The organism is Vibrio caribbeanicus ATCC BAA-2122 (genome assembly GCF_000165125.1).
Classification (GTDB): domain Bacteria; phylum Pseudomonadota; class Gammaproteobacteria; order Enterobacterales; family Vibrionaceae; genus Vibrio; species Vibrio caribbeanicus.
On record NZ_AEIU01000097.1, the window covers coordinates 1 to 54,272 of the forward strand.

At 43.2% G+C, this 54,272-nt stretch carries 41 protein-coding genes and 1 tRNA gene; 27 read left to right on the plus strand and 15 right to left on the minus strand.

What is annotated here, in order from left to right; translation table 11 throughout:
• Positions 1 to 117 precede the first annotated feature (117 nt).
• The 10 genes from csrD to tldD all read left to right on the plus strand — a co-directional run bounded on the left by csrD (position 118) and on the right by tldD (position 13,615).
• Positions 118 to 2,136, plus strand: coding sequence for an RNase E specificity factor CsrD (gene csrD, locus RH40_RS16600; protein WP_009602822.1), 2,019 nt, complete (start codon positions 118 to 120; stop codon positions 2,134 to 2,136).
• A gap of 105 nt (positions 2,137 to 2,241) precedes the next feature.
• Positions 2,242 to 2,733 (plus strand): type II secretion system protein, encoded by a 492-nt coding sequence (locus RH40_RS16605; protein ID WP_009602823.1) that lies wholly within the window; start codon positions 2,242 to 2,244, stop codon positions 2,731 to 2,733.
• Between the two features lie 228 nt (positions 2,734 to 2,961).
• The gene (locus RH40_RS16610) at positions 2,962 to 4,005 is read left to right on the plus strand and encodes a rod shape-determining protein (RefSeq protein ID WP_009602824.1); all 1,044 of its coding nucleotides are present in this window, start codon (positions 2,962 to 2,964) and stop codon (positions 4,003 to 4,005) included.
• Between the two features lie 48 nt (positions 4,006 to 4,053).
• Positions 4,054 to 4,923, plus strand: a complete 870-nt coding sequence (mreC, locus tag RH40_RS16615) for a rod shape-determining protein MreC (protein WP_009602825.1) — start codon at positions 4,054 to 4,056, stop codon at positions 4,921 to 4,923.
• A 16-nt stretch (positions 4,924 to 4,939) separates the two neighbouring features.
• Complete coding sequence (mreD, locus tag RH40_RS16620; RefSeq protein ID WP_009602826.1) at positions 4,940 to 5,416, plus strand: rod shape-determining protein MreD; 477 nt, start codon at positions 4,940 to 4,942, stop codon at positions 5,414 to 5,416.
• Between the two features lie 3 nt (positions 5,417 to 5,419).
• On the plus strand, positions 5,420 to 5,980 hold the full coding sequence (locus RH40_RS16625) for a Maf family protein (RefSeq protein ID WP_009602827.1): 561 nt from the start codon (positions 5,420 to 5,422) through the stop codon (positions 5,978 to 5,980).
• 20 nt (positions 5,981 to 6,000) lie between these two features.
• A complete protein-coding gene (rng, locus tag RH40_RS16630; RefSeq protein ID WP_009602828.1) occupies positions 6,001 to 7,470 on the plus strand; it encodes a ribonuclease G in 1,470 nt (489 codons plus the stop codon).
• 9 nt (positions 7,471 to 7,479) lie between these two features.
• Positions 7,480 to 11,331 carry a YhdP family protein gene (locus RH40_RS16635; protein WP_009602829.1) on the plus strand — a complete coding sequence of 1,284 codons (3,852 nt, stop codon included), beginning with the start codon at positions 7,480 to 7,482 and terminating at the stop codon, positions 11,329 to 11,331.
• 10 nt (positions 11,332 to 11,341) lie between these two features.
• A complete protein-coding gene (locus tag RH40_RS16640) occupies positions 11,342 to 12,160 on the plus strand; it encodes a carbon-nitrogen hydrolase family protein (RefSeq protein WP_039954876.1) in 819 nt (272 codons plus the stop codon).
• A 9-nt stretch (positions 12,161 to 12,169) separates the two neighbouring features.
• Positions 12,170 to 13,615, plus strand: a complete 1,446-nt coding sequence (gene tldD / locus RH40_RS16645; protein ID WP_009602831.1) for a metalloprotease TldD — start codon at positions 12,170 to 12,172, stop codon at positions 13,613 to 13,615.
• Between the two features lie 46 nt (positions 13,616 to 13,661).
• Here the strand turns inward: tldD and arcA are convergent, their stop codons facing one another.
• Positions 13,662 to 14,882, minus strand: coding sequence for an arginine deiminase (gene arcA, locus RH40_RS16650; protein ID WP_009602832.1), 1,221 nt, complete (start codon positions 14,880 to 14,882; stop codon positions 13,662 to 13,664).
• A gap of 562 nt (positions 14,883 to 15,444) precedes the next feature.
• Here arcA and rraB point away from each other — a divergent pair.
• Complete coding sequence (rraB, locus tag RH40_RS16660) at positions 15,445 to 15,855, plus strand: ribonuclease E inhibitor RraB (protein WP_009602834.1); 411 nt, start codon at positions 15,445 to 15,447, stop codon at positions 15,853 to 15,855.
• A 210-nt stretch (positions 15,856 to 16,065) separates the two neighbouring features.
• Here rraB and RH40_RS16665 read toward each other — a convergent pair whose 3' ends face one another.
• The 3 genes from RH40_RS16665 to argR all read right to left on the minus strand — a co-directional run bounded on the left by RH40_RS16665 (position 16,066) and on the right by argR (position 20,596).
• Positions 16,066 to 18,636, minus strand: coding sequence for a TRAP transporter permease (locus RH40_RS16665; RefSeq protein ID WP_009602835.1), 2,571 nt, complete (start codon positions 18,634 to 18,636; stop codon positions 16,066 to 16,068).
• 198 nt (positions 18,637 to 18,834) lie between these two features.
• A complete protein-coding gene (locus RH40_RS16670; protein ID WP_009602836.1) occupies positions 18,835 to 19,803 on the minus strand; it encodes a TAXI family TRAP transporter solute-binding subunit in 969 nt (322 codons plus the stop codon).
• Between the two features lie 322 nt (positions 19,804 to 20,125).
• Positions 20,126 to 20,596: a transcriptional regulator ArgR gene (gene argR, locus RH40_RS16675; RefSeq protein WP_009602837.1), complete on the minus strand. Its 471-nt coding sequence runs from the start codon at positions 20,594 to 20,596 to the stop codon at positions 20,126 to 20,128.
• 325 nt (positions 20,597 to 20,921) lie between these two features.
• Between argR and mdh the strand changes: the two genes are divergently transcribed.
• Both mdh and RH40_RS16685 read left to right on the plus strand, forming a co-directional pair.
• On the plus strand, positions 20,922 to 21,857 hold the full coding sequence (gene mdh / locus RH40_RS16680) for a malate dehydrogenase (RefSeq protein ID WP_009602838.1): 936 nt from the start codon (positions 20,922 to 20,924) through the stop codon (positions 21,855 to 21,857).
• A 98-nt stretch (positions 21,858 to 21,955) separates the two neighbouring features.
• Positions 21,956 to 22,147 (plus strand): hypothetical protein, encoded by a 192-nt coding sequence (locus RH40_RS16685; protein WP_009602839.1) that lies wholly within the window; start codon positions 21,956 to 21,958, stop codon positions 22,145 to 22,147.
• A 40-nt stretch (positions 22,148 to 22,187) separates the two neighbouring features.
• On the opposite strand, the gene RH40_RS16690 is transcribed toward RH40_RS16685, so the two are convergent.
• From RH40_RS16690 to RH40_RS16710, 5 genes are all read right to left on the minus strand, one after another.
• Positions 22,188 to 22,577 (minus strand): RidA family protein, encoded by a 390-nt coding sequence (locus RH40_RS16690; RefSeq protein WP_009602840.1) that lies wholly within the window; start codon positions 22,575 to 22,577, stop codon positions 22,188 to 22,190.
• Between the two features lie 91 nt (positions 22,578 to 22,668).
• Complete coding sequence (pyrI, locus tag RH40_RS16695) at positions 22,669 to 23,133, minus strand: aspartate carbamoyltransferase regulatory subunit (protein ID WP_009602841.1); 465 nt, start codon at positions 23,131 to 23,133, stop codon at positions 22,669 to 22,671.
• Between the two features lie 18 nt (positions 23,134 to 23,151).
• Positions 23,152 to 24,081, minus strand: a complete 930-nt coding sequence (pyrB, locus tag RH40_RS16700) for an aspartate carbamoyltransferase (RefSeq protein WP_009602842.1) — start codon at positions 24,079 to 24,081, stop codon at positions 23,152 to 23,154.
• A 229-nt stretch (positions 24,082 to 24,310) separates the two neighbouring features.
• Complete coding sequence (gene argF, locus RH40_RS16705; protein ID WP_009602843.1) at positions 24,311 to 25,327, minus strand: ornithine carbamoyltransferase; 1,017 nt, start codon at positions 25,325 to 25,327, stop codon at positions 24,311 to 24,313.
• A 112-nt stretch (positions 25,328 to 25,439) separates the two neighbouring features.
• Positions 25,440 to 26,816: a PhoH family protein gene (locus tag RH40_RS16710; protein WP_009602844.1), complete on the minus strand. Its 1,377-nt coding sequence runs from the start codon at positions 26,814 to 26,816 to the stop codon at positions 25,440 to 25,442.
• A 474-nt stretch (positions 26,817 to 27,290) separates the two neighbouring features.
• Between RH40_RS16710 and rapA the strand changes: the two genes are divergently transcribed.
• Positions 27,291 to 30,200 (plus strand): RNA polymerase-associated protein RapA, encoded by a 2,910-nt coding sequence (gene rapA / locus RH40_RS16720; RefSeq protein ID WP_009602846.1) that lies wholly within the window; start codon positions 27,291 to 27,293, stop codon positions 30,198 to 30,200.
• A gap of 46 nt (positions 30,201 to 30,246) precedes the next feature.
• Here the strand turns inward: rapA and RH40_RS16725 are convergent, their stop codons facing one another.
• On the minus strand, positions 30,247 to 31,488 hold the full coding sequence (locus tag RH40_RS16725; protein WP_039954882.1) for an Nramp family divalent metal transporter: 1,242 nt from the start codon (positions 31,486 to 31,488) through the stop codon (positions 30,247 to 30,249).
• A 222-nt stretch (positions 31,489 to 31,710) separates the two neighbouring features.
• On the opposite strand from RH40_RS16725, the gene RH40_RS16730 reads away from it, so the two are divergent.
• Together RH40_RS16730 and RH40_RS16735 are read left to right on the plus strand one after the other, a co-directional pair.
• Complete coding sequence (locus RH40_RS16730) at positions 31,711 to 32,442, plus strand: RluA family pseudouridine synthase (RefSeq protein WP_439144647.1); 732 nt, start codon at positions 31,711 to 31,713, stop codon at positions 32,440 to 32,442.
• 28 nt (positions 32,443 to 32,470) lie between these two features.
• Positions 32,471 to 33,433 (plus strand): D-2-hydroxyacid dehydrogenase, encoded by a 963-nt coding sequence (locus tag RH40_RS16735; RefSeq protein ID WP_009602849.1) that lies wholly within the window; start codon positions 32,471 to 32,473, stop codon positions 33,431 to 33,433.
• Positions 33,434 to 33,533: 100 nt separating this feature from the next.
• Here RH40_RS16735 and RH40_RS16740 read toward each other — a convergent pair whose 3' ends face one another.
• From RH40_RS16740 to pepA, 3 genes are all read right to left on the minus strand, one after another.
• Positions 33,534 to 36,392: a valine--tRNA ligase gene (locus RH40_RS16740; RefSeq protein ID WP_009602850.1), complete on the minus strand. Its 2,859-nt coding sequence runs from the start codon at positions 36,390 to 36,392 to the stop codon at positions 33,534 to 33,536.
• Between the two features lie 86 nt (positions 36,393 to 36,478).
• Positions 36,479 to 36,931 (minus strand): DNA polymerase III subunit chi, encoded by a 453-nt coding sequence (locus RH40_RS16745; RefSeq protein ID WP_009602851.1) that lies wholly within the window; start codon positions 36,929 to 36,931, stop codon positions 36,479 to 36,481.
• Between the two features lie 61 nt (positions 36,932 to 36,992).
• On the minus strand, positions 36,993 to 38,501 hold the full coding sequence (gene pepA / locus RH40_RS16750) for a leucyl aminopeptidase (RefSeq protein ID WP_009602852.1): 1,509 nt from the start codon (positions 38,499 to 38,501) through the stop codon (positions 36,993 to 36,995).
• Positions 38,502 to 38,691: 190 nt separating this feature from the next.
• Between pepA and lptF the strand changes: the two genes are divergently transcribed.
• Both lptF and lptG read left to right on the plus strand, forming a co-directional pair.
• Positions 38,692 to 39,795, plus strand: coding sequence for an LPS export ABC transporter permease LptF (lptF, locus tag RH40_RS16755; protein WP_009602853.1), 1,104 nt, complete (start codon positions 38,692 to 38,694; stop codon positions 39,793 to 39,795).
• A gap of 3 nt (positions 39,796 to 39,798) precedes the next feature.
• A complete protein-coding gene (gene lptG / locus RH40_RS16760; RefSeq protein ID WP_009602854.1) occupies positions 39,799 to 40,869 on the plus strand; it encodes an LPS export ABC transporter permease LptG in 1,071 nt (356 codons plus the stop codon).
• Positions 40,870 to 40,910: 41 nt separating this feature from the next.
• Here the strand turns inward: lptG and mutS are convergent, their stop codons facing one another.
• Complete coding sequence (gene mutS / locus RH40_RS16765; protein ID WP_039954886.1) at positions 40,911 to 43,451, minus strand: DNA mismatch repair protein MutS; 2,541 nt, start codon at positions 43,449 to 43,451, stop codon at positions 40,911 to 40,913.
• 349 nt (positions 43,452 to 43,800) lie between these two features.
• Between mutS and pncC the strand changes: the two genes are divergently transcribed.
• The 3 genes from pncC (at position 43,801) to recX (ending at position 45,969) form a co-directional block, all read left to right on the plus strand.
• Positions 43,801 to 44,298, plus strand: coding sequence for a nicotinamide-nucleotide amidase (pncC, locus tag RH40_RS16770; protein ID WP_009602856.1), 498 nt, complete (start codon positions 43,801 to 43,803; stop codon positions 44,296 to 44,298).
• A 98-nt stretch (positions 44,299 to 44,396) separates the two neighbouring features.
• Complete coding sequence (gene recA / locus RH40_RS16775; protein WP_009602857.1) at positions 44,397 to 45,443, plus strand: recombinase RecA; 1,047 nt, start codon at positions 44,397 to 44,399, stop codon at positions 45,441 to 45,443.
• 70 nt (positions 45,444 to 45,513) lie between these two features.
• Complete coding sequence (gene recX / locus RH40_RS16780; protein WP_009602858.1) at positions 45,514 to 45,969, plus strand: recombination regulator RecX; 456 nt, start codon at positions 45,514 to 45,516, stop codon at positions 45,967 to 45,969.
• 212 nt (positions 45,970 to 46,181) lie between these two features.
• Here recX and RH40_RS16785 read toward each other — a convergent pair whose 3' ends face one another.
• Positions 46,182 to 47,324 (minus strand): MalY/PatB family protein, encoded by a 1,143-nt coding sequence (locus RH40_RS16785; RefSeq protein ID WP_009602859.1) that lies wholly within the window; start codon positions 47,322 to 47,324, stop codon positions 46,182 to 46,184.
• A 611-nt stretch (positions 47,325 to 47,935) separates the two neighbouring features.
• On the opposite strand from RH40_RS16785, the gene RH40_RS20125 reads away from it, so the two are divergent.
• The 6 genes from RH40_RS20125 (at position 47,936) to RH40_RS16815 (ending at position 54,270) form a co-directional block, all read left to right on the plus strand.
• On the plus strand, positions 47,936 to 48,571 hold the full coding sequence (locus RH40_RS20125; protein WP_009602861.1) for an FAD/NAD(P)-binding protein: 636 nt from the start codon (positions 47,936 to 47,938) through the stop codon (positions 48,569 to 48,571).
• Positions 48,572 to 48,573: 2 nt separating this feature from the next.
• A complete protein-coding gene (locus tag RH40_RS16795; protein ID WP_009602862.1) occupies positions 48,574 to 49,437 on the plus strand; it encodes an AEC family transporter in 864 nt (287 codons plus the stop codon).
• Positions 49,438 to 49,681: 244 nt separating this feature from the next.
• Positions 49,682 to 52,264: an alanine--tRNA ligase gene (gene alaS / locus RH40_RS16800; protein ID WP_009602863.1), complete on the plus strand. Its 2,583-nt coding sequence runs from the start codon at positions 49,682 to 49,684 to the stop codon at positions 52,262 to 52,264.
• Between the two features lie 179 nt (positions 52,265 to 52,443).
• A complete protein-coding gene (locus tag RH40_RS16805) occupies positions 52,444 to 53,610 on the plus strand; it encodes an aspartate kinase (protein ID WP_009602865.1) in 1,167 nt (388 codons plus the stop codon).
• A gap of 116 nt (positions 53,611 to 53,726) precedes the next feature.
• Entirely contained in the window at positions 53,727 to 53,924 is a 198-nt protein-coding gene (gene csrA / locus RH40_RS16810) for a carbon storage regulator CsrA (protein WP_009602867.1), read from the plus strand.
• 253 nt (positions 53,925 to 54,177) lie between these two features.
• A tRNA-Ser gene (locus tag RH40_RS16815) sits at positions 54,178 to 54,270 on the plus strand.
• Positions 54,271 to 54,272: the final 2 nt, after the last annotated feature.

Genomic DNA, 54,272 nt, shown 5'->3' on the forward strand with positions numbered 1-54,272 from the left:
TTTTTTATATAGTAATAAAAGCAGTATCTCTAAAATGTGCTTAGTCTGTTGCATTGATAGAAAATAATGCCCACCTTGATTGGAAAGTGAGTAGGTTTTGAAAGGAGTTTTAGATTCATGAGGTATACCCCAACTCTAAGATTGAGTAACAGACTCGTGGCCTTTGTTACCATTATCGTTGTTAGTGCGATGTTCATCTTATTTGTCGGCGGTGCATTATCTTTTAAGCGTTTGGGGCAAGAATACCTTGATCACAGCCTGAAAGGGATTGTGGATGTACTGGATAAAGAAATGGAAGACCCTGATGCAGCCTATTCTCTCCAAAGATGGATACCCAAGATGCTTCAGGCCTCAAATATTGTCGAGATGGAGCTGTTATCTGTTTATGGCGTTATTTACAGGTTCAAAGACACTTCTTCAAGGGTTGAACCATCATTACTCTACAACGCCGAATACACGCTGGAACGTAATGACGGTTACCGGATTCGTTTTAAGGCCGTTCCACCATACATAGGTTATGGCTACTCTATTCAAGCTCTGTGGTCTATCACTTTTGCTGTCGGTCTGATTGTATTTTGTTTAGTGAAGGGTTTGAACTGGCTAAGAGAGCAGTTATATGGTTCTGAATTACTCGAGGAACGAGGCAGAATGATTTTAGCAGGTAGAGTTGAAGAGTACTCGATTGGAAACGAGGTTGAGTGGCCTTATACAGCAAGTCTGGCGTTGGACCGCTTGATTGAAGAGTTGCAAGATGCCAGACAAGAGCGTAGCCGGTTTGACACTTTTATTCGTACTCAAACCTTTCTCGATCAATTAACTGGGGCAGCGAATAGAGTTCTTTTCGACAGTAAACTTGAGGCCGCACTGTCGGAATTTAGCTCTTATGGTGGGGTTGTAATTTTACGTGTCGATGATTGGGAGCAAATTGAAGAAGACAATAGTAAGCAAATTGCCAATGATCTGATTATTGAGGTCGGGGAGAGGTTAAGTAATGTTATCCAACGTTACCCAGATGTTATTCTATCTCGCTATTATGTCTCAGACTTTGCTATTTTGGCACCGAACTTGTCGAGTAAAGAAGTCGCAAATATGGCCTCTCACTGTTTAAAACAATTTGAAAAATATGTTCCTCCTTCGCCTTTGAAAAAGGATAATTGGCTGCATATTGGTTTGAGTATGTACCGAGAAGGTGAAAAGCAGAGTAGGATAATCGATGAAGCGGAAACAGCACTGAAAAGTGCTCAGCTACAACAAATTAATACCTGGTGTCGATTCCACAAGCATGTTAATCAGGATGAAGAGCGTGGGAGTGTCCGATGGAGAACACTTTTTGATCTTTCTTTGAGAGCGGAAAAACTGCACGTATTTTCACAATCTTGCTTTTTGTTAGATATTAATAGAGAGCTTCATGAGGATCATTGTGAACTACTTGTTCGTCTCAATGATCCACAGACTGGTCTTGTAGAGACGTCTAGATTTAATGCGGCTATTGTCGCAGTTGGCTATGAAAAAGTGTTAAACAAAGCCGTTCTTCAAACACTCATTACTCATTTAAAGCGTTCTCAACATACAGGTAAATTTTCGGTTAACTTGCAGGTTGTTCCTTTTGCAGAACGAAGTTTTTTCAAATGGTTTAGAGATGAGTTACTCCAACTCACGTCGCTTGAACGTAGTCGCATCATGTTTGAATTTTCTGAAGCTCGGACGGTCAAACACTTAGACTACATGCGACCTATAATAAATATGATCGCTGGACTTGGGTGCAAAGTATCGATAAGCCAAGCGGGTAAATCTATAGTAAGTACACACTATATAAAAGAGCTACCGATACATTACTTAAAGCTGCACAGAAGCCTTGTGAAAAGGGTTGACCAGCGTCACGAAAACCAGCTGTTTATTCGTAGTTTGCTTGGTGCTTGTGAAGGGAATAAATCGGTAAAAGTGGTTGCGGTAGGTATAGAAAGTCCAACTGAACTTCAATGTGTTCTCGACTTGGGGGTCGATGGTATTCAAGGGCGAGAGGTGGCCAGTGAGATACAGATTTGGCCTCCGAACGAAACTGGTGTGTTAAAGTCATCAGTCAGTAAAGTGCAAATTGGAAGAAGAAATCGTTGGAGAAAAGCATCTCATCGATAGTTGGCTGGCGCTATTTATTAATGCAAATTAATAGACAACTTTACTGCGGCCACGAAAATATATTGATAGGGTAAGTTGCCAAATATTATAAAAGAGATAGTGTTTATGAGTAGGCAAGATGGATTCACTTTTATTGAAGCTGTTGTGGTCATAGTCCTGCTGTGTTTGTTTGCCGTTATTGCGGCCCCGAGGTTTTTAAGTATTCAAGAAGATGAAAAGATAGCGGCTTTACAGGGGGTTGCTGGTGCGATATACGGTGCTTCAGGTGTCATATATAGCGAGTCTACATCGCAAGGCTTAGCTCAAAAAAAGAGCGCCTCAATTCGTACATCTGGACAACAAATAGAGTTGAGATATGGTTACCCCAGAGCGACAAAAGCGGATCTATCCATTTTGCTAAAAGATATGGGCCTTGATGATAATTTTTATTTTATTCGCAGCTACCTTGTCGATGATAGGCAGGCGATATCTATAGGAATTCGAGGATACACCGAGCAGTGTATTCAATATGTTGAACCAGCCAGTCTTGGTAAAACGGTATTCGTTGAACTAATAGAGAGTAATAATTGCCTTCCTATCACCAATCTCAGTGAATAATAGATTTAATGAAACGGCCAGTGCTGAATTTGTTTGTTTAACTTAGGTTAATCATTTTGCCCATTAGCTTTGGTAATTTTTGTCATTTTTTTGCTTATCGTTAGGAATCTGTTAGAAATTGCGTGTTTAACCCCATGTTTATAGCTCAACACCTTGCTGTAAGGACAACGCATTGGTACATTTAGAACAAATTTCTATCTTCTAATTCTTTTAGGGCGAGCGAAGAACATGTTCAAGAAACTTCGTGGCATATTTTCCAATGATCTATCAATCGATTTAGGTACTGCCAACACACTCATCTATGTAAAGGGACAAGGCATCGTTCTTGATGAGCCTTCAGTTGTTGCCATAAGACAAGATCGTAACCGTGCAGGGAAGAGCGTGGCTGCAGTCGGTCATGCAGCAAAACAAATGTTGGGACGTACTCCCGGAAATATATCAGCGATCCGCCCGATGAAGGACGGGGTTATTGCTGATTTCTACGTAACAGAGAAAATGTTGCAACACTTTATCAAGCAAGTACATGACAATAGCGTTCTCAAACCGAGTCCGCGAGTTCTTGTTTGTGTTCCTTGTGGTTCGACACAGGTTGAAAGGCGAGCGATTAAAGAGTCTGCCTTAGGCGCTGGGGCGAGAGAGGTTTATTTAATCGATGAACCTATGGCGGCAGCGATTGGTGCTGGCTTGAGAGTGTCTGAGCCAACAGGATCAATGGTTGTTGATATCGGTGGAGGTACGACAGAAGTTGCTGTTATTTCTCTCAATGGTGTCGTCTATTCTTCCTCCGTCAGGATCGGAGGCGATCGCTTTGACGAAGCTATTATCAATTACGTGAGACGTAACTACGGTAGCTTGATTGGTGAGGCTACGGCAGAAAAGATAAAGCATGAAATCGGCTCTGCGTATCCTGGAGATGAAGTTGAAGAGATTGAAGTTCGTGGACGTAATCTTGCTGAGGGTGTGCCTCGAAGCTTTAGTTTAAATTCCAATGAAATCCTCGAAGCATTACAAGAGCCTTTAACAGGAATAGTATCTGCTGTAATGGTTGCACTTGAGCAGTGTCCCCCTGAGCTGGCTTCTGACATTTCAGAAAATGGTATGGTATTGACGGGTGGAGGTGCTCTGCTCAAAGATCTTGATCGTCTTCTTACAGAAGAAACAGGTATTCCTGTTGTCATCGCTGAGGACCCATTGACATGCGTTGCTAGGGGGGGAGGTAAAGCTCTCGAAATGATAGATATGCACGGTGGTGACCTGTTTAGTGATGAGTAGTGGCCCTTACTCCTTTCTTGAAATACTAAGACAAGGATTCGTGATTTAATGAAGCCTATATTTGGCAGAGGACCTTCGCTACAACTCCGATTATTTTTCGCAGTGATACTATCAGCCAGCTTGATGCTGGCTGATAGTCGTTTGGATGCTTTTGCTCAGGTTCGCTATTTATTAAATAGTATGGTTGCTCCAATTCAGTATCTTGCTGATGTCCCAAGAGTGATGTTTGATGGTGCTTATGAGCGCTTTAATATCCGTCAGGATTATATTGAAAGCACTCGGGCATTAAAGCGCAAGGTATTGCGCTTAAAAAATGAGCTCCTACTATTGGATCAATATCGAGAAGAAAACCAGCGACTTAGAAAGCTATTAGGCTCGTCTTTTATTCGTGATGAACGCAAAGTAGTGACCGAAGTTATGGCCGTTGATACTTCGCCTTATCGACATCAAGTTGTGATTGATAAGGGACAAATTGATGGAGTATATGTTGGTCAGCCAGTAGCAAATGAAAAAGGTATTGTTGGACAAGTTACTTTTGTTTCAGCGCATAATAGTCGAGTTTTATTGCTTACCGATAGCTTGAGTGCCATCCCTGTGCAGGTGATTAGAAATGATATTCGCGTGATTGCGTCGGGGAATGGAAAATCGGACAGGATCAATTTAGATCATATTCCCACTAGTTTGGACATAGAGCAAGGTGACTTACTTGTAACATCTGGCCTAGGTGGAATATATCCAGAAGGGTTTCCCGTTGCGAATGTCTCCCGAGTAGAGAGAGATACTGCAAGAGAGTTTGCAGCTATTGAAGCGAAACCAGTCGTTGACTTCGAGAGGTTGAGATATTTGCTGCTGATTTGGCCAAATGATTCTCGTCAAGAGAAAGTCCATCAATCAATACCTGAGAGCTCTGGGGGATAAGACGTTGGCGACCAATATGTTTAGTGGCAGATTTGTTATTATCTGTTCCTTTTTAATTGCTCTGACATTACAAACCATTCCTTGGCCCGGAATGCTTGATTTACTTCGCCCATCTTGGCTGTTATTGGTTACTTGTTACTGGGTGTTAGCGCTTCCTCACCGAGTCAATGTTGGGTCAGCCTTTGTCTTGGGGTTACTGTGGGATCTACTACTTGGCTCGACACTTGGCATTCGAGGGATGATGATGTCCATTGTAATCTATCTGATTGCATTAAATTTTTTGGTTATTCGGAATATGGCACTTTGGCAACAGGCGATCCTGATTGGTTTAATGTCCATGTTGCTTGATGTCCTTATCTTCTGCGGTGAGTATTTAATTCAAGATGTTGACTTTAATCCAGTGTCACTTTGGAGTGGTTTGATTAACTGCATATTGTGGCCATGGATGTTTTTATTAATGCGCCGAGTAAGGCGCCATTGGCATATTAGATAACAAATGAAAAAATCGTTAATTTTGGCGTCAGGTTCACCGCGACGTAAAGAGCTCTTGACACAATTGGGGTACGACTTTTCAATTGTTCAAACAGATGTTGAAGAAAAGCAAAGTTCAGTTGAAACTCCAGCTGAGTATGTTAAGCGCCTTTCTAAAGATAAAGCACTATTCTCCAGAGATAAACATCCATCCTCTTTATCGTTGGGGTGCGATACGATCGTCGTTTTCGATGACAAAGTTTTGGAAAAACCCCGTAATTTTTCTGACTCAAAACAGATGTTAATGACTTTGTCTAACCAAAGTCACCAAGTGATCACTGCTGTGACTATTGCGAGTAATGGATTGGTTGAGACCGTTGCTGTTACCACTAAGGTATGGTTCAAAACTCTCTCTGAACAAGAAATCGAGCAATACTGGCTTACAGGAGAGCCGCAAGATAAGGCGGGCAGCTACGGCATTCAGGGAGTTGGGGGACGTTTCGTTACACGGATCGAAGGCAGTTATCATGCTGTTGTAGGTTTACCCCTGTATGAAACGGATCAATTATTAAAAAAGCACCTATAGTCTAGTATCGAGGTATATCAATGAGTGCAGAGCTGCTAATAAATGTGACACCCAGTGAAACTCGAGTCGCCATGATTGAAGGCGGGTGCCTTCAAGAAATTCACGTTGAGCGAGAGGCTAAGCGTGGTATCGTCGGGAATATTTACAAGGGGAAAGTCAGCCGAGTTTTACCCGGAATGCAAGCAGCATTTGTTGATATCGGACTAGAAAAAGCAGCATTTCTTCATGCATCAGATATAGTGCCGCATACAGAATGCGTAGCTGAAAATGAAAAGCAGCAATTCCAAGTGCGCGATATCTCTGAATTAGTGCGCCAAGGCCAAGATATCGTTGTTCAAGTGGTGAAAGACCCTCTCGGTACAAAAGGTGCGAGGTTGACAACTGATATCACTCTTCCTTCACGTTATCTCGTTTTTATGCCCGGAGCGAGCCATGTTGGTGTATCTCAGCGAATAGATAGTGAAGAAGAAAGGAATCGCCTTAAACGTGTCGTTGGTAAGTACTGTGATGAAGACGGAGGTTTTATCATTCGTACTGCTGCGGAGGGAGCCGATGATAAAGAGCTTTCTCAAGATGCATCATTTCTCAAACGTTTGTGGTCTAAAGTAACAGAGCGACGTGCAAAATATAAAACTCGTTCAACTTTGTATGGGGAGCTAGGGCTATCCCAACGAGTTTTGCGTGATTTTGTTGGCACTGAACTGACCAAAATCCTCGTTGATTCACGCTTAGAGTTTGAGAACCTCAAAGAGTTTACGTCTGAATATGTCCCAGAGTTAACCGAAAAATTAGAGTTATACGAAGGTGAGAAGCCTATTTTTGATATGTATGACACGGAAAATGAAATTCAGCGAGCTTTGGAACGCAAAGTTGTCTTGAAATCAGGAGGTTACCTTATTATTGATCAAACCGAGGCAATGACTACGATTGACATTAATACTGGAGCCTTTGTTGGACGTCGTAACCTAGAGGAAACAATTTTCAATACCAATATTGAGGCGACACAAGCGATTGCAAGGCAATTACGACTGAGGAACTTGGGAGGTATTATTATCATTGATTTTATTGATATGACTTCCGAAGAGCACCGTCAAAGAGTAATCCATTCGTTGCAAGTTTCACTGGATAAGGATCGTGTCAAAACCAATATCAATGGCTTTACCCAGCTCGGCCTGGTTGAGATGACCCGTAAAAGAACGCGTGAGAGTATTGAACATATACTATGTTCTACTTGTCCAACCTGTGAAGGACGTGGCCGAGTAAAAACCGTTGAGTCGGTTTGCTATGAAGTTCTTAGAGAAATTACCAGAGTGAACCGAGCCTATGATGTTGATAAATTTGTTGTTTATGCTTCTCCAGCCGTTGCAGATACCTTGCAAGGAGATGAGTATCATGCGCTCGCCGAATTGGAAGTATTCATTGGTAAGCAGGTTAGAATTCAAGCCGAGCCGCTCTATATCCAAGAGCAGTTTGATGTTGTTATGATGTAGATATTACTCGTGCGCCTGTCTGTATTAATTCCATACTTAAGACCAATCTATTGGTTTGCTATCGTAGTCACTGTCTTTTTAGCCGTGACAGTTACAACCTTGCGTCTTGCATTGCCTCAACTCAATTATTTTCAGCCTCAAATACAAAATTGGATGTCAAAGAAAGTAGGCATTGAGTTCAAAGTTACTAACATCCAAGGATTTTGGCGTAACACTCACCCCTCTCTCTCGCTTCAAGGACTGGAAGCGCACATTCCGCAGGGTGATGTGTCTCTAACGGCACAAAAAGTAGAAGTAGAGCTGGATTTGTTGCAGTCAATTCTGGAGTGGCAACCTGTTGTCGCTGATCTCAACATTCATGCTCTTCAGCTTGATATGACAGCTATCCCTTTGAACGCCGATGAGATCAGTACAGAGAATGATGAAGGTTCCTCCAAAACGTTAAAACAACTAAATAAGTTGCTGTTAAGGCAGCTCGATGAATTTGCTATTCTAGATTCCCAGATCAGTTTTATTGGCCTTGATGGAGAGCAACGTGATTTAAACATAGAGTACCTGCGTTGGCAAAATGATGATCACTCTCATCAAGCTGCTGGTCAGGTGAGCCTTTCCGATATCAACCTAAATTCGTTTGAGGTTCGTGCCAATTTTATGGATCACGGTTCACTGAGCGATCTTAGTGGCAGTTTCTATGTTGCTGCGGATAATCTGCTCGTTACCCCTTGGCTGACTAAGTACTTGCAGACCGAAACAGGAATAGATGAGGGAAAAATAAGCTTTAAAGGCTGGCTTGATCTTGAGCATAACCAGCCAAGAGGGGCTTATTTAGAATTGGGAAGTTCTCTCTTGAGATGGAAAGAGGGGCAGCAACACCAGTTAGCGATAAACTCGGGAATTTTAGAACTTAAACCGCTTGATGCGGGTTGGAAAGTATCTTCACAGGGCTGGGATATCGAAACGGATAATCGTAAGTGGCCAGACATTAAGTTTGCCATTGATTGGAGTCAAGAACGTTGGCGAGCTAATATTTCTCAAATTAGTGTATCTTCAATTAGACCTATCATTAAGTTATTTCCTGGCTCAAACCACCTCAGCCTCATCAGTGAAGAGCTTGCACCAAGTGGTATGGTAAAAGATATTAGAGTGGCTTCGGATAAAAACCTAAATTCATTAGACTATTCTGGACATTTGGTTGATGGTTCGATTACACAATGGGAGCTCCTTCCAGAGTTGCATCATTTAGCAGCCGATATCACGGGCACCAAAGATCATGCTTTTATCAAGTTGGCATTGAAACAAGATACACTTCCTTACGGTGAGATATTTCGGGCGCCTTTGAATATAAGTAATGCACAGGTAGATCTGGTGTGGGAAAAGTATCAGTCAGGGTGGCGCTTATGGTCAAATCAGATTGAGGTTACCACTCCTGATTTAGCGGCTATTGGGGCATTCAGAATTGATGTCCCTGATAATGAGAGCCCGTTTTTATCATTCTATTCAGAGGCGAACCTCAGTGATGCGGGTGAAACTTGGCGTTATTTGCCGATTCAAGCTTTGGGAGATGGACTCACCAATTATCTGACCTCTGCAATCCGGGGAGGAATGGTAAAAAATTCAAAACTGCTTTGGTACGGCAAAATTGATGACTTTCCTTATCAAAATCATCAAGGCATTTTTCAAGCTTTAGTGAACCTGAAGCAAGCAACATTCAGCTTTGATGAGCATTGGCCGCCAGTTAGTGACTTAAACTTAAATTTATTGTTTTTGAATGACTCCATGTATTTGGACTCTGAACATGCCACTCTTATGGGAGTAAAAGCGCAGCGTATTTCTGGCCGAATACCAGAGTTTAGTTCTGATGGACATTTGGAAATTGAAGCCTCTGCAACAGGGCTTGGGGACGCTGTTCGAGAGTATATGATGTCGTCTCCGTTGGCCGATTCAGTGGGAGCGGCATTAACAGAGATTAATATTGCGGGTAATGTCAGCGCCAACTTCCAGCTCAGGATCCCTTTCGACGAGCGTCAAGAGGTGCGTGCTTGGGGGAAGGCCAATTTGGACGAAAATGATGTGACGATCTCAACGCCACCAATGTCACTTAAGCATGTCACTGGACAGATCAGCTTTGATAATGATGTAATCGGTAGCGCTGGTTTATCAGCCGAGTTGATGGGACAACCCATTTCAGTTGATTTTAATGGCAAAGATAAAGATGCAGAATATCATGTTGGGCTTAATGTGGTTGGTGATTGGGATGCAAAACCATTAATTCCTTATGTTGGTGAGCATTGGATTACCCCTCTTGAAGGTCATGCTCAGTGGAGCACAGATGTTGATATTCAGTTGAAAGAGACGGGTTTTAATTATCAGATAGATACTAAAGTTGATTTAAAGCATGTTGGTAGTCAGTACCCTTACCCTTTGGCGAAAGAAATGAATACGAAAGGGACGGCGCGATTACAAGCATCTGGGAATCAGGAAACGATTTCTGCCCGCGTGAGAGTGCCGAATGCAAAATATCAGGCTGAAATTGATATCAGAAAAGCCTTGCCTTTGCTCACCTCTACAAATTTAGTTTTGGGGAGCGGGAGTTTCAAAGTGAGCCCATTTTCTGGACATTATGCACAGATTCGTTTGGACCACCTCGATTTGGACAAATGGATTGATTGGTTGTCTCCCGTTATCGATGCTCCTGATGTTTCAGGGATGCCAAAAATTCCACTACCACAAAAAGTGGATTTAGATGTAACGGAACTCTCATTAGCTGGTATTGAATGGAATGATGTGGCTTTCAATGCTAAGCGTAAAGGCCAGAGCTGGTATATGAATATAGATAGCCAAGAGGTTAAAGGTGAAGCAACCTACTTTGAACCTTATGATATCTCTGTTGCTTTAGAACGTCTTCATATCTTCGTACCTTCGTTAGAATCCAACAACATCAAGCAAGAAATGTTTGACAATAAGTCTGCGATAACCAAAGAAAAAGAGGCGTTTGCTAGAAATCTGCACCAAATGCTACCTAATATTACTCTAAAAGTGGACGATTTTTGGTTTCAAGGTTACAAAGTTGGCCATGCACATTTAGACCTGCAACGCCAAGGCGACAAACTTGAGTGGAAAAAACTAGATTTCGAAAGTGGGGCAAATAAGGTTGACATTAAAGGTTGGTGGCAACTGAATGATGATAAGAACCATACTAATTTTGATGTGTTCTTATCAGGGGAAAACAACAGCGATGTGATGGAACGTTTTGGTATATCTTCTGGTATTCAACGCGCGCCTTTTGATATCTCCGCCAAATTAGAATGGGACGGAGCTCCGTGGTCAGCCAAAGTGTCTTCACTCAATGGCGAGGTAGGTATAAAACTGGGCAAAGGTATGATTTCTGATGTGAGTGGAGCGGCAAGTCTGCTTGGTATCTTTAGCCTAGATTCTATCATCCGCAGAATGCAGCTCGACTTCAGCGACGTTTTTGACCAAGGAATGGCCTTTAATTCTCTCACTGGGAGTGGTTCTATTAGAGAAGGCATCTTTCTAACGAATGATATTAAAATGGACGCCATAGCCGGTGAGATGAAATTAAAGGGATTAGCGAACCTTAAAAATCGTACCATTGATGCTGAAGTGAACTTTATTCCAGATATCACTTCTGGAATACCTGTACTGACTGCTTTTGCGGTGACACCTCAAACCGCGTTATATGTATTAGCGATTACCACGGTCATTTCTCCGGTTGTTGAGGTCTTTACTGAAGTCAATTATGCAGTAAAAGGGCCGATTGACAACCCAGAGGTAAGTGAACTGTCAAGAAGTAAGGGAGAGTTTGAGCTTCCCGATAACTTAAGGAAGTCGCTCCAGTGAAGGACTTTGTATGATGCGTGTTGGTTTAATTCAAATGACGTCCGGTCCTACTCCGGTCGATAACTTCGAGTACCTTAAGGAGCAAACGGATAAACTGGCAAAACAAGGTGCGCAGTTAGTCATTACACCCGAAAATGCTTTGGTGTTTGGTGAGCGGTCTGACTATCATCGTTTCGCTGAGGATTTTGGCTCAGGAACTTTGCAACAGTGGTGTTCACAGCTAGCGAGCGACAATAGGGTATGGCTTGTCATAGGGAGTATGCCGATAAAGAGAGCAAAAGGTGTGACCACTACATCACTACTTTACTCACCTGATGGGCGGATAGTTGCCGACTACGATAAACTTCATATGTTTGATGTTGACATTGATGATCATCAGAGTCGCTATCGAGAATCCGATACCTTTTTAGCTGGAGAAGAAGCCGTTTCCTTTCTCTCACCTATTGCTCATATTGGAATGAGCATTTGTTATGATATTCGTTTTCCCAGTTTGTATGGTATGTTGAGGGAAAAAGGCGTCAACCTCATTCTAGTGCCCGCGGCTTTTACAGCAGTGACTGGTCGTGTGCATTGGGAAATTCTTGCTCGAGCTCGTGCAATAGAGACTCAATCATGGTTGATTGCAGTCAATCAGGTTGGCACCCATCCTTGTGGTCGTGAAACTTGGGGGCATTCCATGGTCATCTCGCCATGGGGAGAAATAATCGCGAGCCTAAAAGATATTCCCGATAGCCTAGTAGTCGATATCGATATAAATCAAGTAGAAGATATAAGAGCGTCGATGCCTGTAAGTCAGCATCAGCGTTTTGGCATCCAGTTTGAAAATTAAGAGCAGATTATGACCGTAAACCATTTAGAAAAAGCTTTGCTAGAGCCATCAGGATTGGATGAAAATAAAATTGCGAGCACTCTAGCCAGCATTGCAACCCGTCAGATTGATTATGCCGATATTTACTTTCAGTCAAGTTGGAATGAATCTCTGGTTCTGGAAGACAGTATTATCAAAGATGGTTCTTTTAACATCGACCGTGGTGTGGGAGTGAGAGCCGTTGTTGGGGAAAAAACGGGCTTTGCTTATTCCGATCAAATTGATCTTATAGGGCTAGAACAAAGTGCTTGTGCTGCGAGAGGCATTGCACAACAAGGTCAAAATGCACAAGTTCAAGCGCTTAAATGGAAAGAAAACCAGGTCAATTATTGTGAGGAAAATCCCCTAAATAGCTGGGCGAAAGAGCAAAAGACTCGGCTACTAAAAGAGCTTGATGCGTATATTCGTACCAAAGAACCGTTGATTACTGAAGTATCCATAAGTTTGAGTGGCGTCTATGAGCAAATGCTAGTGGCAGCGACCGATGGTACCTATGCTGGTGATGTGAGGCCTTTAGTTCGACTATCTATCAGTGTATTGGCCCAAAAAGGAGAACGCCGAGAGCGCGGCAGTGCGGGTGGAGGTGGCCGCTTTGGTTATGATTTTTTCTTAGATAGTCATGGACAGTCGAGTGTCGCTTATCATTTTGCCGATGAGGCTATACGAATGGCTTTAGTCAACCTTGAAGCGGAAGCAGCACCAGCAGGAAGTATGCCCGTTGTGCTTGGTTCAGGTTGGCCCGGAGTCTTGCTTCATGAGGCGGTAGGCCATGGACTTGAAGGGGACTTCAATCGTAAAGATTCATCGGTGTTCAGTGGAAAAATTGGTGAAAAAGTCACCTCTGATCTTTGCACTATCGTTGACGATGGTACCTTAAAAGATTTGAGAGGGTCGCTAAACGTCGATGATGAGGGAGTAAATGGTCAGTACAATACACTGATTGAAAAAGGGGTGTTGAAAGGCTATATGCAAGATAAGCTAAATGCCCGTCTTATGGGGGTAAGCCCGACAGGTAATGGTCGTCGTGAGTCATACGCCCATCTACCTATGCCAAGAATGACCAATACCTATATGCTGCCGGGGCAGCATACACCTGAAGAAATTATTTCGACGGTCAAGCAAGGTTTATACGCGCCTAATTTTGGTGGTGGACAAGTCGATATTACCTCGGGTAAGTTTGTCTTCTCTACTTCTGAAGCCTATTTAATTGAAAACGGAAAAATCACTCGTCCGGTTAAAGGTGCAACACTAATTGGTTCTGGTATCGAAGCCATGCAGAATGTATCAATGGTCGGAAATGACTTAAGCCTTGACCGTGGAGTAGGTGTTTGTGGTAAGGCGGGTCAAAGTGTACCTGTTGGAGTGGGACAGCCAACGCTTAAACTTGATGTATTGACTGTGGGTGGAACTGAGTAAATACTGAATATGTAAAAGGGGACGAATTTCGGCCCCTTCTATACACTTAAATACTATCTCTCTCTATCGGGCAACTCATACATCGAGCCCCGCCTCTGCCCCTACCGAGCTCATTACCCGGAATTGTAAGTACTTCGATACCAGCCTGATCGTACTTTTCATTGGTATAAACGTTACGCTCATAACCTATGACTACGCCCGGTTTGACGGTCAGAACATTATTGGCATCATTCCATTGTTCTCGTTCCGCTTCATAATTGTTGCCGCCGGTTGTAATGATCTTGAGGTGGTCTAACCCTAGTGCCTGCTCGATGGCTTTGGTATAACTGGTCACTTGCTCAACTCGCATGCTGTCCTCATTTTTTGGTGACAGACGCCAAGTTTTTAAATCTTTGCGCATAATTTCGGGATAGACAGAAAATGTGTCTATGTCCATGTGAGTCATAACGGTATCTAAATGCATACAAGAGCGATGCTTAGGTAATTCGACTGCAATAACTTCTTTCGCCTGCTGGTGTTTGAATAAACTGGCTGCGAGATTTTCAACGCCTTGAGGCGTCGTGCGCTCGGACATACCGACTAGCACTGCACCTTTGCCAATCACCAGAACATCACCGCCCTCAATGTTTGCATTATCATAGTGTAAGTCTTCATCACCGAAGTATTTTATAAAGTCTTGCCCAGCAAAAACCGGATGCCAGCGATAAATTGCCCGCAAATGATTGGTTTCGCGTTGTCGAGCAGGTTTCATCATTGGATTTAATGAAACACCTCCATAAACCCAACAGGACGTGTCTCTAGTAAACAAATGATTAGGCAATGGTTCGATAACAAAATCTAAAGGTCGGTGCATACTAGGCAGCATCGACGATGAGGGTATTTGTAATTCGGAGTAAGCCAGTCCACCAAGCAGAACTGTGGCTAGATGCTCATTGTCCATTTCTGATAGATAGTGCCTTAGATCTCTCGCAAACGTTGGCCCATAACGAAAGTCAGATATCTGTGTATTGAGAAGCCATTGTTTTGCTTCATCAACAACTAAGGTTTCAACGAGTAAGTCATGCAATAGCAATACTTCAACGCCTTGATCTTTTAGAGTCTGAGCGAATTTATCGTGCTCTTCCCCCGCAGCTTCAACAGCGAGTACATCATCAAAAAGCAGTTCATGACAGTTTGATGGGGTTAAGTGGGTTAGGGCACGCTCAGGACGATTTAACAGTACTCGTCTTAAGTGTCCTACTTCTGAGCCTACATACAGCTTACTCATTTTGTATCCTTACAGTTAAATCCAGAGCATAGTTATGACAAGTTTGTTATAAAGTTGCAAGTCCCGACATTGGATTTAAATTTTTCAATTTAATTTTTTTTGGGACTTTAGTTGTAATTTTAATTATTTTTTGGTTTTTTATTCTGATTGGTTTTTTTTTATGCTTGCTAAAATTTGACTTCCTATGCGTGCTGTAAATCTTATTTAAATGCAGCGTCATGATTTAAAGATGCATGATAATGCAAATAAGAGCGGGAAAATCGAGATTTGAAGTTAATTTTATTCAATCTAGCTCTCTTACTTGTATGCAAGATAATGTAATAAAAACGCACCTACTCATGACTTGTTATAAATTACGCAACCTATATAAAATCCTGAATGCTAGTAATGATAAAAAAGTGTTATTTTTATCGACTAATAAGTTGAACAAAGGAAATCCTACCGAGATTCCGCGTAAAAAAATTGATATGGGTTGCTTGCGGGTAGTAATTTTTTTAGATACGTGCGATATTCCCCCTCGGTTTATTGTGATGAAGTTTAAGATTATCTGGAGCACCTGAATATGTCTCATGAAGATGAATATCTATCCGTTGAAGAGTTAATTGAGATTCAAAAAGAAGAGACCCGCGATATCATTGCGGCATTGCTGGAAGATGGCAGCGATCCAGACTCACTATACGAAATCGAGCACCACCTATTTGCAGAGAACTTTGAAACGCTAGAAAAGGCAGTCGTTGAAGCATTTAAGATGGGCTTCGAAGTCCTTGAAGCTGAAGAAACAGAAGATGAAGATGGCAACAAACTGCTTTGTTGTGATGCGACGATGGAATCTGCGCTAGACGCTGATGCGATTGATGCTCAGGTAGAGAAATTGATCCACCTTGCAGAGAAATACGACATTATTTACGACGGATGGGGAACATATTACGAGGGTGATGATGCTCTTTATCCTGAAGAAGATGACGATGAGTGATCTTGAATTGAAAAAGCCAGCTAAATTGCTGGCTTTTTTATTCTGAACACTCTTAGAGAGATATTTGAGTATTCGTCCATTTGGACAAGGCTGCTTTGAAGTGCGACGAAAACGGCGCGATGTATCCAAGCGTAGTAGCCTTGTTTTATCCCGGTAGCTGTTCTCGGCTTGGGGATAAAAAAGCCCTACAAAGTAGGACTTTATCAAGGTTTAGTTTTCTAGTCTGATACGCCTTTTTTGATTTAAAGCGAGGACAAACAATAGGAGCAGTGCCGGGATAAATACCCACTCTTTCATTGGCCGCTCAGCGTCGATGACAACGGATTCAATTTCCCAATCAAAATCAATTCCCGCTTTTTCTGCTGGGCTATCAAACTCAACCATGTCAACGAACAGGCGATTATTTTCTTCATTTAGGATAAGCCCCATGGAAGCAATTCGCTCGTTTGCATCATTGAATTTTTCATCAAATGGTAAACGTACGGTTTTGGAAACATGGTCACCTTCTAAGCTTTCTCCACCAACAATCAGCTCAAGTTGCTCACCGGGTTTGAGGCGCTGAGTGATTTCTTCTATCTCGGTACCAGAATGTATTTCCTTTGCTGGATACAATTGATCCCACCAGAAACCAGGCCTGAAGAAGGTAAAAGTGAGTACAAGCAGTAACACCGTCTCCCACCATTTGTTTTTTGTCAACCACCAGCCTTGAGTCGCCGCAGAAAAGATCAACATGGCGATGATAGATGAAATTATGGTGAGTAATAAATGCCACCAGGTATCGATTCCCATCAAGAGTAGTTGGGTATTGAAGATAAACATGAAGGGCAAAATGGCCGTTCGAATATCATAGGTAAAACCTTGGATACCTGTCTTGATGGGATCAGATTTAGCGATCGCAGCGGCGGCGAAAGCCGCCAGACCGACTGGTGGCGTATCATCGGCGAGGATACCAAAGTAAAAGACAAACAAATGCACAGCAATGAGAGGTATGATTAAACCGTTTTGTGCGCCTAAGGTCACGATGACAGGAGCCATGAGCGTTGACACTACAATGTAGTTTGCGGTTGTTGGTAGCCCCATCCCCAAAATTAGGCTGATTACGGCGGTAAAGAGCAACATCAAGATGATATTTCCGCCAGAGATAAACTCAACGAAGTCAGTCATCACTAATCCGATACCAGTCAAGGTGACGACACCAACGACTGTGCCCGCAGCTGCGGTAGCAACGCCGATACCTATCATATTGCGCGCACCAGACACCAAACTTTCTAAAAGGTCACCAAAACCCTCTTTCGTCTGCTGTGCAATAGAACCTTGTCGCGTAAGTATCGCCATTAGGGGACGTTGGGTGATCAAGATGAAAATCATGAATACGGTTGCCCAAAACGCTGATAAACCGGGAGAGAAGCGTTCGACCGTCAAACACCAGACTAAAACGACAATAGGGAGTAGGTAATGCAGACCAGATTTAATCGTTGGACCCGGATCGGGAACTTCCGTTAAGTTTTCATCGATTTCCATTGCACCTTGTTGCGCATATTTTGCCGAGATTCTGACCAAAAGGACATAGGCGATCAGCAAGGCTGCGGTCACAATGGGTGTCGCACCATCACCGAAGACATCTTTGGTCCAGCCGACACCGTAGTACACCAGTGCGCTGAGCACACACAGGCCCAGAATCGTGCCTGTAAAGGAAAGAAGGCTATACAGTAATGTTGGGTTACTACGACGCGGTAGACCTGTCATGCCCGCTTTACAGGCTTCCAGGTGAACAATATAAATAAGCGCAATGTAGGAAATGAGTGCAGGCAGAATGGCAGCTTTAATCACTTCAACATATGAAATGCCAACATATTCAACCATTAAGAAGGCGGCAGCACCCATGATCGGAGGAGTTAGTTGGCCATTGGTTGATGCCGCTACTTCAACGGCGCCCGCTTTTGTACCGGGAAAGCCGACTCGTTTCATCAGCGGTATAGTAAATGTCCCTGTGGTAACGACGTTGGCGATAGAGGAGCCTGATACCAAACCTGACAGGCCTGAAGCAACAACAGCCGCTTTTGCAGGGCCTCCGCGCATGTGACCCAATAGGGAAAATGCGACCTTGATGAAGTATGCACCTGCTCCTGCACGCTCAAGCATTGCTCCGAATAACACGAACAGAAATACAAAAGATGTCGACACGCCAAGGGCAACACCAAAAACGCCTTCAGTGGTTAGCCACATGTGTGACATGGCTTTGTTAAGGCTTGCCCCTTTGTGGGCAATGACATCTGGCATGTATGGGCCGCCAAACGTATAAAGAAGAAATACGGCGGCAACCACCATTAAAGGCGGCCCCAAAGCACGTCGTGTTGCTTCGAGTAATAGCAGCATACCAGTGACTGCAACAACGATATCTATGGTCGTTGGTGCACCAGAGCGATCTGCAAGCTCAGAATAAAATAGGTAAATGTATGCGGCTGAAAAGCTGCCAGCAAGAGCTAGCAACCAATCTACAAGAGGGATATGATCTCTTGATGACGTTTTGCTTGCGGGATAGGCTGTAAACGCAAGAAATACGGCAAACATGAGATGAATAGAGCGTGCTTCTGTATCATTGAGTACGCCAAAATTAAAGATGAACGGCAAAGGTGAGGCATACCAAAGTTGGAACAATGACCAACATAGTGGCACAAACCAAAGAATGCGTCCTGAGAACCCCAATGGGTTTCGCGCACCAGTGTCGGATTGAGCGACCATTTCTTGCACATCTTGAGACGGAGTCGTTGTCGTCGACATGTACTTAATCCTTATTATATATGGTTCTTTTAGTTATGGTTATCGGAACCTTAATTCAGCATATTGAAATACTGATATACTGCTTCGTCTTACTGGGTATAGTTTAGAATAGAGTTGACGTCAGTGAGTTCGATATGTGTATCGAGATGAAGCTGACAATTAAAGCTGGGGAGAAGGCTCCCCAGCGATAGAATGAACTTACTTAAGTAGGCCCACTTCTTTGTAGTATTTCACTGCACCTGGATGAAGAGGGATAGATAATCCTGCTTTAACCATGTCTTCTTTCTTCAAGTTTGCAAAAGCAGGGTGAAGACGTTTGAATGTGTCAAAGTTTTCAAATACAGATTTCGCTACGTTATAAGCAACTTCATCGGATACGTCAGATGTCGTAACCATGGTTGCCGCCACGCCAAAGCTATTGACGTCTTTATTTGTGCCACGATACATACCTGCTGGTACGGTACTGTAGGCGTAATAAGGGTTGTTCGCCACGATTTCGTCTATCTTCGCTCCTGTCGCTGATACAAGTTTTGCATCACATGACGTTGTTGCTTCTTTGATAGAACCATTTGGGTGTCCAACCACGTAGACGAACGCGTCGATCTTATTATCACAAAGTGCTTGAGAACGCTCAGACCCTTTTAACTCTGAAGCGAGTTTAAAGTCGGCATTAGTCCAGCCCATGGCATCCATTACCACGCCCATTGTTGCGCGGTCGCCAGAACCAGGGTTACCAATATTGACTCGCTTACCTTTTAGGTCTGTAACATTTTCGACACCTGAATCCGCACGAGCAATGATATTAAAAGGTTCTGTATGTAGAGAGAACATTGCACGTAGCTTTTTGTATGGCCCTTGTTCTGCGAACTTGCTGGTTCCGTTATAGCCATGGTATTGCCAGTCAGACTGAACGATACCAAAGTCGAGCTCACCTGCACGGATCGTGTTCACGTTATAGATAGAGCCGCCCGTCGATTCGACTGAACAACGAATTTTGTGCTCTTTCCGACCTTTATTCACAAGCTTACAAATAGCGCCACCCGTTGGGTAATAAACACCTGTAACAGAGCCTGTACCAATTGTGATGAATTCTTGAGCGTTGACTGCGCCAGCCCCGATAACTGCAGCGGCTATCGCACCAACTTTAACAAGTTTATTTAATGCCATGAATTTCCCTTCCTTTGCTATTAGTAGCCCGATCAATGTGGATTGTTCGGGGGTTTCCTCGTGCTGGAAACGGCGGCTTTCTCAATTCGGATGTTGAAAAAGTGGCAGAATAATAGCAAAAATTTTGCAAATGATTACACAGCTGTTAACAAATATTATCGCTTGTGGCAGGCACAAGCTGATTCTTTTTGTTATAAGTTGTAAATAATTTATTTAAAATCATCTAATTATAATGATTTAATTGTTTGTTTTGTAATTTGTTTAAGATGTGAGCTCAATCACGTGTATAGTCGCGTGATTGAGTATTAGCTGGACTGATAACTCAGCCTGTGTATTCGAATAGTTCACAAACAGAGCTAAAAAGTTGCTCGGTGGTAATCGAAGAGGTGGGGGTGATGAATATGGTGTCATCACCGGCTACAACGCCTAAAATGCCTTCTGATTTGCCCAGTGAATCCAGCAAACGAGCAATAAGCTGCGCTGCTCCTGGCCCAGTATGGATAACAACCAGTGCTTGGTTGTGGTCAACGTCGAGCACTAACTCTCGTAGTGAACTTGAAACAGTCGGAACCCCTAGTTCAGCAGGGAGACAATAAACCATTTCCATTTTGGCGTTTCTAGTGCGAACGGCACCGAATTTTGTCAGCATTCGAGAGACTTTGGATTGGTTGATATTATCAAATCCTTCACTTTTCAATGCCTCGACAATATCGCCTTGAGAACCAAAACGCTCTTCTTTTAATAACGCTTTAAATGCTCTTACCAAATTATCTTGTTTTTCTGAATGGCGCATAATTATATTTCTATTCATAGGGTTACAAAATACGTTGAATATTCTCGCATAGTTATTCAAAAAGCGCCAATAGTGGAGTTCATTTGTGTCAGTGAAGTCACTGTAAAGGTGGCAGGTTTTCTTGCCACTGATGAGGTTTACCTTTTGCTCATTAAAGGTTGAAGTGTATGAGTTGAAAACCAACTTATCATCGCAATTGCGCCACATCGCAAAGCGTAAGTTAATTGATTGTAATCGTTTTATGATTACTATAGTTTGATTCGGTTGATTACCACATCGCTCTAAAAAATAAATTACGAAGAGCATTGTCTCAAGGAGAACTACGATGAAAGTAGCTGTTATTGGTGCCGCTGGTGGCATCGGTCAAGCCCTAGCCCTTTTGCTGAAAAACCACCTGCCTGCAGGCTCTGATCTTGCCCTTTATGATATTGCGCCTGTTACTCCGGGGGTAGCTGCTGATCTGAGCCATATACCGACACCTGTTTCTATTAAAGGATATTCAGGTGAAGATCCGACGCCTGCGCTTGAAGGTGCTGATGTCGTGCTTATTTCTGCTGGTGTGGCTCGCAAGCCTGGAATGGATCGTGCTGATCTTTTCAATGTTAATGCGGGGATTGTAAAGTCCTTAGCTGAAAAAATTGCTGTGGTGTGTCCGGCGGCTTGCGTTGGTATTATTACCAACCCTGTCAATACAACAGTGCCAATTGCTGCTGAAGTTTTGAAAAGAGCAGGAGTTTATGACAAGCGTAAATTGTTCGGTGTGACAACGCTGGATGTGATCCGCTCGGAGACGTTTGTTGCTGAGCTCAAGGGCAAAGATCCTCTTCAGGTTAAAGTACCTGTGATTGGTGGTCACTCCGGTGTCACTATCCTACCACTTTTATCACAAGTTGAAGGTGTGGAATTTTCTTCGGAAGAAATTGAATCGTTAACAAAACGTATCCAGAATGCGGGGACTGAAGTTGTTGAAGCGAAAGCTGGCGGCGGTAGTGCTACTTTGTCTATGGGGCAAGCAGCGTGCCGTTTTGGCCTAGCCTTGGTACGTGCACTTCAAGGTGAACAGGGTGTTGTTGAATGTGCTTATGTTGAAGGTGACAGTGAACATGCTCCTTATTTCGCACAGCCGGTTAAACTTGGTAAAGACGGCGTCGAAGAAGTTCTAAGCTACGGAAAACTTAGTGAATATGAGCAAGCAGCACTGAATGGAATGCTCGATACACTAAACAATGACATCAACATTGGTGTGGATTTCGCGAAATAACGTGTCCCTGACATAATACCTTAGCCGGCTTTTTAGTCGGCTTTTTTGATCCGTTCTTTATTTTTCGCCGTACTTGCCAAAGGCAAAAGGAGGAAAATATGGATATCAGTGAAATCAAAAAAGACATGTTAGTCGAGTGTCAGCAAGGGGTTGGAAAGGTTCTAGTTGTTGATGAAAAAACCAACTCAGTATTGATTGAGGATCCTGTGTCGCACCAACAAATGGCAGTTGAAGCGGGAGAAATCACGGATAACCCGCAACTGCACAATGGTTGTGACCAGTATTATTGAGGGTCTGGGGGATGGTGTGCGCCAAAATCGGCGCACTTTTTTATTTTCTTACCGCAATGGCTTCAATCTCAATGCCTACATCTTTCGGCAATCGGGCCACTTCTACGCAAGAACGCGCTGGGTAATGTTTTACTTGGTGCTTATCAAAGAAATTACCGTACACTTCATTCACGGTCGCAAAGTCGTTAAGATCTTTGACAAATACCGTCATTTTTGCAATATCAGAGACTGATAACCCCGATGCTTCAACAACGGCTTTGACGTTTTCAAGCGATTGCATGGCCTGTTCAGCGATATCTGAAGACACCTCCCCTGTCGCTGGATTGACTGGGATTTGACCTGAGGTTAGTACCATATTGCCAAGATCGACGCCTTGAACGTAAGGACCAATTGCAGCGGGTGCCGCTTCCGTGTGAAGGATTTTTGTCATTATTTTTCTCCATATTGAGTTAGGTGTCACAAAGCATTGAGTGTGCCTTTTACACAAGGGTTGGTAAAGTGAAATTCGTATAAGATTGAGGCTAATCTCGTTCTGTGACGATATCTCGAGAAAATACTTTTTCACAATACTTACATTTCAGGCGTATATCGTGATTTTTTTCAATGACCTTGAAATGCGTTTTTACTGGTTCGCTGTGAGTAATACAATTGGTGTTTGGGCATTCAAACACATTGCTTGCGAATTCTGGGAGAGCTAAGGCAAGTTTTTTGACAACCTGATAGTCCTCGATTTGATTCACCGTCGCATGGGGAGCATATAAGGCTAACTTATTAGCTTGCTGTTCATTGATAAAGGTATTTTCAATTTTCAACAAGTCTTTATAACCAAGTGCTGACGAAGGAAGGTTTAAGCCTATAGTGACTCGTTGCTTGGACTTGTCCATAGCAAAGAGCTTGAGCACCTTTATTCCTACTTGAGCGGGGATATGGTCAATAACCGTACCATTTTTGATTGCTTCAACTTGAAGTTGCGTTTCTTTTTTCATTGTTGTGCCTCTTCGATATTAAAGTGTTTCATTGAGGACAAGAGCAAGCAGTGCTTGGCGAGCATAGACCCCATTTTCGGCTTGTTCAAAGTAATAAGCGTGCTCTGTTTTATCCACATCAATCGTTATTTCATCGACACGTGGGAGCGGGTGGAGAACTTTGAGGTTGCTTCGTGCTTCCTCAAGTAGTTTCGCATTTAGGACATAAGCTGATTTGATGTGTGCGTATTCAGATTCGTCAAAACGCTCTTTCTGTACTCGGGTCATGTAGAGTATGTCTAATTGTGGGATGACCGTATCCATCTCCGTGTGGCAGCTGTATTCAATCCCTGCATCTTCAAGCTCTTCGCAAATATAATCTGGCATAGCTAAAGCTTTAGGAGCAACGAAAAAGAAACGCACGTTATCAAATTTTGCCAGCGCTTGGGTCAGAGAGTGCACAGTGCGGCCGTATTTAAGGTCACCGACAAACGCAATATTGATACCATCTAATTTTCCTTGCGTCTCTGCAATGGAAAAAAGATCAAGCAAAGTCTGTGTTGGGTGCTGATTGGCACCATCACCTGCATTGATGACTGGAACACCGAGTGAAAATTCTGAGGCTAATCGGGCGGCTCCCTCTTGAGGATGACGCATGACAAAAGCATCCACATAGGAAGAAATAACCCTTACCGAGTCAGATAAAGTTTCTCCTTTCTTAGCCAGTGAAGTATTACCGCCGCTATCAAAGCCTATCACATCCCCGCCAATGCGTTGGATTGCCGTTTCGAAGGAAAGTCTGGTACGAGTTGATGGCTCGAAGAAACAACTGGCAATGACTTTGTTTTTGATTAAGTTAGGAGCAGGGGATCTCTTTAACTGCCCCGCTGTTGTGACGATCAACTCTAACTCTTCACGAGAGAGCTCAGGAATCGAGATAATGTGCTTGTTGTACAGCGTATTGGTCATACTCACCTTCCCAGTAACAAATTTAGGGTATAAAAAAGCCCCCCATAATGGGAGGCTAATGAAAATAGGAGACAGCCACGTGATATGTCGTGCCGTTTTCTTGGCTCAAAATGACTAACTGAGCAAAAAGTACTTAACATTCGTTATGCTGCCTCAAAATAAATTGACGGCAATTATACGCCTAAAGTGAGCCAACGCAAGCGATTACGCAGGGGTTTTCTTTACCTAGCTACTTGGCGTATTTTTCGCCAAGTGTTGCAACCATGACGGCTTTAATCGTGTGCATTCGATTTTCTGCCTGATCAAACACAATAGAGTGGCCGGACTCAAACACCTCATTGGTCACTTCAAGCCCTTCCATGGCATATCTCTTGGCAATGTCCTTTCCTATGACTGTTTCTTGGTCGTGAAATGCGGGTAAGCAGTGCATGAACTTAACCTTAGGTTTGCCAGTTTTTAGCAGCATATCCATAGTGACTTGATAGGGTTTCATAACATCGATACGATCATGCCAGGCACTCGCGCCTTCACCCATGGAAACCCAAACGTCTGTGTAAATGAAGTCACAATCAGCGACTCCGGAGTCAATGTCTTCTGTCAGTGTAATCTGAGCACCGGTCGTTTTGGCTATCTCGTTACACTGTTCTAGAAGCGGCTTTTCGGGCCAAAAATTACTTGGGCCAACAAGTCGGATGTCCATGCCCATTTTTGCGGCGCCAACCATTAAAGAGTTGCCCATGTTGTTTCTTGCATCACCCAAATAAGCGAATTTTAATTCGTGTAAAGGTCGACCATTGCTGTGCTCTATCATGGTTAAAAAATCGGCTAAGATTTGGGTTGGGTGAAACTCATCTGTCAGTCCATTCCATACAGGAACCCCTGCATGCTTTCCAAGCTGTTCAACGACCGTTTGGCCAAAGCCCCGATATTCTATTCCGTGGTACATACGTCCCAGAACTTTAGCGGTATCTTTAATGGACTCTTTTTCTCCAATTTGAGAAGCGGAAGGGCCTAGATAAGAAACTTGTGCACCTTGATCAAAAGCTGCTACCTCGAAGGCACACCGAGTTCGGGTTGATGCTTTCTCGAATATTAGGGCAATATTTTTCCCAACCAATTGCTTTTGCTCGGTGCCACAAGATTTGGCGTGCTTTAGTTGTTGAGATAACTGGATTAAAAACGCTATTTCTTTAGGTTCAAAATCCAATAATTTGAGAAAGTTTCTATTATGTAAATTCAGGCTCATACATCAATACCGCGCATTTAAAATCACTACAATTGCCTATTTATACATAATAATTCATAAAATGTGAATTTTAATTTTAGGCTAAGGTTGTTGGCAACCTTAGCCTTATCGGTTACAAATTCTCCTCGGCAAACTCGGCGAGCCTACTGCGAACGACACCATTTAAATGAATGTTGGCACTTCCCTCAAAGTTTTTGAATCTTTCGACCATATAAGTTAATCCAGAAGTGACGGGGGTGAGGTATTGTGAGTCAATTTGAGCTAAGTTTCCTGAGCACACAATTTTAGTACCTTCTCCACACCGAGTAATGATGGTTTTGATTTGAGACGCCGTGAGGTTTTGGCATTCATCGAGTAGAACAAAAGCATTTTGAATTGATCGACCGCGCATAAAGTTAATGGATTTAAACTGGATATTTGCCTTATCACAAATGTATTTTAAAGAGCCTTCAGTACAATGGTCGTTTTTGTGCAATGCTTCGAGTGTATCAGTCACAGCGCCTAGCCATGGCAGCATCTTTTCTTCTTCGCTACCCGGTAAGAAGCCAATAGACTCACCAATATCTGGGGTGTTTCGAGTTACAATAATCTTATCGAACATGCCTTTCTCAATCGACTGTTCCAAGGCTGATGCGAGAGCCAGCAGAGTTTTCCCACTGCCAGCGGCACCAGTCAGAATTACCAAGTCAATGTCTGGGTCGAGTAGTGCATCGAGTGCCATACCTTGGTAAATATTCTTGGGGGTGATATCCCATACTTTACGATTCATCATGCGCTCTCGACTGAGGTCGCGAATGGTGATCGTTTCTGTAGAAATGCTTTCAACCCGGCCAGCGAAATCACTCTCTTGGTCAATAATATATTGATTGATATAAGTTGGCTCGAAAGGGTCTCTATCGAGAGTGTGATAGGTGTGACCCGCGATGATTTGGCTTTCCACTTCTTGAATGTTGCTCCAAAACTCTCCCTCAGTTTGCTGAAAACCTTTAGTGAGATACTGAACATCATCAATTAATTGGTCTGTTCTGTAATCATCGACAAAACGAACACCAGCCCCTTTGGCGCGCAGCCTCATATTAATGTCCTTGGTTACCAAGGTCACTTCTCGGGGGGCTCGTTTATTTTGTAAGTACAAAACACTGTTTAGGATTCTATTGTCGCCTGCTTTGTCAGCGAAGGCTTTGACAGTTTCTTGAAGTTCAAAGTCAGCAAGAATCGCAATGTTTCCTGTTGCTCCGGTAGTCTTACTAATTGGAATGCCCTCTGATATTTCATCAGGCGTGGCATCTTTAAACATGGCCTCTAACGCGCGTATTGCCACTCTTGCATCACGTGCAACGTCGCGCTTACTGTCTTTGATGCGGTCGAGTTCTTCAAGTACGGTCATGGGGATAACGACATCATGTTCTTGAAATGAGTATATAGCGAGGGGTTCATGTAGAAGGATATTGGTGTCTAAGACAAATAGCTTCCGGTCAGTGTCACCCATAAGCATCTCCTTGCCGCATTGCGGCATCGTTCCATTCTATAACATAATCAGAATGGTCTTGTCGGTTGCTTGCAGTAACGTAGCAAGGTAATCAAGTAACGCCGATGGTTTGACTGCGTTATACTGCAAACCCGTGTTGAACATCATCCTTTATGAATGCATCACCTGTGCCAGTCGTAATTTTTGACGCAGATCAATTAGCACTCAACTTTAAGTATAAATCTGATTTTCAACACTCTTGTTTAGAAGTGACATTGATTTCTTACACTTTGATGTCAGACTCATGTTGAACAAAAAATTGTTGGTTTTTGAGCTGTTTGTACGTGACCAGTGTCACAGCTTAAAGTAATATGAGCGACCTTTTTTAATGCAATAGCTGATATTTTGTGGTTTTCAGTTATCTGCATAATAACGCAATGATGCGGACGATAAAGTTCAGCCATTTTTAGATTAAATTGATGAGGTAGTCGATTCATGACATTTGCTTTGGGTCAGCGTTGGATTAGTGATACGGAAACTGATCTGGGTTTAGGAACTGTAGTTGCTCTGGATGCGCGTACTGTGACCGTTATGTTCGCAGCTTCCGAGGAAAACCGAGTCTATGCTCGCAGTGACGCCCCTGTTACGAGAGTCATTTTCAATGTTGGTGATCTCATTGACAGTCAAGAGGGCTGGTCACTCAAGATACAGGAAGTGGTTCAGGATCAAGGCCTAGTCAGTTACCTAGGTGTGCGAGAAGATAATGCAGAAGAAGGTGTCGTTCTGCGTGAAATTATGTTGAGTAACCAAATTCGATTTAATAAGCCACAAGATAAGCTTTACGCTGGGCAAATTGATCGTATGGATAATTTTGTTCTTCGCTACAGAGCTCTTATTAATCAATACCAGCAACACAAAAGCCCGATGCGTGGACTTTGCGGTATGCGTGCAGGACTTATTCCCCATCAGTTATTTGTCGCTCACGAGGTCGGTAGGCGTCATGCTCCGAGAGTGTTACTCGCCGATGAGGTAGGGCTTGGAAAAACGATTGAAGCTGGCATGATCATTCATCAACAGGTTTTGGCCGGCCGTGCTGAACGAATCTTGATCGTTGTTCCTGAGACTCTGCAACACCAATGGCTTGTTGAGATGATGCGCAGGTTTAATCTACATTTCTCAATCTTTGATGAGGAGCGATGCATCGAAGCACTGGCCGAGACGGATAATCCTTTCGACACTCAGCAGTATGTTTTGTGCTCGCTAGACTTCTTGCGTAAAAGTCGTAAACGCTTTGAACAAGCGCTTGAGGGAGAGTGGGACCTTTTAGTTGTTGATGAGGCGCACCATCTGGAATGGAAACCAGAAAAACCCAGTCGTGAGTATCAAGTTGTTGAGGGCTTAGCAGAGGTAACCCCTGGCGTTCTATTGCTGACAGCGACACCGGAACAGCTGGGTAGAGAAAGTCACTTTGCCCGTTTACGTCTGTTGGATCCCGATCGATTCTTCGATTTTGAAGAGTTCCTCAAAGAAGAACAGCAATACGCCCCAGTTGCAGACTCGGTCGCAGCGATTTTCTCCGGTCAGATATTGGATGATGCGGCAAAAAATCAAATTGGTGATTTGCTCTCTGAGCAAGACGTTGAGCCTTTATTTCGCATTCTTGAATCTGACAGCGATGAGTCTGAAAAAGCGACAGCACGCCAAGAGCTGATTGACAACCTCATGGACAGGCATGGTACGGGGCGAGTGCTATTCCGTAATACCAGAGCTGCTGTAAAAGGCTTTCCTAAGCGATGCGTGCATTTATTGCCAATGCCTATACCAACGCAGTACACCACGTCCATGCGCGTCTCTGGTCTGATTGGTGGAAAGATGACCGATGCCGCTCGTGCCCTCAAAAATTTATACCCTGAAGAAGCCTTTCAAGAATTTGAAGGGGATGAATCTAGCTGGTGGCAATTTGATAGCCGGGTCAACTGGTTGATCGAAAAAATCACCGAAAAGCGCAGCGAAAAAGTGCTGGTTATCGCCTCTCGTGCAAGTACAGCATTGCAATTAGAGCAAGCGTTACGTGAGAGAGAGGGTATTCGAGCTACTGTGTTCCATGAAGACATGTCGATTATCGAGCGTGATAAAGCCGCTGCGTATTTTGCTCAAGAGGAAGGCGGTGCTCAGGTACTTATTTGTAGTGAAATAGGTTCCGAGGGACGTAACTTTCAATTTTCCAATCAATTAGTGATGTTTGACCTACCTTTTAATCCCGATCTATTAGAGCAACGCATTGGTCGTTTGGATCGCATAGGTCAAAAGCGAGATATCGACATTTATGTCCCCTATCTTGAGGGTACAGCACAGGGTATTCTTGCTCGCTGGTTTGATGAAGGGTTGAATGCGTTCGCAGATACTTGCCCAACCGGACGTACGGTTTACGACAAATATTCTGATGCTCTCATTACTATGCTCGCCTCTGGAGAGACGGAGGGACTTGAAGAAATCATTTCCCAATCGGCGGCTTTGAACAAAGAGCTTAAGTCTCAGCTTGAACAAGGAAGAGATCGCTTACTTGAAATGCACTCAAATGGGGGTGACAAGGCCGCTGCCATTGCAGAAAGCATTGCCGCGACTGATGGAGACACCAATCTAGTCACCTTTGCGCTGAGCTTATTTGACACAATAGGCCTAGATCAAGACGACAAAGGCGAGAATGCATTGGTTGTTACACCTTCCGACCATATGTTGGTACCGAGTTATCCCGGTCTACCTTACGATGGAGCGACCATTACCTTTGATCGCGATACTGCACTGTCACGTGAAGATATGAACTTTATCAGCTGGGAACACCCAATGATTCAAGGTGGTATTGATTTGTTGATGAGCGAGGGCGTTGGAACGGCAGCGGTATCGTTATTAAAAAATAAGGCACTACCAGTTGGAACCTTATTGCTAGAGCTTGTCTATAAAGTTGATGCGCAGGCACCAAAACGTAGTGGTATTCAGCGCTTTTTGCCGACGACGCCAATTCGCCTTATGCTCGATGGTAAGGGCAATGACTTATCCGAACAGGTCGAGTTTGAAAGCTTTAATCGTCAGCTTAGCCCTGTGGGGCGCCATATTGCCTCAAAGCTTGTCGCTTCGGTACAGGATCAAGTTCATCATTTGATTGAAGTTGGTGAGAAAAAAGTGGTGGAGAAAGTGGAGTCGATCCGTTTACGTGCTCAGCAAGAGATGGAGACCAGTATCAATGCTGAGCTGAATCGACTTCAGGCATTAAAGGCGATAAATCCGAATATTCGTGATGATGAGTTGGTGGTCTTAGAGCAACAAATTGCTGAATTGCGGCAGTACATTGCGCAAGCTCAGTACCAGCTTGACTCTCTGCGAATGATCGTTGTTTCCCACAACTGATGTGAGTCGAAATAAAAAGCCTCCTTTGATAAGGAGGCTTTTTTGATCACATCAGCCATTTCCACCAGATAAATAGAGCGAGGAAAGTAAAGAGATATATTAGGCCTGCGACAGCAAGGCATTTGAATCCTCTTCCGATCTTTAGCTCCTCAGGCAAGGGTGTTTTTATTAAAAGTAAGTAGTTCAGTAGTGCGAAGAATGGGGTGGTGACAAACGCCATGGTCATTGCGAAGTTCAGCATAGGGATCAATGACGAAACAGAAAAATAGATGATCGCCAAAGCCAACAGAGCAATAATAATTGTCCAAATAACGGTTGTTTTATTCGATGGGGTTTTGTTCTTCGTCAGTAATTGTTGTGCTTCAGTGACGACTCTGGCGTAACCGTCGAGAAGTGTGATCGTACTACCAAAAATACAGAAGAACGCAATAATCGCAATAAGGTACCGAGACCATTCTCCTATGGTTGAGGCGTAAAGTCCGACGAGTTGGTGTGAAAAACCGACCCCAGACTGTGAAAGTTCGACCCCTTTTCCATACAAAACTAATGCGCCGAGTGACAAAAAGGCAACAGCAAGAATCGCTGTGACAATATAACCGACATTGAAATCAAAAAGCGCACTGCGTGGCGTAATGTTTTGTTGCTCCTTCTGTGTTTTAAGCCACATAGAATTGACACTTGATACTTCGATAGGGGCGGGCATCCACCCCATAGTAATGATAATGAAACCCAAAGCCGCCAATGTCCAAGGTGATGGGGGCTCAAAAGTCTCTGGGATTGCTACATAATTATCGGCAGCAACAGAAACCGCAGTTAGTGTGGCGACCGTTAAAACCAACATGAGTACTTTAGATAGGGAGTCTAATGCTTTGTAATTACCTATAAACAAAACGAGAAAACAAATCGATAAGACGATAATACAAGACAATATGGTTGATATTTCTATCGGAATAAAATACGCAAGTAAGCTGGCACTAAAAAACAGCAATGCGGCTGTATTGACAATCGATGAAATGACACTGAGTACAGAAAATAAGACTAAGTATGGCTTTCCAAGGTGTGCGTATCCCTCAATCAAACTTCGACCTGTACCAAGAGTGTAATGCACACTCGCACGAAAGAAAGGATACTTAAAAAGGTTGACCAGTAGAATAAGGGCAACCAGTTGCCAACCATAAATCGCGCCGGCTTTAGTTGAGGCCACAAGGTGGGAACCACCGACGGATAATGTGGCCATCATTATCCCTGGACCCAGTAGTCCGATCTTTTTGAAAGTACTTTGAAACATGTTGTGTGGTAAATTATTGGCTCTGTCCATCGTTATCCCTAAATGTTATTTTTCTTCAATGTGTCTTTATCAATAACAAATCTTCCCAAACTGTGGAAGTGCGTTTTTTCAATGTGTTGCTCAAGGTTATAAATTGAAGTAGAGAGACCGTCATAGCGAGCATATTTTGAGTTTGTCGGTATAATGCACCCATACCAATTCACTTTACCTATCGTTATCCCAATGCACAGATATACTCCACCAACGGATCCATGGCTGAATGTCATCTATGAGGATGATGCAATTTTGGCGGTCAATAAGCAGCCCGGGTTGCTTTCTGTCCCCGGCAGGAAAGTGGAACATCATGACAGTATCTATACGCGTCTTGTGGAGCGTTGGCCTGAAGTTCAAGTCATTCATCGTCTGGATATGGATACGTCTGGTCTGATGGTACTGGCAAAAAATAAGCCAGCGGAACGCGCTTTAAAAAAGCAGTTTCAATATCGGTTAACACACAAAGTATATTACGCACGGGTTTGGGGGAATGTCGCGGCGGATGAAGGGACGATTGATGCGCCATTAATCTGTGACTGGCCCAACAGACCCAAACAAAAAGTGTGTTACGAAACAGGTAAATCGTCTCAAACTCATTTTCAAGTTGTGAAAAGAGAGAGCCAAACCACCATAGTTAGACTGTTGCCAATCACAGGGCGTTCCCATCAATTGAGAGTTCATATGCAGCTAATGGGGCATCCTATCCTAGGTGATGAATTTTACGCTTCTCCACAGGCTTTTGCGCTCTCTTCAAGACTGGATCTACACGCTGCAGAATTAAGCTTTTATCATCCTGATTCACAATTATTGCAGCGACTGTTTGTAGAATGTGATTTCTATCCTGAAGCCGAATCAATCGTCTTTGACTATTACCAGCCTGTGTCAAAATTACCAGATTACACCAAGTTACCCAGACCATAGCGGTATTGATTCTCAAACAGGTGATATTATGTCAAAGACAAGAATTGTTTTTTTGGATCGCTCAACGTTACCCAGCAGTGCACTATTGCCCAAATTAGAGTTTGAGCACGAGTGGAGTGAGTATGACGCCACGCCTCTAACTCAGATCATTGAACGTGCCAAAGACGCTGATATTATCATTACAAACAAGGTACCGCTTGATGAGGACATTCTACGTGATCTCCCTAGTTTAAAAATGATTGCTATTGCCGCAACAGGCTATAACAACGTGGATGTTGAGTATTGTCGAAAACATAATATCGCCATTACAAATGTGCAGGGTTATGCCAATCAATCAGTACCTGAGCACGTAATCGGGCTCATGTTTGCCTTACAGCGTAATCTTGTCGGGTATCACAATGATATTGCCAATGGTGAGTGGCAAAGAAACAAGCAATTTTGTTTTTTTACTCATCCTATTCGTGAAGTCGGTGGTTCAACTATGGGGATTATTGGCCGTGGTGAGCTTGGTGCAGCAACTGGGGCATTGGCTCAAAGCTTAGGAATGAAGGTTGTTTATGCAGAGCATAAAGGAGTGGATCAGTGCAGAGATGGTTATCTGCCTTTCGAGCAAGTTCTGGCCTCGTCTGATGTTATTTCTCTTCATTGTCCCCTCAATACTAGCACGCATCGCTTGATTGGAAGGCATGAATTGGCTTTGATGAAGCCTTGTGCTGTTTTAATCAATACTGGGAGGGGAGGTTTAGTAGATGAAGAAGCTTTAGTGGATAGCTTAAAAGAGGGACGGTTAGGAGGAGCGGGTGTCGATGTCTTTACCGATGAGCCAGCGGGTGAGTCGAACTCTCTGGTTGCCAATATGCACTTGCCCAACTTACTACTGACCCCTCACGTGGCATGGGGAACGAGTTCTGCGATTGATAACTTGGTGACTATCCTGATGGATAATGTCAGGGCATTTTTAGACGGTGAGGAAAAAAATCGTATTGTCTAATGCTATATACCCAATTAACCTCAAGATGCTAGGTTACTTGGGTATAAATCACATAGTAAAAAGGCAGCCATCGGGCTGCCTTTTAGTTTGAAGTTAGGTACTAAAGAGCGGCAATCGTTAACTTTTGCTCTTCAAGCTTGACGAGTGTTTCCTTGTAGCCTTCAAGCTTCTCTCGTTCTTTGGCAACAACGGCTTCTGGTGCTTTCGCAACAAACCCTTCATTGCCCAACTTTCCTTCGAGACGCTTAATTTCGCCCTGAGTTTTTTGGATTTCACCATCTAGGCGCGTGAGCTCAGCGTCTTTATCAATGAGTCCAGCCATCGGAATCAAGAGTTCAGATTTTGCGACCAGTGCGGTTGCACAAGCAGGTATTTCTTCGTTTGGCGTCAGTACTCGCACTGATTCCAGCTTGGCGAGAGAGACCAATACTTGTTTGTTAGCATCAATACGAGTGGCATCTTGCTCGTTAGCAGCTTTAAGCATCACTTCAAGTGGCTTTCCAGGATTGATGTCGTATTCAGCACGTAGATTTCGAATGCTAGTAATGAAGGATTTCACCCATTCGATATCATCCAGAGCGTTTTGATCAAAATTCGCCTCGTTGTATTGTGGCAGTGCCTGAAGCATGATGGTCTCACCTTCAATACCCTTGATGAGAGGTTTCACGCTTTGCCAAATGGTTTCTGTGATGTAAGGAATCACTGGGTGCGCAAGTCGAAGTGTTTTCTCAAGAACTGTGATGAGCGTGCGACGAGTACCTCGTTGCTGGGCTTCATTACCTTTCCACAGTACAGGTTTGGTTAATTCTAAGTACCAGTCACAGAATTGATTCCAAATGAACTCGTAAATGGTGTTCGCGGCCATATCAAGACGGAAATTATCGATGTGCCCGTTGAATTCTTTAGCGGCGAGTTCAAATTGTGACTCGATCCATTTGTCCGCGAGTGAGAACTCAATACTGTTGTCACCAAAACCACAGTCTTGATCCTCAGTATTCATCAGTACATAGCGACTAGCATTCCAAAGCTTGTTACAGAAATTGCGGTAACCTTCAAGACGTTTCATATCCCAGTTGATATCACGTCCTGTTGATGCCATTGCAGCTAAGGTGAAACGCAACGCATCAGTACCGTATGGTTCAATACCATTTTCAAACGTTTTACGTGTATTTTTTTCAATCTTAGCGGCCAGCTTTGGCTGCATCATGTTTCCGGTACGTTTTTGAACAAGGGCTTCAAGATCAATGCCATCGATCATATCAATAGGATCAAGCACATTACCTTTCGACTTAGACATCTTGTCCCCATTTTCATCACGGATCAGGCCAGTAACATAGACCGTTTTGAATGGTACTTGGGGTTTACCATTGTCATCTTTACAAAAGTGCATCGTCATCATGATCATTCTGGCGACCCAGAAGAAAATAATGTCAAAGCCAGTGACAAGGACATCAGATGGGTGGAATGTCTTTAAGTCATCGGTATTTTCAGGCCAACCCTGAGTTCCGAAAGTCCACAGTGCAGAAGAGAACCAAGTGTCTAATACATCGTCATCTTGGCGCAGAACAATCACTGGAGCGAGGTTGTTTTTCTCTCGAACTTCTTCTTCTGTGCGACCGACATACACGTTGCCTTCATTGTCATACCATGCAGGGATGCGATGTCCCCACCAAAGTTGGCGTGAGATACACCAATCTTGGATATCACGCATCCAAGAAAAGTACATATTTTCGTATTGTTTAGGAACAAATTGAATTTCACCATCCTCAACGGCTTTGGTTGCAGTCTCAGCCAGTGGGGCTGTGCGTACGTACCATTGGTCGGTGAGCATAGGTTCGATCACCACACCGCCACGATCGCCGTAAGGAACGGTTAAATCATGATCTTTTACTTCATCAAGTAGGCCAAGTTCGTCGAATTCTGCCACGATCGCTTTACGAGCCGCAAAACGCTCCATTCCACGATACTTAGCAGGTAGTTCATCCGAGTAAGCATTGCTAGGTTCACCATTTGTGGTGAAGATTTCTGCGCTATCTCGAATATCGCCATTAAAGGTCAGAATATTGATCATCGGTAGATCGTGACGCTTACCAACCTCATAGTCATTGAAATCATGAGCAGGAGTGATCTTAACGCAACCAGTTCCTTTTTCCATATCAGCGTGTTCATCGCTTACAATTGGAATGCGTCGGTTAATGATTGGCAGTAGGATTTCTTTGCCGATCAGATCTTTATAACGTGCATCTTCAGGGTTTACAGCCACACCAGTATCACCAAGCATGGTTTCTGGTCGAGTGGTTGCTACGATAATGTAGTCTAAGCCTTGTGCCGTTTTTACTCCATCTGCTAACGGGTAACGGAAATGCCACATATGACCTTTTTTGTCTTTATTTTCGACTTCGAGGTCGGAGATGGCAGTATGTAATTTAGGATCCCAGTTGACCAACCGCTTGCCGCGATAAATAAGATCGTCTTCGTATAAGCGAACAAAGACCTCTTGCACGGCATTCGATAGTCCATCATCCATAGTGAAACGTTCACGATCCCAGTCAACAGATGCCCCTAAACGGCGCAACTGCTTTGTGATGGTACCACCAGACTCAGCTTTCCATTCCCATATTTTGTCGATAAAGGCGTCACGGCCGTAGTCGTGTTTTGTTTTTTCTTCCTCTGCCGCTATCTTGCGTTCAACAACCATCTGGGTCGCAATACCTGCATGGTCAGTGCCGACTTGCCACAAAGTATTTTTACCTTTCATCCTTTCGACACGGATAAGCGTATCCATGATGGTATCTTGGAAGGCATGGCCCATATGTAGGCTACCTGTGACGTTCGGAGGCGGTATCATAATGCTATAAGCTTGCTTTGATGTGTCACCGTGTGGCTTAAAGTAGCCTTTTTCTTCCCAAGCTTGATATAGCGCTTGTTCAATCGAAGTAGGGTTGTATGTTTTTTCCATAGTACTCATTTGATGGATACGTTGTGGTTAATTTTTGCCGATCAATATAAATAAGCGCTCTGCTAAAGCTTATTTATATTGATTGACTATACGGGGTGATCTATCTCTATCGTTTGAAGCTGATAGCCCATTTGACGATAGAGTTTATATCTTTCTCGGGCAATTTGTTTTGCTTTTTTATCAAGCGGGACGAAGTCTACCACCTCTGTAAACCGGTTCGCAAAGGTTGTGTTTACTTTCGCCATGTTTATTACTATTTGACGATTCCAAGATGGCTTCACACCTTGATGACCAATCTCTATTTTTGTGCCGTATTTTGGGCCTTCCCCGACTAAGTTATGAGCAATAAACTCTTTTTCATCGGCTTGCCAAAACAGCTCCGCTAGTTGTTCAGCTTCTTTTATATCATGGCAATTTAGGTACACCCTTGCTTGCTGTTTCGCAAAGTGACCTGCTAAGTAGACAACATAATTCAGGAATCCTAAATAGGATGCTTGTTTTGATGTTTCTTGCACAATATAAAATGTAGCTCTAGACATGGCGATTTATCTTTTGATCTAATTAAGAGAAAAGGGCCATTTGGCCCTTTTCTCTTGAAGATTACTCCTCGGTTTCTTGGCCACTTCGATTCAAGAGGAATTGGACTAACATTGGGACCGGGCGTCCAGTCGAGCCCTTAGCCGCTCCTGATTTCCAAGCGGTTCCCGCAATGTCGAGATGTGCCCAGTGATATTTCTTCGCAAATCGAGACAAGAAACAACCCGCTGTGATCGTTCCACCCGGACGACCGCCAATATTGGCCATGTCTGCGAATGGACTTTTCAACTGTTCATGGTATTCGTCTGCCATTGGCATGCGCCATGCTCTATCACTCGCTTGCTCCGATGCATTAACTAGTTCATGAGACAGTGGATTGTGGTTGGACACAACAGCGCTAATATGATGACCAAGAGCAATGACACAAGCTCCGGTTAAAGTTGCAACATCCACCACGCATTCTGGCTCAAATTGTTCTACGTAAGTTAACGCATCACACAACACCAAGCGTCCTTCTGCATCGGTATTTAATACTTCAACCGTTTGTCCAGACATTGTTGTCAGTATATCACCTGGTCGATATGCATTACTACCTGGCATATTTTCACAGCCAGCCAGCACACCAACGACGTTGATCGGTAGATTGAGTTTGGCGAGTGCTTTCATTGCACCAAAGACAGAGGCTGCACCGCACATGTCGTATTTCATTTCATCCATACCTTCGCCTGGTTTTAATGAAATACCTCCTGAGTCGAATGTTAGCCCTTTACCGACCAGTACAATAGGTTTAGCCTCAGGATCAGGGCTGCCTTTGTATTCCATAACAGACATCATGGACTCATTTTTTGAACCGCGGCCAACAGCAAGGTAAGAAGTCATTCCAAGCTTCTCCATTTCTTGCTCACCGATAATTTTTGTCGTGATGGTTTCATAATCATCAGCGAGTCGGCGAGCTTGCGAAGCTAGGTAGGCAGGATTAGCAACATTGGGTGGCATGTTACCCAAGTCTTTGGACGCTTTGACACCAGAGGCGACGGCTAAGCCATGAGATATTGCTCGTTCACCTAAATTGAGCTCTCTTCGCGTTGGGACGTTAAAGACGAGTTTACGCAGAGGACGGCGAGTCTCAGGCTTGGTGCTTTTGAATTGATCAAAGGTGTAAAGGCCATCTTTGGTTGCTTCGACAGCCTGACGGACTTTCCAATATGTATCGCGACCTTTGACATGAAGCTCTGTTAGGAAACACACTGCTTCCATAGAACCAGTCTCATTGAGCGTATTGATGGTTTTTTGAATGATTTCTTTGTATTGACGCTCGCCAAGTTCACGTTCTTTACCACAACCAACCAGCAAGACACGCTCTGATAAAACCCCTGGCACTTGATGAAGCAAAAGCATTTGTCCCGGCTTTCCTTCTAAGTCACCACGTCTTAGTAATGAACTAATATAGCCATCACTGATTTTATCGAGTTGCTCAGCAACCGGGGAGAGGCGCCGTGGTTCAAAGACTCCGACCACAATACATGCACTGCGTTGCTTTTCGGGACTACCACTTTTTACACTGAACTCCATGCATACTCCTACATCCTAAAGACAAATAGAACTAAATGTTAGATAATGTACACTTACTGGTTGATTCCTTAGTCGGAACTGCTCTTTAATAGGTGTATTAACAGATAGCAAAAAATTTAAAAATAAAAGGTTTAACGGGAAACTATAGTGATTCAATCAAAAAAACAAGTTTTGTATAGGTAATTTCAGCGTGATTATTGTTAGATATTTGATCCGCGAGACACTCAAAAGTCAATTTGCGATATTTTTTATCCTCTTTTTGGTGTTCTTGAGCCAGAAATTGATACGTGTACTTGCAGATGCAACAGATGGGGACATCCCAGCAAGTTTGGTTGCAAACTATGTCGCTTTAAGTATGCCGTCAATGGGACTCATAATGCTGCCACTGAGCTTATTTTTGGGAATATTGCTTACTTTCGGTCGCTTGTATGCAGAAAGCGAAATTACGGTCATGAATGCCACTGGTATCGGCAATAAATTTTTAATTAAGGCTGCATTGTATCTCGCGATTATTACTGGTCTACTGGCAGCAGCCAATGCCTTTTTCTTCGCTCCATATTCGCAAAATCAACTGGTTCATCTTCAGGAGGAAGCAGCCGCAGAAAATAATGTAGAGCTTTTACAGAAAGGACACTTTCAGCCATCTCCTGATGGTTCTTCGGTTGTTTTTATTGACGATATAGACAAAAAGAAATTGCAGAATGTTTTCGTGGCTCAGTTACGCCCACGAGACTCTATTTTACCAAGTGTTTCATTTTCTCAGTACGGTGAAGTTAAGGAGTTGAGTGATGGAAGACAAGTAATTCGAATGTATGATGGTACGCGTTACGAGGGAATACCCACTCGATTGGATTACATGGTGACAAATTTCGACCAATATGAGGGGCTTATTGGTCAAAGAGAAATAAAAAGTAAAGGTCGAGGTCTGGATGCAATACCGACCCTCAACTTATTCGGTGATCACCGCCCAGCTGCTCAAGCTGAGCTTCAGTGGAGGATTTCGCTGGTGCTATGTATCCCACTACTGACTATGTTAGTGGTACCTTTGTCTGCTGTGAACCCACGCCAAGGGCGCTTTGCAAAAATGGGACCTGCTATTCTTATTTTTCTTGCGTATTTTTTGGCAATTAGTGCGATGAAGTCGGCCATTGAATCAGGGTCTGTATCCGCTGTCATTGGCATGTGGCCAATAAATGGTTTGCTATTAATCACTGCGATAGCGATTAATTTTAGTGACAGCATTTACGTTCGTCGTTTCAAAGATAATTTGAGAAAGCGCAAAAAGGCTAGTTAACTCGTGTTTAAAATTCTTGATTTATATATTGGTAAAACACTCATTGCCACAACATCATTGGTGCTGGCTACATTTGTTGGTTTGTCAGCCATCATTAAATACGTTGAACAGGTTAGAAAAGTTGGAGAAGGTACTTATGACCTGATACAAGCGCTATTTTTTGTAATTCTCAGCATTCCCAGAGATATAGAGATGTTCTTTCCAATGGCAGCTTTGCTTGGAGCTTTGATTGGTTTAGGCATGCTTGCCTCGAGTTCAGAGTTGGTGGTTATGCAAGCTGCTGGGTTTTCAAAACTCAATATTGGTATGTCAGTGCTAAAAACAGCCGTACCTTTGATGGTTTTGGTGACTTTGTTGGGGCAGTGGGGTGCCCCACAGGCGCAAAAAATGGCGCGTGATCTGCGTACCTTCGCAACCTCTGGTGGTGCTTTGATGTCCGTTAGAACCGGGGTTTGGGCTCGAGATGCTAATGATTTTATCTTCATTAATAAAGTCGATGACGACAAAATCTATGGTTTGAACATGTGGCGTTTTAATGATCAAAAGCAGTTGAGTCAGACGCTTTTTGCCAAAGAAGTTGATTACGTTTCTGAAAACATTTGGGTAATGAAAGATGCCGAAGTGACGGATATGGAAGGGGAAGTCAAGTTAGAAAAGCACTTTCTGAAGGAGTATGAATGGAAAACATCTCTAGCTCCAGACAAGCTTGCTGTTGTGACCGTTAAACCTGAAGAGCTCTCTTTGGGAGGGCTGTACGAGTATGTTTCTTACCTTAAATCGTCAGAGCAAGACCCCTCACGTTATGAGTTGGCCTTTTGGCGAAAAGTAACTCAACCATTGTCGATCGGTGTGATGATGTTGATGGCTCTATCATTCATCTTTGGCCCTCTGCGAAGTGTTACTATGAGTGCTCGCATTTTATCTGGCGTCATTGCTGGCTTCACTTTTTATATATCCAGTGAGTTCTTTGGTCCCCTGAGTCTTGTGTATAATATCCCTCCTATCTTCGGAGCTATTATGCCAAGCTGTGTTTTTTTACTGATTGCCATTTTTTTATTGCAGCGGAAACTTTAATTGCAGAGTGTAATGAAAAGGCGACCTACAGGTCGCCTTTTTTAAACGAGCTGTTTAAGGCGATAAAGTGCATCCAGCGCCTGACGCGGAGTCAATTCATCTGGTTCGATGGCGGATAGGGCTTGCTCTGCTTCACTGAGTTCAGGAATCAGGCTGAGTTGTTGTTCGGTGTCTATCCCGATTGAAGTCTCTGGGTTACTACTGTCGTTTCGTGACATATTTTCCAGTTGAACAAGTTTACGTCGAGCATTTTTAATGACGTTTTTTGGTACTCCGGCGAGTCCTGCGACGGCCAAGCCATAGGACTGATTTGCTGCTCCTTCTTGTACTGCATGCATAAACGCAATACTGTCGCCATGTTCAATCGCATCCAGGTGTATATTGCTTAGTCCCGGAACTAAGTTTGGCAACTCCGTGAGTTCAAAATAGTGCGTTGCGAAGAGAGTCATGGAACCTATCTCTTTTGCCAACCATTCTGCACTGGCCCAAGCGAGAGATAAGCCATCAAAAGTGCTGGTACCTCTGCCAATTTCGTCCATTAATACCAGACTGTGTTTTGTGGCATTATGTAAAATATTGGCGGTCTCTGTCATCTCGACCATGAAGGTGGATCGCCCAGAAGCAAGATCATCCGAAGCACCAATGCGAGTAAATATACGGTCAATCGAACCAATTGTTGCACTCTGTGCCGGGACAAACGAACCAATGTGCGCCATCAGTGCAATTAAAGCCGTTTGTCTCATATAAGTTGATTTACCTCCCATGTTTGGGCCAGTGATAATCAACATTTTCCTTTCACAATTGAGAGTGATGGGGTTGGCGATAAAAGGTTCATCGAGTACCTGTTCAACAACTGGGTGACGCCCGGCTTCAATGTCGATTCCGGTATCCGTAGCCAATTCAGGTCGACAGTAATCTAGTGTATCAGCTCGTTCTGCCAAGTTTTGTAGAACATCGAGTTGTGATATTGCTGAAGCCAAGTTTTGCATTTTCTCTAAATGTGGAAGAAGCAAGTCAAAGAGCTCTTCCCACAGCTGCTTCTCCAGAGCAAGCGCTTTCGATCTTGAATTCAGAACCTTATCTTCGTGTTCCTTCAGCTCTGAAATAATGTAACGCTCTGCATTTTTCAATGTTTGGCGGCGAACATAGTGAGGGGGTACAAGGTGGCTTTGTCCGCGACTAACTTGAATGAAGAACCCGTGTACGTTGTTATAGCCGACTTTAAGGGAATCAATACCGTGTCGTTCACGTTCATCTTGCTCAAGTTTGTCAAGGTACTCGGTGGCACCATCAGCGAGTTTGCGCCACTCGTCCAGTTCTGTATTGTAGCCCTCTTGGATTACACCACCATCGCGTATCACAACAGGAGGGTTTTCCTTTATGGCATTTTCAAGTAGTGAGCACACGTTATCGATTGGCTGAGCATATTCGGCCAACTTTTTCAGATAGCTATTTGTCATTGACTCCATGCTTTCTGAGAGGTCAGGTAATTGTTGCAAAGCAAAACGTAGCCTCGCAAGATCACGGGGTCTTGCACTTCTAAGCGCTAGCCTTGCTAGGATCCGCTCTATATCTCCGATTTGCTTTAAAATCGGCCCAATTTCTCCAAATGAACTTAACTCTTTGAGCTCGGAGATCGCATCTAGGCGTTGATCAAGTACTCTGATATCTCGCATTGGTTGATGAAGCCATCGCTTGAGCATCCGGCTTCCCATAGGCGTTGCCGTTTTATCCAACACTTCAGCGAGCGTATTTTCGTTGCCGCCAGCTAGATTTTGGGTGATTTCGAGGTTCCGTCTTGTGGCTGCATCCAATATAACTGAATGATCTTGGCGGTCATAGGTTAGTGAGCGAATATGAGGCAGCGCAGTACGTTGGGTATCTTTAACATATTGAATCAAACAACCAGCAGCACATAATCCAAGTTTTGCCTGTTCAACACCAAAGCCAATAAGATCTTTGGTTCCGAATTGTTGATTGAGTTGCTGTTTTGCTGTTTCTAGTTCAAATTCCCACACAGGCCTACGGCGATTACCATTGCGTCCTGCCATAAGATGAGCTGCATCGAAGTCTTCTGGGAATAACAATTCTCTTGGTGCCGTTCTTTGTAATTCAGCACTCATGGCTTCTTCAGTCTTGGGCTCCATTAATTGAAATCGGCCCGAGGTCATATCTAAAGTCGCATAGCCGAATTGACCCTGATGGCTGTAAATGGCTGCAATTAGGTTATCAACTCGTTCTGTGAGAAGCGCTTCATCTGTAATGGTTCCTGGAGTGACTATCCGCACAACTTGGCGTTCAACTGGCCCTTTGCTGGTGGCAGGATCGCCGATTTGTTCACATATAGCGACGGATTCGCCCAACTGAACGAGTTTGGCGAGGTAACCTTCAACTGCATGAAAAGGTACCCCTGCCATTGGAATTGGTTCTCCTGCAGATGAGCCGCGCTTTGTCAGCGATATTTCTAGAAGTTGTGAAGCACGTTTTGCGTCATCATAGAAGAGTTCATAAAAATCTCCCATTCTGTAAAAAAGCAAAATATCTGGGTTCTCCGCTTTGAGCTTGAGGTATTGTTGCATCATGGGAGTGTGCTTCTGTGTAACAGAACTGGTTGTCACGGAATTATCCTTGCTTAGATCTTCTCCAGCGGTCGTCAGGCCACCTCGAGAGTAAAATATGGTACAGATGATATTAATCAGAGCGAGAGAAAGCAATGCAGTCTTATACCCAAGAACTATAAATATCGCCAGATGAGTATATTTGTTTCATTCTGTTATCGAGGTGGAATATCTGACAAAAGGTCAATCAAATTAGGATAGAAACGCTCAATAGAGCTTTATATCGAGTCCAAGAAAAGCGAGAATTGCAATACGCGTTGCCAGCCACTCTATAGCGCGAACCATTCATTATGGAACGATAAGGAGTAATTGCATGGATTCCCAATTTTTGCTTAGCCAAAAGCTAGGCGAAGCATTATTTGAAAAAGGTTGGGTACTCTCCACAGCCGAATCTTGCACGGGAGGTGGAGTTGCGACTTCTATTACTGATGTTGCAGGGAGCTCGGCATGGTTTGACCGAGCTTATATTACCTATAGTAATCAAGCCAAAGTCGATATGTTAGGGGTACGCGAAGAGACACTTGAATCTTTTGGTGCGGTCAGTGAGCCGATAGTCACAGAAATGGTGCTTGGTGCATTGGAGCGCTCGAATGCTTCTATTGCTGTCTCGATTAGTGGTATTGCGGGTCCTGGAGGAGGGACGGCCGAAAAACCCGTTGGAACTGTGTGTTTTGGTTTTGCCTCTTCCAACGGCTGGTTGTGTGCTGAAACCTATTTTTTTCAAGGTGATCGTAAGCAAATTCGAGAGCAAGCGGTAAATCATGCGTTACGCTCACTACTTTCTTTTTTAACTCGTGGATCGCACGAGTAATGATTAAGTTTTATTTTTTTTGCGTCCAGCTATGGACACTGTATGAATCAACAGTATAATGATTAACATAGTCATGAACATGCTCTGTGGAGAGACCAATGGACGATAATAAACAAAAGGCACTAGCCGCTGCACTCGGTCAAATTGAAAAGCAATTCGGTAAAGGCTCAATCATGCGCCTAGGTGATAATCGCGCGATGGATGTTGAAACGATTTCAACAGGTTCGTTATCACTTGATATTGCTTTAGGTGCTGGTGGTTTGCCTATGGGACGTATCGTAGAAGTTTACGGTCCAGAAAGTTCAGGAAAAACCACATTAACGCTTGAGCTCATTGCAGCTGCTCAGCGAGAAGGAAAAACCTGTGCCTTTATTGATGCAGAGCATGCTCTGGATCCAGTTTATGCGAAGAAGCTTGGTGTCGATATTGATGCTCTGTTGGTTTCACAACCTGACACCGGGGAGCAAGCCCTTGAAATATGTGATGCGTTAGCACGTTCAGGTGCGATTGATGTCATGGTTGTTGACTCTGTAGCTGCACTTACTCCTAAAGCTGAAATTGAAGGTGAGATGGGTGATAGTCACATGGGCTTGCAGGCGCGCATGCTCTCTCAAGCTATGCGTAAACTCACGGGTAACCTTAAGCAATCAAACTGTATGTGTATCTTCATTAACCAGATTCGTATGAAGATAGGCGTAATGTTTGGTAACCCTGAAACCACAACAGGTGGTAATGCACTTAAATTCTACGCTTCCGTCCGTCTTGATATTCGCCGCACTGGCTCAATTAAAGATGGCGACGAGGTGGTGGGCAATGAAACTCGCATTAAGGTGGTTAAGAACAAGATAGCTGCACCATTTAAGCAAGCAGAAACTCAAATTCTATATGGTCAGGGCTTTAATCGCGAAGGCGAACTTATCGACTTAGGTGTTAAACACAAACTGATTGAAAAAGCAGGCGCGTGGTACAGCTACAATGGCGATAAAATTGGCCAAGGTAAAGCGAATGCAGGTAAATTTCTTCGTGAAAACCCTGAAGCATCTCAAGCAATTGACAGCAAATTACGTCAAATGCTGCTATCTCCGGTCGAGCTTCAAGAAGATGATGCGACATTGGGTCAGGTGCCAGAGCAGGAAGAATTGTAAAATTCTGATTATCACTATTACTCAATGCCTCGCTTTTGCGAGGCATTATTTTTTCTGAAATGGGGAAGTTATGTTTCACTCGAACCGTGATAAAAAGATGTCATGCCAAGATGCTGCGATGCATTTGTTAAGCCGTCGTGATCATGGGCAGTTCGAGTTATGGCAAAAGTTGTTAGCTAAAGGCTATGATGAAGAAGATATTCAAACCACTCTTATGTTTTGCCTAGAAAGTAATTATCTTGATGATCTCCGTTATGCTAAAAGTCAAATTCGCCAGCACGTGTATAAAGGTCATGGGGAGCGACGTATTCGCCAAGAATTGCAACTCAAAAAAGTTGCGGAAGCTGTCGTTGATCAGGCAATGGAAGAAGAGCCTCAAGACTGGTTTGAGTTAGCCAGACAGGTGGCAGAGAAAAAATACAAAGGTGTGAAGGCGAGCGATCGCAATGAATACGCTAAGCAAGTGCGATTTTTACAGTACCGAGGCTATACCTTTGAACAAATTAATTATGCGTTAGATTTTTAAGCAATTATGTAGCTATAGTGCTGACTCTTGTCCAAGTCATTTCCTTTCTAAGCCATCTCCCCCTTTATTGTAAGAGAGATGAACCTTACCGCTTCATGCTCTCCTAGCTTGTTATGACAGTTCACCTTCCAACCATCTGAGCATCTTCATCAACTGAAGCGACTTTTTCCTACTTACAGAAAATACAATTAAATTTAATGATTCTTTTGTCACTACTGTTGTCTACGCAAAATCACGTTACGTAGTTTATCAATTGCGAGAGCTAGTGTTTCCCGATGCACGCCTATGTTTACTCGAACAAAACCTGGAGCTCCGAAGTCTTCGCCCGGTGATATAGTTAATCCAGCTTGTTCGAACCAATGAGCTGGATTATTTAATTGTAAACCTCGTACATCGAGCCAAACCAAAAAGCTAGCTTGAGGAGGAATAAATGTAATTTCCCTGATATCTTTTAATCCCTCTACCAATAAAGCAAGGTTCTGCTTCAAATAAGCTTGTTGCTGTTCAAGCCAGTGTTCGCCATGTTTGTAGGCTGAAAACATCGCATGATAGCCGAATCCACCAACATGTGGTGCAATGGTCGCTAGGTGCTGTACAAACTGCTGACGCATCTTTAAATTAGGAATAATGGCAACCCCAGCATTTATGCCCGCAAGGTTATATGCTTTGGCTGGTGACATTAAAGTCAAGGTTCGCTGTGCGGCTGCTGAATCGATGGCTGCAAATGGTAAATGCTTGGTATGATGATTAAAAAGAGTATCACAATGCACTTCGTCCGAGCAGACGATAAGCTTATGCTGATTAACTATCTCAGCCAAACGCTTCAATTGTTCATGAGGTAGTACAGCTCCAGTCGGGTTATGGGGGTGGCATAGTACTATCATCTTTGCCTGCTTCGCTTTAGACTCCAGAAGATCCAGATCCCATAGCCAACGATCCGCCTGCTGATACATTGGAATTTCTATCAACTGTCGACCTGAGTATATTACCGACTTAGTAATTTTACCAAAACACGGAGTGCTGGTAATTACCCCACTATTTTGAGGCAGTAGTGCTTGAAACGCCACGTTAATAGCATTCATTACACTGGGGATAAATACTAACCATTCGGTTTGGATTGCCCAGTTATATCTGATGGCACAGCGCTCCTTTATTAAGAATTTGAGTTCCTCTGGTGGTTTGACGTAGCTGAACATTCCTCCTCTTACTACCCGATCCAGAGCCTTAGCCACTTCTTTTGGGGGGACAAAGTCCGTATCTGCAACCCAGAGTGGTGTACGTCCATGATTTTCGACTCCCTCCCAGCGCATGCTGTCGCTTCCAATCTGATTTTTCTTAACCTCGAAACTCGTCATTCGCTATGTCGCCTCCAATACTTGAATACTTTGTTCATAAAATTCCTCACTTGAGTTGAATCACTTCCTTGAATAATTTCGGCCGTAGGCACTTCATATTTCTGATAGATTGAGTGTTTGAGTAAAGATTGATTGTTCGTTTCAAACAGTTGTTGATGCCTTAATACCTATCTATCCTGAAATACGATAATAATTCCAACTAGAATGGAGGCCTGAAAATACAAACCAGCCTAAGATGAAATAAGTTTTCACCAAATACATATTTGGCCAAATGTCATATTCTTATACCGCCAGTTTGATTCTATCGCTGCGGTGAGTAATCTTTAATTTATTAATTACATTCTAATATTAAGGTGGTTTTTTAATCTAATGATTAAATGTGGATTTTAAATTGTAAATAAAATAACAAGTATCAAGAAAAATTCAATATGTATAAATTATCTTTTATATTAATAAAAACTATACGGTCAACGAAAGCCAAAATATAAAAATCACTTTTATCAATATTGTTAGATTCTTGGTTGGGTTTTTATTGTTGTTTTGCCCATTGAAGTTTATTTTATATAACCTTCAATTAATTCGAATGGCTGATAGTTCTATTTGAGGTATAAATGGAAGTTTTTGATATCGTAATCATTAGTTTTGGTGCGAGTGGTGTTAGTTTATTAAATGAAATGCAGAATGAGGGTTTTACGAAACGTTACTTAAAACCAAACATCGCTATATTCAATAATCAAAAAAGTTTTGCTAAAGGCAAAGCCTTTGGGGGCGCATCGCCAATACATATAGTAAACACATCACTAGAGTTAATGACGCCGTCAGTTGCAGAGCCCAACGAGTTTTGGCATTGGTTGCGTGAGCAAAATGCACCAAAACATTTAACTTGGAACGCGTTACTTAGAGAAAGCCATTTATCTCCTCTAAAAGCTTTTATGAAACTGCTTTTGAAAGAACATCGCTCACTTCAAAATGAAAGTAAATTCAAGACGGTGATCCGTTTGTTACCCACAGGAAAACAAGCAGAATACTCTAGATATTTGGAGAGCCGTGCTGCTAATACCGACTTATCTTGGCAAGATATATTAGTCTCCACAAGGTATCGGTTTCATGAGTTTTGCAAGGTAATGCGGATACAAGAAAAATATCAGTTTGTCTCCCGTTTTGGCTCTCTATGTTCAGAAAAATGGGCTTATCAGTGGGTGAAGCGAGCGGAAGCATGGGCAACTGAGCATAAGGTGGTAGTTTAGTAATGGCAACTCTACTCCCTTTTATCTATTTGCTTGTTGGAATTCTGATTGGCAAAAGGCAGTTAAACGTCAAAACGTTTTCATCTCTCGTACTCACTAAGATAGTGATACCTTTAATTATCATCTGGAACATCTCTCTTCATTTAGAGGAAATGGTATGGGTTATCACATTGACGATGGTGTCTATGCTAGCGATATTTGCTTGCCGACATTGGATGGGAAAAGATGCGATTCGAAGTTTATGCTTTTGCTATCTGAATATAGGTTGGTTGGGTTTACCAATTGCACACGCATTACTGGGAGATGAGGCAGCTAGATTCGTGTTAGCTGCGTATATTGGAAGCTCCATTGTGGGTAACTCAATTGGTGCGAACTATTTAAAAAAAGAAGCATTCTCGGTTTTAAAGATTCTGAGTTCGCCACCGGTGATTGCTTTACTTATCGGTTGTTTGTTGATTCCAGTTGGGGATGATATCGAAGTATTTGGATACCATGTATATGTCGTGTCCAAATTCCTGATGAGCTTTTTAGGTATGATGATACTTGGTATCTGGCTTTATGAAACAAGTTTTAAGAAAAGTGATGTGTTGGCTTACACCAAGTCTTATGTATTTAGAATTGTGATATTGAGTACGGTGGTTCTTGTCGTTTTTTGTATCAGCTACACATCAAATTCAGAGGTTGTGTATCAACAACTGCCGTGGCTGTTTTTAATCTGCCTGCTTCCACCTGCTGCTAACATTATTGTGCTGGAAACCTCCTATCTGGGCACAGGAACCAGTGCAGCAAGAATTTCGGTAGAAACCATGGCAAGTATCGTGGTGATTGTGGCTTACGGCATAGTGGTGCATTCGTTGAACTTATAAAGAGACATCAGGGACAAAACGATTTGCGGTGTTTGTTAAGAATATCAATTTGTTGAAAGCTAAACAATGTTTCGATAATGATGCTACTAAAAGGCATCATTATAACTAAAAGTTTTATCGGTGACTTTTATTACCTCCTAGATAAAGAACAAACATTGCTTTTATGCAAGAAAACTAGTCGTAAAGCTTACCATGATCTACAATAGCGCAAAATTCCAACTCGATATTTTTCAGGAAAAGCTGCATGTATATGAGCACCGATGAGGTTCGTAACGCGTTCCTCCAGTTCTTTGAGAGCAAAGGGCACCAAATCGTAGAAAGTTCGTCGTTAGTTCCCCACAACGATCCGACCCTGCTATTTACGAACGCAGGTATGAACCAATTTAAAGATTGTTTCTTAGGTTTAGAAAAGCGCGCGTACACCCGAGCTACCTCATCACAGCGATGTTTACGTGCTGGCGGCAAACACAATGATCTTGAAAATGTGGGATTCACTGCTCGCCATCATACGTTTTTTGAAATGTTGGGCAATTTCAGTTTTGGTGATTATTTTAAGCAAGATGCGATCGCTTTTGCTTGGGAGTTTTTGACTGAAATACTCAAGTTGCCCAAAGATCGCCTTTTGGTGACAGTATATGAGACAGATGACGAAGCGTTTAATATCTGGAATCAGCAAATCGGCGTACCTGCTGACCGCATTGTTCGTATTGGCGATAAAAAAGGCGGTAAACCTTATGAGTCAGATAACTTCTGGCAAATGGGAGACACGGGTCCCTGCGGACCGTGTACCGAAATCTTCTATGACCATGGTGAGCATATTTGGGGCGGACGCCCAGGAACACCAGAAGAAGATGGTGATCGCTTTATAGAAATATGGAACAACGTTTTCATGCAGTTCAATCGCCATGCTGATGGAACGATGGAGCCTTTACCCAAGCCTTCAGTTGATACTGGCATGGGGATTGAACGTATTTCTGCGATTATGCAGGGTGTGCACTCGAATTATGAAATAGATGTATTTCAAACTCTGATTAAAGCTGCGGCAGAAGTTATTAGCGTCGAAGACTTGTCTAACCAGTCTTTGCGAGTCATTGCTGATCACATTCGTTCTTGTTCATTTTTGATCGTAGATGGTGTGATGCCATCAAATGAAGGACGTGGCTATGTTCTGCGTCGAATCATTCGTCGAGCTGTACGTCATGGCAATAAGCTTGGTGCCAAAGGGACATTCTTCTTCAAATTAGTCGGAGTATTGGCTGATGTCATGGGCAGTGCAGGTGAAGAGCTAAAACGTCAGCAAGCCTTGGTTGAAAAGGTATTGCGGATTGAAGAAGAGAATTTTGGTCGCACTCTTGAACGAGGCATGGCAATTTTAAATGATGCGCTTGATGCTTCAGCAGACAAAACTTTGGATGGTGAAACGGTCTTCAAACTCTACGACACTTATGGTTTTCCAGCGGACTTAACCAATGATGTTGCACGCGAGCGCGGCTTTATCATTGATGAAGCAGGATTTGAACAAGCCATGGAAGTACAGCGTCAAAGAGCGCGTGATGCGGGGCAGTTTGGTACCGATTATAATGAGGCAATTAAAGTCGACTCTGCAACAGAGTTCTGTGGTTATACCAGTACTTCTGCACTGGGTACGGTCGATGCTATGTTTGTTGAAAGCCGTCAAGTAGAATCACTGTCTGCAGGTGATAAAGCCGTTCTCGTACTCGATGAAACGCCTTTTTACGCAGAGTCGGGTGGTCAATGTGGGGACTCGGGGCAAATTTGTACTGATTCAGGTATTTTTGTCGTTGAAGATACACAAAAATTAGGCAATGCCATTGCACATTATGGCTGGATGAAAGAAGGCGTGTTGGCATCAAAAGATAAGGTTGAGGCTTTGGTTGATAAAGGCCGCCGTAATGCCATTTCTTTGAATCATTCTGCAACGCATTTGCTTCATGCTGCCCTTCGTAAGGTTCTCGGTGAACATGTAACTCAAAAGGGGTCACTGGTCAAAGCTGACAACCTTCGCTTTGACTTCTCACACTTGGAAGCAATGACAGCTGATGAAATTAAACAAGTGGAGCGTCTCGTCAACGATCATGTTCGTCTTAACCATGACGTCGAGACCGATATCATGGATATTGAATCTGCCAAGAGTAAAGGCGCGATGGCTTTATTTGGCGAAAAGTACGATGACCAGGTTCGTGTGTTGTCTATGGGGGATTTTTCCACCGAACTGTGTGGTGGTATTCATGTTTCCAGTACCGGTGATATTGGGCTTTTCAAAATTACATCAGAGAGTGGTATCGCTGCAGGCATTCGCCGTATTGAGGCGGTAACAGGTGATGCGGCATTGGATGTGATTGAAGCGCAGCATCAGCAATACGAAGAAAAATTGGCAGAGTCTGCCCAAAAGACCAAAGCACTAGAGAAAGAGATTCAGAAGCTGAAAGATAAAATGGCAGCGGCTGAAAGTGCCAACATCATGGGGCAAGTAAAAGAAGTTAATGGTGTTAAGGTCTTAGTTGCAAAGCTAGAAGGTGCAGACAGTAAGAATTTACGCACTATGGTTGATGATATTAAAAATCAATTAGGTAGCGGTGTTGTACTATTGGCTAATGTTAACCAAGATAAAATTGGCTTAATTGCAGGCGTGACCAAAGATCTTGTCGGGGATGTTAAAGCGGGTGAGTTGGTTAAAATGGTCGCTGAACAAATCGGTGGCAAAGGAGGAGGGCGCCCTGATATGGCCCAGGCTGGTGGCACAGATGTCACTGCTTTACCAACAGCAATCGATTCGGTTCAGCCTTGGTTAGAAGAGCGTTTATAATGTAACGACAAAGCCCATGTTATGACATGGGCTTTGTCGTTTGTGAACTAAGTCATTAATTGACGGTATTTTTATCTTTCTGTTAGGTAATTTGTTTTTTGTTGTTATAAGCACAGTTAAACTGTTAATTGATAATTATTATTTTTAATAAGACTTTGGTCTTGGGAAGGTGAAGACTGGTGAAAAAGCCCCTTATCGTGCAAAAGTTTGGTGGGACATCTGTGGGCTCGGTAGAGAATATACAGAAAGTGGCTAAACACATCATCGAGGCCAAAGATGATGGTAATCAAGTGTTGGTTGTCGTTTCTGCTATGGCAGGTGAAACAAATCGATTAGTCGATTTGGCGCAACAAATTGATAGTGTTCCTAATGCTCGTGAACTTGATGTTTTGTTGTCTGCTGGTGAGCAAATTTCTATGGCACTTTTAGCGATGACGCTTAACAAATTAGGCTATGCAGCACGCTCACTGACAGGTGGACAAGCAAAGATTGTGACGGATGAAAAGCACAATAACGCAACGATTGAAGACATTGATACTCAAGGGATCCGCACTCTTCTGGATCAGGAACAGATTGTTATTGTTGCAGGCTTTCAGGGGGTTAATCGTAACGGGGATATCACAACTCTGGGAAGGGGAGGTTCAGATACAACAGCGGTAACGTTAGCTGGGTATTTAGGTGCGAGAGAGTGTCAAATCTTTACTGATGTTGATGGTATATATACTTGTGACCCCAAAATTGTTCACCAGGCTAAAAAACTATCTACGATTGATTTTTTATCAATGGAAGAGATGGCAAAAAGGGGAGCTAAAGTGTTGCACTTGCCTTCCGTCAAGTACGCACAGAAGCACAATGTCCCTTTACGAGTTCTTTCTACTTTCAAAAATAGTTCCAAAGGTAGTTTTGTTACTGGACAGCAGGCTCCTGATGGTATTTGTGGCATTGCGTTACAAGATGAGATGCAATTAATTGAAATTGATAGCACCTTGATAGCAAGCTTGTTAGCCCAATGCCATATGTTGGGCATTGCTATTTGGAATACCATAGAGAGTAAAAATACTACCCAGTTTGTCGTTAAGTATGCTGATTATATCAAGTTAAAACTGACCTTGAGTGAAAAAGAGCACACGGCAAGCTTAGTAAATTTGATTACAGTTGTAGGCTCGATGAAAGAGGTATCAGAGGATAAGATTCGCGCGATATTATCAGAAAATGGAGTGAAAATTATTTTCTATACATTAAATATCCGCTCTTTTACTGTCGCAATAAGGCCGGAAGAGGTCGACAAAGTGGCAAACATCCTGCATGATATTTACATAGACTCTGCTGTGGTGATTGAAAGATGAGCCAATAAGCCTTTTAAAGGCAAGGTTTGTTCAACAACGAAGTTTACGAAAATATGATTTTTGGTAGATAATTGCCGGATAGCGAAAAAAATCAGAGATTACTCAAGGAGTACATAATGCTAATTTTAACTCGCCGTGTTGGCGAAACTTTAATGATAGGTGATGAAGTAACGGTAACGGTTCTTGGTGTTAAAGGTAACCAAGTCCGTATTGGCGTGAATGCTCCTAAAGAAGTATCAGTGCATCGTGAAGAAATTTACATGCGCATTCAAGCAGAAAAAGGCAATGGTAATACTCCGTCAGGTAATTACTAGTTGTAAATAGAGGCTAACAAAATATGTTGGCCTTTTTTTTTGCGTTCTGATCAACATCCCCAAAGTTACCCGAGCTCCTATTTACTGAAAAGTATGGGTCTGACTGCCCTGTACCTGAAACCTTTTGCTAACCTGAAGCGCGAATTTACCTCTCTTTGATTAAATAGCCAACGGTTGAACGTGTTTTTGTCAATTTTGCTCAGAAAGTCATTGACATATTTTTGGTAAATCGTAATATGTGCCTCCGCAAGACGGTGAGGTGGCCGAGTGGCTGAAGGCGCTCCCCTGCTAAGGGAGTATACGGTTTGTAGCCGTATCGAGGGTTCGAATCCCTCCCTCACCGCCATT

Bases quoted from the DNA above. Each gene is read 5' to 3' on its own strand.
- csrD (WP_009602822.1), top strand. From the start codon at position 118: ATGAGGTATACCCCAACTCTAAGATTGAGTAACAGACTCGTGGCCTTT.
- RH40_RS16605 (WP_009602823.1), top strand. From the start codon at position 2,242: ATGAGTAGGCAAGATGGATTCACTTTTATTGAAGCTGTTGTGGTCATA.
- RH40_RS16610 (WP_009602824.1), top strand. From the start codon at position 2,962: ATGTTCAAGAAACTTCGTGGCATATTTTCCAATGATCTATCAATCGAT.
- mreC (WP_009602825.1), top strand. From the start codon at position 4,054: ATGAAGCCTATATTTGGCAGAGGACCTTCGCTACAACTCCGATTATTT.
- mreD (WP_009602826.1), top strand. From the start codon at position 4,940: ATGTTTAGTGGCAGATTTGTTATTATCTGTTCCTTTTTAATTGCTCTG.
- RH40_RS16625 (WP_009602827.1), top strand. From the start codon at position 5,420: ATGAAAAAATCGTTAATTTTGGCGTCAGGTTCACCGCGACGTAAAGAG.
- rng (WP_009602828.1), top strand. From the start codon at position 6,001: ATGAGTGCAGAGCTGCTAATAAATGTGACACCCAGTGAAACTCGAGTC.
- RH40_RS16640 (WP_039954876.1), top strand. From the start codon at position 11,342: ATGATGCGTGTTGGTTTAATTCAAATGACGTCCGGTCCTACTCCGGTC.
- tldD (WP_009602831.1), top strand. From the start codon at position 12,170: ATGACCGTAAACCATTTAGAAAAAGCTTTGCTAGAGCCATCAGGATTG.
- arcA (WP_009602832.1), bottom strand. From the start codon at position 14,882: ATGAGTAAGCTGTATGTAGGCTCAGAAGTAGGACACTTAAGACGAGTA.
- rraB (WP_009602834.1), top strand. From the start codon at position 15,445: ATGTCTCATGAAGATGAATATCTATCCGTTGAAGAGTTAATTGAGATT.
- RH40_RS16665 (WP_009602835.1), bottom strand. From the start codon at position 18,636: ATGTCGACGACAACGACTCCGTCTCAAGATGTGCAAGAAATGGTCGCT.
- RH40_RS16670 (WP_009602836.1), bottom strand. From the start codon at position 19,803: ATGGCATTAAATAAACTTGTTAAAGTTGGTGCGATAGCCGCTGCAGTT.
- argR (WP_009602837.1), bottom strand. From the start codon at position 20,596: ATGCGCCATTCAGAAAAACAAGATAATTTGGTAAGAGCATTTAAAGCG.
- mdh (WP_009602838.1), top strand. From the start codon at position 20,922: ATGAAAGTAGCTGTTATTGGTGCCGCTGGTGGCATCGGTCAAGCCCTA.
- RH40_RS16685 (WP_009602839.1), top strand. From the start codon at position 21,956: ATGGATATCAGTGAAATCAAAAAAGACATGTTAGTCGAGTGTCAGCAA.
- RH40_RS16690 (WP_009602840.1), bottom strand. From the start codon at position 22,577: ATGACAAAAATCCTTCACACGGAAGCGGCACCCGCTGCAATTGGTCCT.
- pyrI (WP_009602841.1), bottom strand. From the start codon at position 23,133: ATGAAAAAAGAAACGCAACTTCAAGTTGAAGCAATCAAAAATGGTACG.
- pyrB (WP_009602842.1), bottom strand. From the start codon at position 24,081: ATGACCAATACGCTGTACAACAAGCACATTATCTCGATTCCTGAGCTC.
- argF (WP_009602843.1), bottom strand. From the start codon at position 25,327: ATGAGCCTGAATTTACATAATAGAAACTTTCTCAAATTATTGGATTTT.
- RH40_RS16710 (WP_009602844.1), bottom strand. From the start codon at position 26,816: ATGGGTGACACTGACCGGAAGCTATTTGTCTTAGACACCAATATCCTT.
- rapA (WP_009602846.1), top strand. From the start codon at position 27,291: ATGACATTTGCTTTGGGTCAGCGTTGGATTAGTGATACGGAAACTGAT.
- RH40_RS16725 (WP_039954882.1), bottom strand. From the start codon at position 31,488: ATGTTTCAAAGTACTTTCAAAAAGATCGGACTACTGGGTCCAGGGATA.
- RH40_RS16730 (WP_439144647.1), top strand. From the start codon at position 31,711: ATGCACAGATATACTCCACCAACGGATCCATGGCTGAATGTCATCTAT.
- RH40_RS16735 (WP_009602849.1), top strand. From the start codon at position 32,471: ATGTCAAAGACAAGAATTGTTTTTTTGGATCGCTCAACGTTACCCAGC.
- RH40_RS16740 (WP_009602850.1), bottom strand. From the start codon at position 36,392: ATGGAAAAAACATACAACCCTACTTCGATTGAACAAGCGCTATATCAA.
- RH40_RS16745 (WP_009602851.1), bottom strand. From the start codon at position 36,931: ATGTCTAGAGCTACATTTTATATTGTGCAAGAAACATCAAAACAAGCA.
- pepA (WP_009602852.1), bottom strand. From the start codon at position 38,501: ATGGAGTTCAGTGTAAAAAGTGGTAGTCCCGAAAAGCAACGCAGTGCA.
- mutS (WP_039954886.1), bottom strand. From the start codon at position 43,451: ATGATGCAACAATACCTCAAGCTCAAAGCGGAGAACCCAGATATTTTG.
- pncC (WP_009602856.1), top strand. From the start codon at position 43,801: ATGGATTCCCAATTTTTGCTTAGCCAAAAGCTAGGCGAAGCATTATTT.
- recA (WP_009602857.1), top strand. From the start codon at position 44,397: ATGGACGATAATAAACAAAAGGCACTAGCCGCTGCACTCGGTCAAATT.
- recX (WP_009602858.1), top strand. From the start codon at position 45,514: ATGTTTCACTCGAACCGTGATAAAAAGATGTCATGCCAAGATGCTGCG.
- RH40_RS16785 (WP_009602859.1), bottom strand. From the start codon at position 47,324: ATGACGAGTTTCGAGGTTAAGAAAAATCAGATTGGAAGCGACAGCATG.
- RH40_RS20125 (WP_009602861.1), top strand. From the start codon at position 47,936: ATGGAAGTTTTTGATATCGTAATCATTAGTTTTGGTGCGAGTGGTGTT.
- RH40_RS16795 (WP_009602862.1), top strand. From the start codon at position 48,574: ATGGCAACTCTACTCCCTTTTATCTATTTGCTTGTTGGAATTCTGATT.
- alaS (WP_009602863.1), top strand. From the start codon at position 49,682: ATGTATATGAGCACCGATGAGGTTCGTAACGCGTTCCTCCAGTTCTTT.
- csrA (WP_009602867.1), top strand. From the start codon at position 53,727: ATGCTAATTTTAACTCGCCGTGTTGGCGAAACTTTAATGATAGGTGAT.